The 56,716-nt window shown below is 71.4% G+C and carries 55 protein-coding genes (2 of these 55 only partly in view); 41 read left to right on the top strand and 14 right to left on the bottom strand.

The features are described 5' to 3' along the window. Positions 1-977, top strand: the 3' portion of a protein-coding gene (locus AS850_RS01105) for a glycoside hydrolase family 130 protein (RefSeq protein ID WP_119867454.1). It extends 82 nt beyond the left edge of the window; the window shows 977 of its 1,059 coding nt (coding positions 83-1,059); its start codon lies beyond the left edge, outside the window; its stop codon occupies positions 975-977. Positions 978-1,060: 83 nt separating this feature from the next. Continuing rightward, entirely contained in the window at positions 1,061-3,154 is a 2,094-nt protein-coding gene (locus tag AS850_RS01110) for a hypothetical protein (RefSeq protein ID WP_119867455.1), read from the top strand. Between the two features lie 141 nt (positions 3,155-3,295). Here the strand turns inward: AS850_RS01110 and AS850_RS01115 are convergent, their stop codons facing one another. Both AS850_RS01115 and AS850_RS01120 read right to left on the bottom strand, forming a co-directional pair. Next, entirely contained in the window at positions 3,296-3,901 is a 606-nt protein-coding gene (locus AS850_RS01115; RefSeq protein ID WP_119867456.1) for a TetR/AcrR family transcriptional regulator, read from the bottom strand. 291 nt (positions 3,902-4,192) lie between these two features. After that, positions 4,193-5,200, bottom strand: coding sequence for an NAD-dependent epimerase/dehydratase family protein (locus AS850_RS01120; RefSeq protein WP_119867457.1), 1,008 nt, complete (start codon positions 5,198-5,200; stop codon positions 4,193-4,195). A 108-nt stretch (positions 5,201-5,308) separates the two neighbouring features. Here AS850_RS01120 and AS850_RS01125 point away from each other — a divergent pair, with 108 nt between their 5' ends. Next, entirely contained in the window at positions 5,309-6,019 is a 711-nt protein-coding gene (locus AS850_RS01125; protein WP_119867458.1) for a hypothetical protein, read from the top strand. Between the two features lie 169 nt (positions 6,020-6,188). Here the strand turns inward: AS850_RS01125 and AS850_RS01130 are convergent, their stop codons facing one another. The 3 genes from AS850_RS01130 to AS850_RS01140 all read right to left on the bottom strand — a co-directional run bounded on the left by AS850_RS01130 (position 6,189) and on the right by AS850_RS01140 (position 9,724). After that, a complete protein-coding gene (locus AS850_RS01130; protein ID WP_119870067.1) occupies positions 6,189-7,919 on the bottom strand; it encodes a DEAD/DEAH box helicase in 1,731 nt (576 codons plus the stop codon). A gap of 284 nt (positions 7,920-8,203) precedes the next feature. Next, entirely contained in the window at positions 8,204-8,893 is a 690-nt protein-coding gene (locus tag AS850_RS01135; protein ID WP_236940791.1) for a DUF1684 domain-containing protein, read from the bottom strand. Between the two features lie 354 nt (positions 8,894-9,247). Beyond that, positions 9,248-9,724 (bottom strand): hypothetical protein, encoded by a 477-nt coding sequence (locus AS850_RS01140; RefSeq protein ID WP_123955410.1) that lies wholly within the window; start codon positions 9,722-9,724, stop codon positions 9,248-9,250. 56 nt (positions 9,725-9,780) lie between these two features. On the opposite strand from AS850_RS01140, the gene AS850_RS01145 reads away from it, so the two are divergent. Both AS850_RS01145 and AS850_RS01150 read left to right on the top strand, forming a co-directional pair. After that, a complete protein-coding gene (locus AS850_RS01145; protein ID WP_119867461.1) occupies positions 9,781-10,335 on the top strand; it encodes a hypothetical protein in 555 nt (184 codons plus the stop codon). A 35-nt stretch (positions 10,336-10,370) separates the two neighbouring features. After that, complete coding sequence (locus AS850_RS01150; RefSeq protein ID WP_119867462.1) at positions 10,371-10,664, top strand: DUF427 domain-containing protein; 294 nt, start codon at positions 10,371-10,373, stop codon at positions 10,662-10,664. Between the two features lie 5 nt (positions 10,665-10,669). Here the strand turns inward: AS850_RS01150 and AS850_RS01155 are convergent, their stop codons facing one another. The 7 genes from AS850_RS01155 to AS850_RS01185 form a co-directional block, all read right to left on the bottom strand. Then, positions 10,670-11,356 carry a CGNR zinc finger domain-containing protein gene (locus AS850_RS01155; protein ID WP_119867463.1) on the bottom strand — a complete coding sequence of 229 codons (687 nt, stop codon included), beginning with the start codon at positions 11,354-11,356 and terminating at the stop codon, positions 10,670-10,672. Between the two features lie 343 nt (positions 11,357-11,699). Beyond that, positions 11,700-12,155 (bottom strand): SprT-like domain-containing protein, encoded by a 456-nt coding sequence (locus AS850_RS01160; RefSeq protein WP_119867464.1) that lies wholly within the window; start codon positions 12,153-12,155, stop codon positions 11,700-11,702. 5 nt (positions 12,156-12,160) lie between these two features. Beyond that, positions 12,161-13,279 (bottom strand): tetratricopeptide repeat protein, encoded by a 1,119-nt coding sequence (locus tag AS850_RS01165; RefSeq protein ID WP_119867465.1) that lies wholly within the window; start codon positions 13,277-13,279, stop codon positions 12,161-12,163. Positions 13,280-13,335: 56 nt separating this feature from the next. Next, positions 13,336-13,737, bottom strand: coding sequence for a flagellar assembly protein FliW (locus AS850_RS01170; RefSeq protein ID WP_119867466.1), 402 nt, complete (start codon positions 13,735-13,737; stop codon positions 13,336-13,338). Next, positions 13,734-14,624, bottom strand: a complete 891-nt coding sequence (gene flgL, locus AS850_RS01175) for a flagellar hook-associated protein FlgL (RefSeq protein WP_119867467.1) — start codon at positions 14,622-14,624, stop codon at positions 13,734-13,736. Before flgL ends, AS850_RS01170 begins: the two co-directional genes overlap by 4 nt. Continuing rightward, complete coding sequence (flgK, locus tag AS850_RS01180) at positions 14,624-16,048, bottom strand: flagellar hook-associated protein FlgK (protein ID WP_119867468.1); 1,425 nt, start codon at positions 16,046-16,048, stop codon at positions 14,624-14,626. Before flgK ends, flgL begins: the two co-directional genes overlap by 1 nt. A 4-nt stretch (positions 16,049-16,052) precedes the next feature. Continuing rightward, positions 16,053-16,538, bottom strand: a complete 486-nt coding sequence (locus AS850_RS01185) for a flagellar protein FlgN (protein ID WP_119867469.1) — start codon at positions 16,536-16,538, stop codon at positions 16,053-16,055. 421 nt (positions 16,539-16,959) lie between these two features. On the opposite strand from AS850_RS01185, the gene AS850_RS01190 reads away from it, so the two are divergent. The 17 genes from AS850_RS01190 (at position 16,960) to AS850_RS01270 (ending at position 31,445) form a co-directional block, all read left to right on the top strand. Continuing rightward, on the top strand, positions 16,960-17,784 hold the full coding sequence (locus tag AS850_RS01190) for a sigma-70 family RNA polymerase sigma factor (RefSeq protein ID WP_119867470.1): 825 nt from the start codon (positions 16,960-16,962) through the stop codon (positions 17,782-17,784). A gap of 113 nt (positions 17,785-17,897) precedes the next feature. Further along, complete coding sequence (locus tag AS850_RS01195; RefSeq protein WP_119867471.1) at positions 17,898-18,746, top strand: flagellin N-terminal helical domain-containing protein; 849 nt, start codon at positions 17,898-17,900, stop codon at positions 18,744-18,746. A gap of 124 nt (positions 18,747-18,870) precedes the next feature. Continuing rightward, positions 18,871-20,259 (top strand): flagellar filament capping protein FliD, encoded by a 1,389-nt coding sequence (gene fliD, locus AS850_RS01200; protein WP_119867472.1) that lies wholly within the window; start codon positions 18,871-18,873, stop codon positions 20,257-20,259. Positions 20,260-20,261: 2 nt separating this feature from the next. Continuing rightward, on the top strand, positions 20,262-20,708 hold the full coding sequence (gene fliS, locus AS850_RS01205) for a flagellar export chaperone FliS (protein ID WP_119867473.1): 447 nt from the start codon (positions 20,262-20,264) through the stop codon (positions 20,706-20,708). After that, on the top strand, positions 20,701-21,030 hold the full coding sequence (locus tag AS850_RS01210; protein ID WP_119867474.1) for a hypothetical protein: 330 nt from the start codon (positions 20,701-20,703) through the stop codon (positions 21,028-21,030). Before fliS ends, AS850_RS01210 begins: the two co-directional genes overlap by 8 nt. 160 nt (positions 21,031-21,190) lie before the next feature. Then, positions 21,191-21,532, top strand: coding sequence for a flagellar basal body rod protein FlgB (locus AS850_RS01215; protein WP_119867475.1), 342 nt, complete (start codon positions 21,191-21,193; stop codon positions 21,530-21,532). After that, entirely contained in the window at positions 21,532-21,927 is a 396-nt protein-coding gene (locus AS850_RS01220) for a flagellar basal body rod protein FlgC (protein WP_119867476.1), read from the top strand. Before AS850_RS01215 ends, AS850_RS01220 begins: the two co-directional genes overlap by 1 nt. Further along, positions 21,927-22,262, top strand: coding sequence for a flagellar hook-basal body complex protein FliE (locus AS850_RS01225; RefSeq protein WP_119867477.1), 336 nt, complete (start codon positions 21,927-21,929; stop codon positions 22,260-22,262). The genes AS850_RS01220 and AS850_RS01225 overlap by 1 nt, the downstream gene beginning before the upstream one ends. Further along, the gene (gene fliF / locus AS850_RS01230; protein ID WP_119867478.1) at positions 22,262-23,923 is read left to right on the top strand and encodes a flagellar basal-body MS-ring/collar protein FliF; all 1,662 of its coding nucleotides are present in this window, start codon (positions 22,262-22,264) and stop codon (positions 23,921-23,923) included. The genes AS850_RS01225 and fliF overlap by 1 nt, the downstream gene beginning before the upstream one ends. Next, positions 23,920-24,942, top strand: a complete 1,023-nt coding sequence (fliG, locus tag AS850_RS01235) for a flagellar motor switch protein FliG (protein WP_173795166.1) — start codon at positions 23,920-23,922, stop codon at positions 24,940-24,942. Before fliF ends, fliG begins: the two co-directional genes overlap by 4 nt. After that, the gene (locus AS850_RS01240; protein WP_119867479.1) at positions 24,935-25,558 is read left to right on the top strand and encodes a FliH/SctL family protein; all 624 of its coding nucleotides are present in this window, start codon (positions 24,935-24,937) and stop codon (positions 25,556-25,558) included. Before fliG ends, AS850_RS01240 begins: the two co-directional genes overlap by 8 nt. Continuing rightward, positions 25,555-26,874: a FliI/YscN family ATPase gene (locus AS850_RS01245; protein ID WP_119867480.1), complete on the top strand. Its 1,320-nt coding sequence runs from the start codon at positions 25,555-25,557 to the stop codon at positions 26,872-26,874. Before AS850_RS01240 ends, AS850_RS01245 begins: the two co-directional genes overlap by 4 nt. Further along, entirely contained in the window at positions 26,871-27,314 is a 444-nt protein-coding gene (locus AS850_RS01250) for a flagellar export protein FliJ (RefSeq protein ID WP_119867481.1), read from the top strand. The genes AS850_RS01245 and AS850_RS01250 overlap by 4 nt, the downstream gene beginning before the upstream one ends. Continuing rightward, a complete protein-coding gene (locus AS850_RS01255; protein WP_119867482.1) occupies positions 27,311-28,042 on the top strand; it encodes a C40 family peptidase in 732 nt (243 codons plus the stop codon). Before AS850_RS01250 ends, AS850_RS01255 begins: the two co-directional genes overlap by 4 nt. After that, positions 28,039-29,757, top strand: a complete 1,719-nt coding sequence (locus AS850_RS16895; protein ID WP_119867483.1) for a flagellar hook-length control protein FliK — start codon at positions 28,039-28,041, stop codon at positions 29,755-29,757. Before AS850_RS01255 ends, AS850_RS16895 begins: the two co-directional genes overlap by 4 nt. 12 nt (positions 29,758-29,769) lie before the next feature. Continuing rightward, positions 29,770-30,216, top strand: coding sequence for a flagellar hook assembly protein FlgD (locus AS850_RS01265; RefSeq protein WP_119867484.1), 447 nt, complete (start codon positions 29,770-29,772; stop codon positions 30,214-30,216). 56 nt (positions 30,217-30,272) lie between these two features. Beyond that, positions 30,273-31,445 carry a flagellar hook protein FlgE gene (locus AS850_RS01270; protein ID WP_119867485.1) on the top strand — a complete coding sequence of 391 codons (1,173 nt, stop codon included), beginning with the start codon at positions 30,273-30,275 and terminating at the stop codon, positions 31,443-31,445. Between the two features lie 122 nt (positions 31,446-31,567). Here AS850_RS01270 and AS850_RS01275 read toward each other — a convergent pair whose 3' ends face one another. Continuing rightward, positions 31,568-33,598, bottom strand: a complete 2,031-nt coding sequence (locus tag AS850_RS01275; RefSeq protein ID WP_119867486.1) for a lamin tail domain-containing protein — start codon at positions 33,596-33,598, stop codon at positions 31,568-31,570. A gap of 206 nt (positions 33,599-33,804) precedes the next feature. Here AS850_RS01275 and AS850_RS01280 point away from each other — a divergent pair, with 206 nt between their 5' ends. The 13 genes from AS850_RS01280 to AS850_RS01340 all read left to right on the top strand — a co-directional run bounded on the left by AS850_RS01280 (position 33,805) and on the right by AS850_RS01340 (position 44,690). Continuing rightward, a complete protein-coding gene (locus tag AS850_RS01280; protein ID WP_119867487.1) occupies positions 33,805-34,080 on the top strand; it encodes a flagellar FlbD family protein in 276 nt (91 codons plus the stop codon). A gap of 1 nt (position 34,081) precedes the next feature. Then, entirely contained in the window at positions 34,082-34,897 is an 816-nt protein-coding gene (locus AS850_RS01285; RefSeq protein WP_119867488.1) for a motility protein A, read from the top strand. Positions 34,898-34,968: 71 nt separating this feature from the next. Next, positions 34,969-35,853 carry an OmpA/MotB family protein gene (locus AS850_RS01290; protein WP_173795204.1) on the top strand — a complete coding sequence of 295 codons (885 nt, stop codon included), beginning with the start codon at positions 34,969-34,971 and terminating at the stop codon, positions 35,851-35,853. 57 nt (positions 35,854-35,910) lie between these two features. Beyond that, a complete protein-coding gene (locus AS850_RS01295) occupies positions 35,911-36,822 on the top strand; it encodes a flagellar motor switch protein FliM (protein ID WP_236940792.1) in 912 nt (303 codons plus the stop codon). Further along, entirely contained in the window at positions 36,819-37,511 is a 693-nt protein-coding gene (gene fliN / locus AS850_RS01300) for a flagellar motor switch protein FliN (RefSeq protein WP_119867490.1), read from the top strand. Before AS850_RS01295 ends, fliN begins: the two co-directional genes overlap by 4 nt. A 2-nt stretch (positions 37,512-37,513) precedes the next feature. After that, on the top strand, positions 37,514-38,023 hold the full coding sequence (locus AS850_RS01305; RefSeq protein ID WP_164088353.1) for a FliO/MopB family protein: 510 nt from the start codon (positions 37,514-37,516) through the stop codon (positions 38,021-38,023). Beyond that, the gene (fliP, locus tag AS850_RS01310) at positions 38,020-39,066 is read left to right on the top strand and encodes a flagellar type III secretion system pore protein FliP (protein WP_216819832.1); all 1,047 of its coding nucleotides are present in this window, start codon (positions 38,020-38,022) and stop codon (positions 39,064-39,066) included. The genes AS850_RS01305 and fliP overlap by 4 nt, the downstream gene beginning before the upstream one ends. Beyond that, positions 39,066-39,341: a flagellar biosynthesis protein FliQ gene (gene fliQ / locus AS850_RS01315; RefSeq protein WP_119867492.1), complete on the top strand. Its 276-nt coding sequence runs from the start codon at positions 39,066-39,068 to the stop codon at positions 39,339-39,341. Before fliP ends, fliQ begins: the two co-directional genes overlap by 1 nt. Continuing rightward, a complete protein-coding gene (locus AS850_RS01320) occupies positions 39,341-40,099 on the top strand; it encodes a flagellar biosynthetic protein FliR (RefSeq protein WP_119867493.1) in 759 nt (252 codons plus the stop codon). Before fliQ ends, AS850_RS01320 begins: the two co-directional genes overlap by 1 nt. Then, positions 40,099-41,256: an EscU/YscU/HrcU family type III secretion system export apparatus switch protein gene (locus AS850_RS01325; RefSeq protein WP_119867494.1), complete on the top strand. Its 1,158-nt coding sequence runs from the start codon at positions 40,099-40,101 to the stop codon at positions 41,254-41,256. Before AS850_RS01320 ends, AS850_RS01325 begins: the two co-directional genes overlap by 1 nt. Beyond that, positions 41,253-43,301 (top strand): flagellar biosynthesis protein FlhA, encoded by a 2,049-nt coding sequence (locus tag AS850_RS01330; RefSeq protein ID WP_119867495.1) that lies wholly within the window; start codon positions 41,253-41,255, stop codon positions 43,299-43,301. Before AS850_RS01325 ends, AS850_RS01330 begins: the two co-directional genes overlap by 4 nt. A gap of 39 nt (positions 43,302-43,340) precedes the next feature. After that, a complete protein-coding gene (locus tag AS850_RS01335; RefSeq protein ID WP_119867496.1) occupies positions 43,341-44,300 on the top strand; it encodes a hypothetical protein in 960 nt (319 codons plus the stop codon). 78 nt (positions 44,301-44,378) lie between these two features. Further along, positions 44,379-44,690, top strand: a complete 312-nt coding sequence (locus AS850_RS01340; RefSeq protein WP_119867497.1) for a carbon storage regulator — start codon at positions 44,379-44,381, stop codon at positions 44,688-44,690. Here the strand turns inward: AS850_RS01340 and AS850_RS01345 are convergent. Next, positions 44,687-45,538 carry a spermidine synthase gene (locus AS850_RS01345; protein WP_119867498.1) on the bottom strand — a complete coding sequence of 284 codons (852 nt, stop codon included), beginning with the start codon at positions 45,536-45,538 and terminating at the stop codon, positions 44,687-44,689. The two genes, AS850_RS01340 and AS850_RS01345, sit on opposite strands and share 4 nt — an antisense overlap. A gap of 69 nt (positions 45,539-45,607) precedes the next feature. Between AS850_RS01345 and AS850_RS01350 the strand changes: the two genes are divergently transcribed. From AS850_RS01350 to AS850_RS01375, 6 genes are all read left to right on the top strand, one after another. Further along, positions 45,608-46,375 (top strand): SDR family NAD(P)-dependent oxidoreductase, encoded by a 768-nt coding sequence (locus tag AS850_RS01350; RefSeq protein ID WP_119867499.1) that lies wholly within the window; start codon positions 45,608-45,610, stop codon positions 46,373-46,375. An 8-nt stretch (positions 46,376-46,383) separates the two neighbouring features. After that, on the top strand, positions 46,384-47,007 hold the full coding sequence (locus AS850_RS01355) for a LysE/ArgO family amino acid transporter (protein WP_119867500.1): 624 nt from the start codon (positions 46,384-46,386) through the stop codon (positions 47,005-47,007). 382 nt (positions 47,008-47,389) lie between these two features. Beyond that, positions 47,390-50,881 (top strand): DNA-directed RNA polymerase subunit beta, encoded by a 3,492-nt coding sequence (rpoB, locus tag AS850_RS01360; RefSeq protein ID WP_119867501.1) that lies wholly within the window; start codon positions 47,390-47,392, stop codon positions 50,879-50,881. A gap of 57 nt (positions 50,882-50,938) precedes the next feature. Next, on the top strand, positions 50,939-54,820 hold the full coding sequence (locus AS850_RS01365) for a DNA-directed RNA polymerase subunit beta' (protein WP_119867502.1): 3,882 nt from the start codon (positions 50,939-50,941) through the stop codon (positions 54,818-54,820). Positions 54,821-54,906: 86 nt separating this feature from the next. After that, positions 54,907-55,953 (top strand): GNAT family N-acetyltransferase, encoded by a 1,047-nt coding sequence (locus AS850_RS01370; RefSeq protein WP_119867503.1) that lies wholly within the window; start codon positions 54,907-54,909, stop codon positions 55,951-55,953. A gap of 165 nt (positions 55,954-56,118) precedes the next feature. Beyond that, positions 56,119-56,716: the beginning of a GspE/PulE family protein gene (locus AS850_RS01375; protein ID WP_119867504.1), read on the top strand. It continues 1,070 nt past the right edge of the window; only the first 598 of its 1,668 coding nucleotides appear in the window; it begins with the start codon at positions 56,119-56,121; the stop codon falls past the right edge of the window.

The following is a 56,716-nucleotide window of genomic DNA, read 5'->3' on the forward strand; positions in this document are numbered from 1 at the left end:
GCGTCCTCAACCCCGCTTCCGGTCGCGGCCCCGACGGCGAGCTCTACCTGCTGCCCCGCCTCGTGGCCTCGGGCAACGTGTCGCGCGTCGGCCTGGCGAAGGTCGTCGTCGAGGCGGGCGTGCCCGTCGCCGTCGAGCGCCAGGGCGTCGTGCTCGAGCCCGATCGCGGCTGGGAGCGCGGCGCGACCCACGCCGGCGTCGAGGACCCCCGGGTCACGCGGCTCGACGACCTCGGGCTCCACGTCATGACCTATGTCGCGTACGGGCCGCTCGGGCCGCGGACCGCCGTCGCCGTCTCCGACGACCTCCGCGAGTGGCGTCGCCTCGGCCCCGTCACGTTCGACTACGACGACGCCCTCGACATGGATCTCGGCCTGTTCCACAACAAGGACACCGTCTTCTTCCCCACCCCCGTCACGGCCCCCGACGGCGTGCTCAGCTACGCCGTGATCCACCGCCCGATGTGGGACATCGGCGAGACGGCCCCGGGTGAGGGCGTCCGCGTCCCGGCCGGCGTCACCGACACCCGCCAGAGCATCTGGATCAGCTACGTCTCGGTCGAGAGCGTCGCCCGCGACGTCCGGAACCTCGCCCGCTGGGGCCAGCACCGCTTCGTGGCGGGGCCGGAGTTCCCCTTCGAGGAGCTCAAGATCGGGGGCGGACCGGCGCCGCTGCGCGTGCCGGAGGGATGGCTCCTGCTGCACCACGGCGTCACCGGCACCATCGACAGCGCGTTCGCGCAGCAGAAGAACGTCCGGTACGCCGCCGGGGGCATGATCCTCGACGCCGACGACCCGACGATCGTGCTGGCCCGCTCCGAAGAGCCCCTCCTCGCGCCCGACACGGCCGACGAGCGGGGCGGCATCGTCCCGAACGTCGTCTTCCCGACGGCCATCGAGGAGATCGACGGCGACCGCTTCGTCTTCTACGGCATGGCCGACTCGAAGATCGGCGTCGCCCGCCTCGAGCGCGTCTGAGGCACGACCCGGAGGCGCCGCGGCACCACGGCGCCCCAAGCACGACCACCAAAACACCATCGCCCCACGACAGGAGACGTTCAATGACGAACACCCGCATCCGACCGAGGCGCGCGGGGGTGGCGGCCCTCGCGGTCGCCGCCCTCGTGGCGGGCCTCGGCCTCGCCGCCGCGGCACCCGCCTCGGCGGGATCCACCCCGACCGGACCCACGACGACCGGGACCCGTCCCACCAGCGGCCACGCCGGGACCGCAGGAGCCGCGACCCCCGCACCCCTGACGAACCTCGCGCACCTCGACTTCCTCCTCGACCGCACCTCGCCGAAAGCGACCCGCGAGCACACCACGTACGCCCTCGACACGAGTCCCGCTCTCACCATGCCGTGGGTCTACGCGGACGCGCGGCCGGGCAACACGTTCGAGCGCGTCGGCGGTGGTCCGCTCGATCCGGCGACCGGTCACTGGGGCCAGGGCTCCTACGACTCGGACGACGTCTCCCGCGCCGCCGTCGTCTATCTCCGCGACTGGAAGCAGACCGGATCGGTGGCGAGCCGGCAGAAGGCGTACGAGCTGCTGCGCTCGACGGCGTACTTCCAGACCACGACCGGCCCCGACGCCGGCAACGTCGTGCTCTGGATGCAGCCCGACGGCACCCTCAACCCGAGCCCCGTGCCGGTGGAGCTGCCGAACCCCTCCGACAGCGGCAACAGCTACTGGCTCGCGCGGAGCCTCTGGGCGTTCGGCGAGGGCTACGCGGCGTTCCGCACGCAGGATCCGGCCTTCGCCGCGTTCCTGCAGCAGCGGCTCGACCTCGGGGTGAAGGCGCTCCAGCGCGAGACCCTCGCCCGTTACGGCCGGTACGACGTGGCCGACGGCGTCCGTGTCCCGAGCTGGCTCATCCGGGGCGGCGCGGACGCCTCGGCGGAGGCCGTCCTCGGGCTCGCCGCCTACTCGGCCGCGGCGCCGCACGACCGTGCCGCCCGCACCGCGCTCGCTCAGCTCTCGAAGGGCATCGCCGCGATGGGATCGACGAAGCCCGCCGCTCAGGCGGCCCAGACCTGGCCCTACGGCGCGATCCTCCCGGGAACGCGCTCGCGCTCCCAGCTGCACTCGTGGGCATCGCAGATGCCGGCCGCTCTGGCTCGCGCGTCGACCGTGCTGCGCGACCCGTCGCTCCTGCGCCCCGCCGTCACCGACTCGGTGGCGTTCAGCGCCACGCTCGCCACCTCCACGGGGCCGATCAACGGGTTCTCGCCCGCGCCGACCGACCGCACGCAGATCGCCTACGGGGCCGACTCGCGGCTGCAGTCGCTCCTCGCGGTCGCCGACGCGACGAAGAGCCGTGGCATCGCCCAGGTGGCCGGCCTCTTCGGCGCCTGGTACTTCGGCGACAACAACGCCGACGCGCCCGTCTACGACCCGGCCACCGGCGTCACCTTCGACGGCGTGCAGGCCGACGGGACGGTCAACGCGAGCAGCGGGGCGGAGAGCACGATCCACGGTCTCCTCTCGATGCTGGCTCTCGACGCCCACCCCGAGGTGAGCGGGATCGCGCGCTCGGCCACGCACGTCACGGCCCGCGACGGCCTCACGGTCGTCGAGGCGGAGACCGCGGCGAGCACGACGGGCACGGTGGTCACACCGACGTCCGCGAACGACGGGGAGTCGCAGCTCAGCGGCGGCGCCCTGCTCCGGCTCCGGGCGGGGCAGAAGGCCCTCCTCACCGTTCCCCGGGGATCCGGCCCGCGCCACGTCGATGCGGTGATCCACGAGCCCACCGGCAGCAGCGCCGAATCGGTGTGGCCCGGCCTCGGCCGGATCCGCTCGTCGGTCGGCGCGCAGGGCGTGACCCCCGTGGCCGGGGCGCTGCTGCCCCAGGCACTGCCCGGGCTCCTCGGGGCGTCCGCCACCGGCGTCTCCGTCTCGGCGCGTGCCGGGACGACCGATCTCGACGCGATCCTCCTGCGACCCCTGGTGTCGCGAATCGACCTGACGGGCGCCGATGGCGCCGCGACGACGCTCGCCCAGTCGACGTCGCTCCGCCCCGTGACGGTCTCGATCGGCAGCGCAGGAGCCACGGTGCGCTCCTACGACGACACCGGTCGCCTCGTCGAGACGGTCACCGGGTCGCACCGCGTCACGCTCCGCCCGGGCGGCTTCGCGGTCGCCACCCGCTGAGCGCGCGCATCCTGCCCGCCTGAGATCGCACCGGGCGTCGTGTCGACCCACGTCGACCTGACGGCCGGTGCGATCTCGCGGTGGTGCGCGCGGATGCGGACGCGCACCGTTGCGGACGCGCACCGGTGGGCGGGGAGTGGTCTAGAGCGTCGCCTCGGGCAGGCCCAGCGAGATCTCGAGGGTGCGGCGCACCAGACGGGCCCGGTCGGCGGCGGTGCGATAGCCGACGAGCGAGTAGGCCGTCGTGCTGTCGATCAGGGCGAAGAACTGCATCGCGACCAGGTCGGGCTCGGTCTCGGCGAACTGACCGGCGGCGATGCCCCTCGCGACGAGGTCGTGCACGACGGCGTTCCAGGCCGACATGCTGTCGCGGGCCGCCTTGGCGAGCGGGGTGCTCCGACGGCCGATGCTCCAGGCGTCGGCCCAGATGGAGTTGTAGTCGTCGTGGCTGTCTTCGAGCAGCGAGTGGACCAGCAGTCGCAGCGCGTCGAGGGGGGTGGGCTGCGACGCCAGGTCGAGCTCGGTCTGCGCACGCTCGTCGGCGGCCAGCTCCTCGAAGATGCGGGCGACGAGGGCGCCCATGGACGGTTCGTGCTGGGCGATCAGACCCGGGTCGACACCGACGGTCGAGGCGAGTCGGCGCAGCGTGATACCCCCGAGACCCGACGAGAAGGCGATTCGCCTCGCGGCGTCGTCGATCTCCGTGCGGAGTGCCGGGCGGAGGCCCGACGGCTGGCTTGTCGACATGCGGATGAGTCTAAGTCGCGGGACTCGCGTGTTTCGTCCCCCAGTTTACGGGCGGGCCGACGCGGGGTGGAATCCCCACCCGGACCCGCCGGAGCCCGCTGAGCCGGAAACCGCTCCGGGAAACGGAAGAGCCCCCGGGACGACAGGAGATTGGGGGAAAAGTACCTGAGGGCCCGGGGGCATGTCAGCTGGGGGGAACTGACGGGAGTCAGCCTACGCAGGAAACCCGTCCGCTGTCACCCCCTTTTTCTGCGGCGAAAAGAATCTCCTCACCCTCGAGTAACCCTCGGGTCAGAGAGCTGTCCCGAAGGCCCGAGCGCCGGCGACGAGACGCTCGAAAGCGGCCTCCGCAGCCGGATCGGCCTGCCTCGCGTCGGCGTGGTCGTCGTGCCACTCGACCATCTGCCGGGCGCCGACCCAGAACGGGATCTCGGCCACCCACCCGGGCACCAGAGCCTTCACCTTCGCGTTGTCGAACACGACCGAGTGCGCCTTGTCGCCCAGGAGCCCCGGACCCCAGCTCGGCTCGACCAGGGCGACGCTCTCGCTCGCGACGTGGACGAGCTCGGGGTCCGCGACTCCTGCCGCCTCGGCGAGGCTGAGGTAGATGTGATTCCACGGCAGCGCCTCGTCGGAGGTGATGTGGAAGACGTCGCCCACGGCGGCCGGGAGGCCGAGGAGCCCGACGAAGGCCCGCGCGAAGTCGACGTGATGGGTGAGGGTCCAGAGCGACGTGCCGTCGCCGGGGACGACGACGGGGAGGCCGCGACGCATCCGGTCGATGACGGTCCAGCCGCCCGTGACGGGCAGCGAGGCGCGGTCGTAGGTGTGCGACGGCCGGATGATCGTGGCCGGGAACCCGCGCTCGCGGTAGGCGGCCACGAGGAGGTCCTCGCACGCCGCCTTGTCGCGGGAGTACTGCCAGAACGGGTTCCGGAGGGGCGTGGACTCCCGGATCGGGAGCGCGCCGACCGGCTTCTGGTAGGCCGACGCGGAGCTGATGAAGACGTACTGGCCGGTGCGGCCCTCGAAGAGGTCGATGTCGCGCTGCACCTGCTCCGGGGTGAAGGCGACGAAGTCGACGACGACGTCGAAGCGGCGGTCGCCGATCGCCGCGGCGATCGAGCCCGGAACGGAGACGTCGCCCGTGAGCACCTCCACGCCCTCGGGTGCGGGCCGGACCGTCGAGGAGCCGCGGTTCACGAGCGTCACCTCGTGACCGAGGTCGCGCGCCCGGACGGCCGCCGCCGAGCTGATGATTCCGGTACCGCCGATGAACAGGACTGTCAGCGCTGACATGGATGTGGCCTCTTTCCGAAGGGTGGGGACGACTCCTGTCTACCCGATCCGGGGTTCCCGCGTCCCCGCGGGATACGCTGGCAGGATTCGCGAGCGGAGAACGGGGCAGTGGTGCTGATCGGTGCGATCGTGGTCGTCCTCCTCGGCGGGGTCGTGCTGGCCCGCGTGCTGGGCCCCAGGCGCGGTCGCAGCGAGTCCGACGTGGCCGCCGACCGCCAGCCGGAGCCCCGAGGCGACGACGTCGTGCGCACCGCCGACGCCCGGCTCACAGCGGAGTCCTCGTGGGCCGAGGCCCGGCGGCTCCGGCAGGCGCTCCTCGCCCGGCAGGTGCCCCCGACCGTCGCCGCGTGGGAGGTCGTGCCCGAGCAGGGAGAGGTCTTCTTCTACGAGCTCGGCGCGGTCTACGAGCGCTACTACGGGCAGGACGTCCAGTACTCCCGGGCGCCCGGGTTCTTCCTCGGCAGCCCGGCGTTCATCGTCGCCGGCCTCGCGGTCACGGGGCTCACCAACTCGTCCCGGCAGCGCGCCGCGGCCGAACAGGGGAAGACCCAGTGGCGCGAGCTCCAGGCCGTTCGGCTGCTCGTGAGCAACCACCGGCTCCTGTGCTTCGTCGGCGGGCGCTGGGTGAGCTTCCACTTCGCGCGGATGAACGGCGTCTACCCCGAGGTCGCGCGCGGTGCGCTCGTGTGCACCTTCGACGAGGTCGCGCCCGTGCGCTTCAGCGGCATCGACGTGCCGATCGCCGCCGTGATGACGGTCTTCGCCACGCACGGGCTGACGGCTCTCGCCGAGCACCCGAGCCTGCGCGTGCTCGACTGAGCGCTGCCGCTGCCGCTGCTCCTGCTCCTGCCGCGGTACCGGCCCGCTCCGCTGCCGGCCCGCTAAACCCGCACGCTCGGCTGCGGCGGTGGTCCTAGGACCACCGCTACAGCCGAGCGCGCGGGTTCAGCGGTGCCACGCGCCGGAGCGCACGGCACGGGGGTGGAGGCTAGCGGCCGCGGCCGCCGGTGCTGCCGCCGCCGCGGACGAGGCTGCCGACCTTCAGCGAAGCCGGGCGTCCGCCGGCGGACGACGCACGGCGCGAGCCGCCGTTGCCGCGCGAGTTGCCGCCGCTCTGCTCGGCCGCGAAGGCCGCCTGGTCGCCGCGGACGGTGCCGCCCGACGAGGCACGACGGGGCTCGCGGTCCTCGCGGGGAGCGCGCTCCTCGCGGACCGGAGCGTCGGCCGCGCGGCCCGACTCGGTGGAGTAGAAGGTGCTGCTGCCGGAGCGGGGAGCGGCGCTGCGCCCGCCCGCGCCACGCGCTCCGCCGTTGCCGCGGGCGCCGCCCGTGCGACCGGTGCCGCGCGAGCCCTCGGCCGGGGGTCGACCCGAGCGGTCCTTGCGGGCGATCGGGGCGCCGTCGGAAGTCTGGCGGGCGGCGCGCTTGCGCTGGGCGTTGGCGCCCTGCGAACGTCCGCCGCCTCCCTGCTGCTGCTGCTGTGCGCGCTCCGACTTCGGAGCGGGCTTCACGTAGGCGGCGACCTCGCCGACGAGGGCCCGGACCTCGGGCGACTCGGGCTTCACCGACGTGACGGTCGCCGTGATGGCGGCCTTCTTCATCATCGCGGCGACGTCGCGGCGCTGGCTCGGGATGACGAGGGTGACGACGTCGCCCTCGGCTCCTGCGCGAGCGGTTCGTCCGGAGCGGTGCAGGTACGCCTTGTGCTCCGTGGGCGGGTCGACGTGGATGACGAGCTCGATGTCGTCGACGTGCACGCCGCGGGCGGCGACGTCGGTCGCGACCAGGACGCGGGCGGTGCCGTCCTGGAACGCGGCGAGGTTGCGGTCGCGCTGCGGCTGCGAGAGGTTGCCGTGCAGGTCGACGGCCGGGATGCCCGACTCGGTCAGCTGCTTGGCGAGCTTCTTCGCGTGGTGCTTGGTGCGCATGAACAGGATCCGACGACCCTGGCCGGACGCGAGCTTCTCGATGAGAGCCTTCTTCGTGTCGACCGACTCGGTCTCGAAGACGTGGTGGGTCATCTTGGCGACGGGCGAGTTCGCCTCGTCGACCGAGTGCAGGACCTCGTTGTGCAGGAACTGCTTGACGAGCTTGTCCACGCCGTTGTCGAGCGTGGCGCTGAAGAGGAGGCGCTGCCCGTTCTCGGGGGTCGCCTTCAGGATGCGCGTGACGCCGGGCAGGAAGCCCAGGTCGGCCATGTGGTCGGCCTCGTCGAGCACGGTGATCTCGATCGCGTCGAGCTTGATGAAGCCCTGCTTCATGAGGTCCTCGAGGCGACCGGGGCAGGCGATGACGATGTCGACGCCCTGCTTGAGGGCCTGGACCTGACGGTTCTGCGAGACGCCGCCGAAGATCGTGGTGGTCGTCATGCCGTAGGCGGCGGCCATGGGCGCGAGGACGGCGTCGATCTGCGTCGCGAGTTCGCGGGTCGGAGCGAGGACGAGGCCGAGCGGACGGCCCGGGCGGCGCTTGCCACCGGCGAGCTTGCCGCCGAGTCGAGCGGCCATCGGGATGGAGAAGGCGAGGGTCTTGCCGGAGCCGGTCTTCCCGCGGCCGAGGACGTCGCGTCCGCCGAGGGTGTCGGGCAGCGTGTCGATCTGGATCGGGAAGGCGCTGGTCTTGCCGTCGGCGGCGAGCGCCTTGACGAGGGGAGCGGGGACGCCGAGCTCGGCGAACGTGGTGCTGCTCTCGTCGGACTCGTCGACGGGCGTGGCGCCCATCGGCGCCGAGGTGGTCTGGGTGTCTGTCATTGCGTGGTGCCTTTCGGGCATCGGGGAACGAGCCTCATGAGCATGCGTCCATCAGTGACGCAGCCGGACTCGAGATGTGGCGACGGAGCAGAAGCGCTCGATCGTTTCGCCGCAGAGTGAGCTTCGCGAACCTCGGTCTGTCACACACACGTTTTCGTGTGGCACCGAGGGATGTGAGGGGCGTACTACGACGCAGGGAGCCGATCGGGTCGACTCGCAAGTGGTTCCACCTTACAGCATGGCCGTTTCGGCGCTCAGTGGGCTCCCGAGTACCGTTCGCCGACCGGGATCTCGACGGCCACGGTGTTGCCGGGCTGCGCCAGCGGGCAGGCCCACGCCGGGTCGTAGGCGCAGCTCGGGTTGTAGGCGAAGTTGAAGTCGACGACGACGGTGCCCGCCTCGGATCCTGCGCCCAGGTCGGCGCCCTTCACGGTGTCGAGGAGGTACCGGCCGCCGCCGTAGGTTCCCCCGGGGCGGCCGGCGAGGGCGTCCTTGACGGGCAGGAACAGGCCGCCGCCGTACGACGCGAGGCGCCAGACGTCGAGAGTGCCGACACCGGGCACGTCGACCACGCCGAGCAGATCGAACGGCACATCGCCGTCGGTGCCGGTGGGGACGGTCATCCTGCGGGCCTCGGTCGGCAGGATCGGGAGCTCGAAGCGCCAGTCGCGGTCGTACGGCTTCGTGGGCAGGCCGGTGAAGACCTCACGGTCCTCGGGCAGGAGCGGCGTGGACGGGTGGTTCGCGAACAGGTCGTCGCGAGTGCGCCGCCACAGGTCGTGGGCCGACTCGAGGTCGGTCGCCTCGCGGACCCGGCGGTACAGGTCGTGGATGGTCCGGCGCCACTCGGCGACGTCGAGGGCTGCGCGGGCAGGATCCGCGGGGCCGGCGGCGACGGCGGGGTCTGCGGTGCGGGTCGGGTCGGCGGGGTCTGCGGTGGTCACGGTCTCACGGTACGTCGTGGGCGGGGTCGGTGTCCGGGCCTGCCCTGACTCGGGCCCGTCGAGACTCCACGACTCGCTGCTCATCTTTCGTGGGCCGTGGCGTGTTGTGGAGTCTCGCCCGGGGGGTGCAGCGCGGGGTGCGGCGCGGGCCCTGGTGAGACTCCACGTTTGGCCACGCCCGGCGAAAGTGAGTGGCGTGTTGTGGAGTCTCGCGGGGGGAGCAGCGCGGGGTGCGGCGCGGGCCCTGGTGAGACTCCACGTTTGGCCACGCCCGGCGAAAGTGAGTGGCGTGTTGTGGAGTCTCGCGGGGCGAGCGGGGGGTGCGGCGCGGGGCGGGGCGTCGCCGGAGCGGCGTCAGCGTGGGACGGGGGTGGTCCAGGTGGGGGCGAGCATCCGCATCCGGGCCGCGCGCCACTGCCAGACGAGCCACAGCCCGGGCCACAGCAGCGGCGTGAGAACGCCCGCGTGGAACTCCATCCGGTCGCGCAGGAGCGTCAGCCCCCCGGGCGCCGGCGACACGGCCATCCGGTGCCGGATCCGCATCAGCCGGAACGACCCGTCGATGCCGCGGCCGGTGTCCTCCTGCACGCGCGCCCCGAGGGCCTCGTAGAAGCGGAGGTGCACGTGGGTCCGTCCCAGGGAGAAGACCCCGAGGATCCTGGCGCTCACGGGGTGCTCCGCCGTGTCCCAGCGCCGCGGGAACCCGCCCTGCTCCTCGGAGCGGTAGACAAGCATCGGCTTGGTGACGGCGACCATGACCTGCGGGTTCCGGAGGGCGTCGACCGCCGCGTCGGGCGAGCAGGCGAGGGTGAGCTTGAGCTGCACGTGCATGACGCCAGTCTGCACCCGTTCCCGATGCCGGGCCGGGCCTCGCTACCCTGGATCGCATGCACGACCAGCAGCGCTACCAGGTCCGCTTCGACTGGGGAGAGGCGGGGGCCCGCAGGATCGCGCGCACCGCCCACGTGGTGGTCGTCGCCGACGAACTCGACTCCCACGGCCGCGCCTCCGGGGCGCAGCTCGCCGCCGCGATCGCCGAGACCGCGGGGGAGCGCCAGGCCGTGCTCTGCGCGACCGAGGCGTCGTCGGTCGACGCGGCCGCCTGGATCCTGCGCCTGCAGGAGTCGCTCGGGGACCGGGCGGTGGTCGCCGTCGTCGCGGCCGGGTCGCTCGACGACGACGGGTTCCGCGCGGCCGTCGAGGACCAGTTCGCGGCCGGAGCCGTGATCGACGCGCTCGCCGAGGTCGGGATCGACTTCGCGAGTCCCGAGGCGGCAGCGGCCTGCGCCGGGTTCGTGGGCCTGCGCCGGGCGACGGGGCACCTCCTGACGGCGTCGGTCTCGGCGGAGCGGGGGGAACGCGGAGCCGCGGGAGCGCGGGAGCAGCGGCTCGGGCATCCTGCGGTGTGCGCCGTCCTGCGGGAATTCAGCGCTTCGGCGTAGCGTTGGACCGGTACATCCGCGATCGAGGAGGACCCATGAAGGCAGTGCTGAACGACGGAACCGTGGTGGCCGAAGCGCCCCAGGAAGACCTCATCAAGATCGAGGGCAACTGGTACTTCCCGCCGGCGAGCGTCAACGACGCCCTCCTCGAGAAGAGCCCGACGCCCTACACCTGCCCGTGGAAGGGCGAGTGCCAGTACTTCACGGTCAACGGCCTGCAGGATCGCGCCTTCAGCTACCCGACCCCCTACCCGACCGCGTTCGAGCGCGTCGGCAAGGACTTCTCGAACTACGTGGCGTTCTGGAAGGACGTCCAGGTCGTCGAGTAGGCGCGTCAGCCGTCGGTCGGTGCCGGTGCCGGCGTCGCGTCGGCGTTCGCCCGGGCGGCGGCTCGGGCCCGGTGCGCCCTGACCTTCGCCCGGTTGCCGCACTTCTGCATGGAGCACCAGCGTCGGCTCCCCGCGCGGGAGTCGTCGTGGAAGATCAGGCGGCAGTCGTCGGCGGCGCACCGGCGCAGGCGGGCGTCGCCCTCGGCGGTGAAACCGACCTCGGCGAAGAGCCGCACCGCGTCGCGCGCCAGAGACGACAGCGCCTGGCCGAGCCGCAGCCGCCCGGCTCCGGCCTGGCGGCGCCCGCCCGGCAGGGACGGCGGCACGTCGGGCAGGGCGGCGAAGAGATTCAGCGTGTCGATGTCGCCGGCACCCGGTCCGGATGCGTCGGGCAGGTGGCCGTCGGCAGCGGACGTGGCGAGGCGGGCTATCGCGTCGCGGAGGCCCCGGGCATCCTGCAGTTCTCGCTCGGTCGTGCCGGCCGCGAGGCCGTCGAAGCGCTCGCCCAGCCAGACCTCGAGGTCGGCCGGGACGAGCAGGCCGTCCCAGCCCGGTCCGGGGAGACCGGCCGCCGGGCCGAACCCGGCGTGGTCGTCGAAGCCGCCGAGATAGGCGAAGTCGAGGCTCACCGCGCCGGCGTCGAGGTGCCAGCGCGTGCCGGAGGGGGAGTCGAACCACTGGCCTAAGAGCATGTAACCACCGTAGCCGGTGTGTGTCGCTCCCGTGAGACTCCAAGACACGCTGCTCACCTTCGGTGAGCCGCGGCACATCGTGGAGTCTCGCTGGGCGGGGGGCGGGCGGCGTCGGGCGTGAGACTCCACGATGTGGGGCGTTTCACGAAGGTGAGCGGCGTGTTGTGGAGTCTCGCTGGGCCGGGCCGGGCCGGGCCTGGGCGGGGCGTGCGGCGTCGGGCCTGAGACTCCACGATGTGCGGCGTTTCACGAAGGTGAGCGGCGTGTTGTGGAGTCTCGCCGGGCCTGGGCGAGCCGGGCCGGCGCGGGCGAGCAGTGGGGGCGGGGCAGCTGGGTCAGTGCGCTAGACCGCGCGACGCTCCCACGTGATGAGGTGCGCGGGGTCGTAGCGGCGGGCGCACCGGCCGCAGGCCAGCGGCTTCGCCGGTCGGCGGTAGCGGTAGTGGTCGTGTCCGGCGGGGCACCGCCCCACCCACGGCGCGAGCTCCGACGCGATCGCCCCGTCGTGCAGCCGGTCGCCGACGTAGCCGATCTCGGCACCGACCCGGCGCCACGCCGGACCGTGCCCCGCGCGCGACCCCGCGATCGCGTGCGCCACCTCGTGCAGCAGCACCTGGTGGATCTCGTCGTCTCCGTACCGGTCGGCCAGGTGCTTCGACACGGTGATCCGGTGCGTCGTGTAGTTGCAGAGTCCGGCGCGCGTCTTGGCGTTGTCGAACCCGAAGCTCCACACGGAGGCGTCGAGGTGCAACGCGATGAGCGCGTCCGCCCAGTGGCGGACCCGGTCGAGGTCGGCCACGCCCGTCAGGAGCGGTCGCGGGGCGGCGTCTTCGCGTTCGACGCGTCGAAGGCGCCCCAGATGCTGCGGGCGGCCTTGCGGGCTCGGCTGACCTCGGCGTCGAAGCCGGAGGCCTGGGGCTCGTCGTCCTCGTTGCGGTCCTCGTCGTCGATGATGCGGCGTCCGCTGCCGGGGGCGGTCGCGTGCGGGACGGCGATGGCCTGCGTCTCGACGCCGATCGACGCGGCGTCGGGCACGGGGCCGTCGACGGCGTCGGGGTCGAGTCGCTCGGCGGCGTCGGGCGACAGGCGGGCAGGAGCCTCGGGCGCCTGCTCCGGCGTGCCCAGGTACGCGGGCGACCCGGTCGTGCGGAACAGCGGGGTGGGGTTCGTGTCGTGGAGGTCGCCCTCGCTCGACTCGCCCATCAGGGTGCCCGGCGCATCGACGACGATCGGCGTGACCATCGGTTCGCGGGGCTCGTCGACCACGAGGATCGAGTCGGAGACGACAGGCTCGTCGAAGGGCGCCGGCGCGGAGCCCTGCAGGATCGCGCGCATGACGCCCTCGATAGCGACGCGGAGACCGTTGGTCCGTTCGGCCGGCGCACCGGCCTTCTCGTACGCCGCGAGCGCGTCGGTGAGGGCCGTGCGGGCCTCCTCGTAGCGCTGGAGGTCGTAGAGCGTGTAGCCCTCGAGCTCGGCGGCGGCCGCCTCGAGCTCGTGCCACTCCTCGGTGGCCGCGGAGATGCGGCTCGTGTGGAGGTCGTTCAGGGCCCGCTCGAGGCGGCCCTGCTCCTTGAAGACGTAGGCGCGCCGGATGCGGGCGGCCGTCGAGTCGGCCCGGTCACCGGTGAAGTGCGCGAGACGGAAGGCCTCCTCGGCGATCGCGAGGGCCTCGTCGAGCCGCCCGAGCATGCGGAGCAGGTCGGCCCGCTCGCCGAGGGCGGCGGTGCTCCTGCTCGCACCGAGCTCCGACAGCCGGTGCTCGATGGCGGAGGCGTCGATCGCGGGGCGGAGGCTGACCGGGTCGAAGTGCGCGTTCGACGACGAGCCGCTCGGCACGATGGGCGCCGTGAGGCTCGGAGGCACGGGATGGCTGGTCGGGCCGCCGTGCGCGTCGTTGTCGGGGTGGTCGTGCTCGGTCATCGAGTACGAGGGTAGTCGCGCGGAGCCGGATCGGGGTGATCGGCGCGCGAGGTCGGTCAGACGGCGACGGCGACCGGCTGCTCGTGGCGGGCGAGGGCGGCGCGGAGCGGCCAGTCCTGACCCTCGAGGATGAGCTGCGCCGAGGCGCCCGTCGAGGCGTTGACGACGATGGGTGCCATGAGGTTGACGGTCGTGCCGGTCGGCGCCGGGTTGGCGACGACGAGGAGCAGGGCATCCTGCGGTCGCGTGACTCCGAGGGAGCTGCTCTGCTCGTCGGTGATGTACGGCGAGTAGTCGGGCAGGTGCACGGCGGCGTCGACGACGAAGAGGCGCGAGCGGGGTGTGCCGGCGGTGCTCAGGGCGTAGAGGCCGTTCGCGCCCTCGATCTCGTCCAGGACGAAATCGACGGCGGGGTCGAGGCCGGGAGGGGGCGTGACGAAGGTCAGGGAAGCGCTCATCGGAGGAAGTCCATCAGGGTCGGCTGGATCACCTTGGCGGTGACAGCGAGGGCGGCTTGGTAGGAGACCTGCTGGGTCTGCAGGTCGAGGAAGGCTTTCGCCTGATCGAGGTCCTCGATGCCGGAGCGCTGGTTCTCCAGCGAGATCGAGGAGTTCTTGAGGGTGTCCTGGGCGCGTTCGAGCTGCGACTGACGCACGCCGACGTCCGACCAGGCGCCGCGCACGGCGGTGAGCCGGGAGTCGATCCCCGCGAGCTGCGGGCCGATGTTGACGCCGGAGCGGAGGTCGCTGACGATCGAGTCGACGAGGCCGAAGACCGAGTCCGCGCCGGTGCCGAAGACGGCGGAGCCGTCCGTGTCGACCTGCACGGTCGTGCCGTCGGCGATGCGCCTCTGGACGCTGCTGCCCGCCGTCCCGGTGAAGGTCGGCGGCGTGCCGGCCTGGAACGCGACTCCGGCGTCGGAGTTGCCGGCGAAGATCGACCGCCCCTGGAAGGTCGTGTTCGCCGAGGCCATCAGGTCGGATTTCAACCCGACGAGCTCGGTGGCGATGGCCTCCTTGGCCGTCGGGGACATCGCGCCGTCGTTCGCTCCCTGGACGGTGAGGTCCCGGATGCGGTTGAGCACGTTGACCGTCGACGACAGCGCCGAGTCGGTGGTCTGGAGCCAGCCGACGCCGTCGTCCGCGTTGCGCGAGTACTGCGCGTTGGCGCTCTGCTGGGCGCGGACGAGGAGCGACTGCCCGGTGCCGAGCGGATCGTCCGACGGCTTCTGGATCGCCTTCAGCGAGGACGCCTGGTCCTGGAGCTGCGCGAGGCGCGCGGCGCTCGCCTGCAGGTGCCGCTGCGACGCCATCGCGGTGGTCTGGTTGGTGACGCGTCCGAGCATCAGGCCGCCCCCACGTGTCCGAGGTGGTTGATGAGGGTGTCGAGCATCTCGTCGACCGCCGTCATGACGCGCGCGGCGCCCTGGTAGGCGTGCTGGAACGTCAGCATGTTGACGTTCTCCTCGTCGAGGTCGACGCCGGCGGTCGAGGCCTGCTGCGTCTTGGCGGCGGTGCCGGCGAGCGTGGCGCGGTCGGAGGCGTTGATCTCGGCCTTGGCCGTCGCGCCCGTCGAGGTGACGAAGGAGGCCCAGGCCCGGTCGGGAGCGGCGGGTCCGGTGCCGAGCTGCGACACCCGGTCGGCGATCGTGCCGTCGAGCGCCCCGGCTCCGGGTGTGCCCGTCTGCAGGTCGGCGGCGGAGGTCGGCACGACGGAGAGGCCGGTCGCCGCGGGGCCCGATGCCGCGAGGGCGAAGAAGTTCTGACCGGTCGACCCGGACGGCGTCGAGCCGGTCGAGTAGACGGCGTTGACGGCTCCGGCGAGCTGCGTGGCGAAGGCGTCGTAGGTCGCTGCGGCTTCGGCCAGGACGCCGCCCGACCCCTGGCCGTCCGCGGGGGCGAGGACGGAGAGGGCTCCGGCGAGCTGTCCGCCGTCGAGTCCGACGCTCGCGCCGGGGCGGTGGCTCCACTCGAGCGTCACGGGGGCACCGGCGGCGCCCTCGATCGTCGTCGCGCCGGCGACCCGCACGGTGCGGGCGGTGTCGCCGGAGACGAGGGCGTTGCCGCCGACGAGGACGTCGACGGTGCCGTCCGCGTTCTGGTGCACCGTGCCTCCCGCCAGCTTCGCGATGTTCTCGGTCAGGGTCGAGCGCTTGTCGATCAGCTCGTTGACGGTGCTGCCGGTGGTGAGGCCGGCGCGGATCTGCACGTTGAGGTCGGCGACCTGCGCGGCGCTCGAATTGAGGTCGGTGGCGAGCGAGTCGACGGCGGTGCGCGTGGCGGACCACTGCCCGCTCACGGCCTGGTAGCCGTCGCTGATCGTCGAGGCGATCGACTTCGCACCGGCGAGGAGGGTCGCGGCGGGAGCCGTCTGACCGGGTCCGTTCGCCACGCCCTGCCAGGACGACCAGAAGGCGGTGAGCTTCGCCGAGAGACCGTTGGTGCCGGGTTCGTTGAGGGAGCCCTCGAGGTTCGACAGGACGCTGGAGCGCACGGTGGTGTAGCCGGAGGCGGAGGCCGTGGCCCGCACCTGGGCGTCGAGCTGGGCGTCGCCCAGGCGGGCGATGCCGTCGATGGAGACGCCCTGTCCGATCGGCGTGCCACGGCTGAAGAGGCCGGCCTGCACGGCCGAGATCGACGACGTGGTGACCCGCTGGCGGGTGTAGCCCTCCGTCGTCGCGTTGGTGATGTTCTGGCCGACGACGTCGAGCCCGGCGCGCGCGGCGGTCAGGCCGCGGTAGGCCGTGTTGAGTCCGGAGAAGGTGCTCATCGCTCTAGAGCCGCCCGTCGAAGAAGTGGCTGCCGGCGGCGGTCGTGCGCCCGGCTCCGCGGGCGTCGTAGGTCGCAGGATCCGCGGAGACGGTGGCGAGGGTCTCCTGCGTCGATCGCGCCGCGGCCCGGAGGAACTGCTCGTTCTCGTCGCGCAGCTGCTTGATCTGGCGGGTGAGCTCGGTCATGGCGCGCAGGTGCGAGGAGAAGATGTCGGCCCAGGGGCCGTCGGGTGCGTGGTCCACGAGTTCGCGGAGCGGCGTCTCGCCGTGCGTGCCCCACTCCTCGGCGACGACGGCAACCTCGACGGTGCGCTCGAGGCCCGCCGCGCGAAGGCGGTCGAGGACCTGCTCGACCTCACGGGTGGCGTGTTCGATCCAGCGGGACTTGCCCGCGGTGAGGAGCAGCTGCTCCTCCTCGAGCTTGAACGTCAGAAGCTCCAGGAGCTCGCGCTCACGCCAGAGCACGGCGGACAGTTCGTTCACGCCCACGGTCCCTCCTTCATACGGCTGTGAGCGCCCGCCTCCGAGGGCCGGCGCCACAGAGAGCCGTTTCGCTCTCGGGGGTGACTATCGGCCAGGGTGCGCGCGCCGTAAGCACGAGTCGCGAGCGGGGTGGGACAAGGCCCCCTTCGGGGGTGAAAAAGCCCGGAATTCCGCCGATGTCCTCCTAAATGACGACACCCCAAACCCCCGTAGTGGGGGCTTTCCGGCCTTCCTTCGGGCTCCCCCTCCTCGCTAGTTTTGAGGAGCAGGCAGATCACGCCTCATCGACGCGAAGCCCTTCTGGTCGGTCGTCGGAATCACGAGTCACCCGCCGCATCCTGCGGCACCTCCTCCTTTCGAATCGTCTTCGTCGACCCCTGTCGACGAGGCGATCCGTCATGCCGATTTTCGATGAACCGGGGCCACGATGAACAAGACGGAACGCAACGCGATGGTGGTCCAGAACCTCCCGCTCGTGGGCTACCTCGTCTCCGAGGTCTGCGCCCGGGCGACGCACCTCAGTCGCGACGACCTCGCCTCGGCGGGCGCCCTCGCCCTGGTCCAGGCCGCGGATGCGTTCGACCCGACGCAGGGTGTCCCGTTCGGTGCCTACGCCCGGACCCGCATCATGGGCTCCTTCGCCGACGACATGCGCTCGAGCGACTGGGCCAGCCGCGGCACCCGCAAGCGCATCAAGGAGACGCTGGCCACGCAGGAGACGCTGACCGCCGCCCTGGGACGCACCCCCTCCGTGGACGAGATCGCCTCGTCGCTCGGCGTGGACCGCAAGACGGCCACGGACGCGCTCACGGACGCGGCGCGCACCGTCACCGCGATCGACGAGACCGTCGCCGACCAGCTGGCGGCCGACATCATCCTGCCCGAGGAGACGCTCCTGGAGCAGGAGCGCACCCGGTACCTCCGCGCCGCCGTCGAGGCCCTGCCCGACAAGATGCGCTTCATCGTCGAGAACGTCTACTTCGGCGACCGCAGCGTTACCGAGGTCGCCGAGGAGCTCGGCATCACGCACTCCGCCGTCTCGCAGCAGCGGACCGAGGCGATCCGGCTCCTGCGCGACGCCCTCAACACCCACTACGCCGACGACCCCGAGCGCGAGGTCGCCCTCGAGGCGCGGACGGCGCCGGCCCGTCGCGCCGCCTACCTGTCGCGGGTCGCCTCGAACGCCGTCGTCGGCATCGGCCTGGCCCTCCACGAGAACCGCGTCGTCCAGAGCGAAGCCGCGGCCTCCTGAAAAAAACTTCACCAACCCGCTAACGGCGACGCTCCAGCCGCCGATAGCACTAGATAACCGGCCCACGGATGGACCGGTGAACACCACCCAACATCACGGAAGAGAGAAACATCATGGGTTTCCAGATCAACAACAACCTGGTTGCGAACAACACGTACCGCAACCTGAACAGCACGCAGAACGACCTGTCGAAGTCCCTCGAGAAGCTCTCGAGCGGTCTCCGCATCAACCGCGCTGCTGACGACGCGGCCGGCCTCGCGATCTCCGAGGGCCTGAAGTCCCAGGTCGGCGGTCTGACCGTCGCCGCCCGCAACTCCCAGGACGGCATCAGCGTCGTCCAGACCGCGGAAGGTGGACTGACCGAAGCTCAGTCGATCCTTCAGCGCATGCGAGACCTCTCCGTTCAGGCCGGCAACGACTCGAACAACGCGGACTCGCGCGACGCGATCAAGACGGAGACGGACGCCCTCACCAAGGAGCTCACCCGGATCTCGGCCTCCACCAACTTCAACGGCATCAACCTGCTCGACGGGTCGGCTGGCGCCGCTGCGGACGGCAAGCTGAGCTTCCAGGTCGGTGCGGGTGCCAACGCCGCTGCCAACACGATCACCGTCGACCTCGGTTCGGCCAACGTCGCGTCGGTCTCCACCGCCGTCGCCGGCATCGACCTGACCACGGCCACCGGTGCCGCCTCGGCGATCACCACGATCGACGCGCAGATCAAGGCCGTCTCGACGGCTCGTGCAGGCCTCGGTGCGGTCCAGAACCGCTTCGAGCACGCGATCAACAACACGAACGTCGCCAAGGAGAACCTGACCGCGGCGTCCTCGCGTATCACCGACACCGACATGGCGTCGGAGATGGTCAAGTACACCCGCTCCAGCATCCTCAGCCAGGCCGGCACCGCGATGCTCGCCCAGGCGAACCAGAGCACCCAGGGTGTGCTGTCGCTGCTCCGCTAGCACCACCCGTTCCGCGCTAGCGCGGGACTGACCCGCAGCGGTGGGCGAGGGGAGGAAGTTCGGGTCTTCCCCTCGTCCCCGCCGCGACACCGTCGGCATCGACCCCGCCCGAGAGGAGCAGCGCATGGTTTCAGGACTCGCCGTCGACGGCCTCGTCTCCGGTCTCGACACGACCTCCCTCATCAACTCCCTGATGACCGCGGAGTCGCAGCCCCAGACCCTCCTCAAGGCGAAGGTCACCGACACCCAGTCGACCATCACGGCGCTCCAGGGCCTCAACAGCCAGGTCGCCGCCCTCGCCACCCTGGCCACGACGACGAAGTCGCCCACGGCCCTCTCCCTCTTCTCGACGACGTCGAGCTCCACCAACGTCACCGCGACGGCCTCGACAGCCGCGACCCCCGGCACCCTTGACATCGTCGTGGGCGCCGTTGCGCAGGCCAAGGTCGGCGTCAGCGCCGCCATGACCGCCTGGCCGGACAGTCCGCCGAAGATCACCATCGTGGGCGCCGCCGGCACCGCCGTCGAGATCTCGCCCGCCTCGTCGTCCATCGACGACGTCGTGTCGGCCGTCAACAGCTCGGCGGCCGGCGTCAAGGCCGTCAAGGTCGCCTCGGGCAAGGACGCCTCGGGAGCCGTGCAGTACCGCCTGCAGTTCACCTCGAACACCTCCGGCGCGGCCGGCTCGTTCGAGATCTACCGCGGTACCGGCGCCGACGTGACCGCCGGCACCGCCACGAACGTCCTCGGCGACCCCGGCGCCGCCGTGGTCAAGCAGGCGCAGGACGCGCGGGTCACCCTCTGGGCGGGCACGAGCGCCGAGCAGACCATCACCTCGGCCACCAACACCTTCGCCGACCTCCTGCCGGGCGTCTCCGTGACGGTGAACAAGGCGTCGACGGACCCGATCCAGCTGTCCGTCGCCCGCGACCAGACCGCGTCGAGCGCGGTCGCCGGCGCCCTCGTCACCAGCCTGAACAACATCTTCTCGCTCATCCAGACGAAGAGCGCGACGACGACGAGCACCGACTCCACCGGGAAAGCCACCGTCTCCGGCGGTCCGTTCACCGGCGACAGCACCGTGCGCGGCGTCAACCAGGCGCTCATCACCGCCGCCTCGATGCCGGTCAACGGCCGCTCCCCGTCGGAGATCGGCATCAGCATCAACCGCGACGGAAGCTTCGACTACGACGCCGCCAAGTTCCAGACGGCGCTCGCGACCGACCCGGTCGGAACCCAGACCCTCCTCACCGCTCTCGCCTCCCGCGTCGCCGACGCCGCGACGCAGTCCTCCGACAAGTACTCCGGTCAGATCACCAGCGTCATCAACGGGCAGAAGTCGCTCGTCACCAGCCTCAGCGCGCAGGTCTCCGAGTGGGACCTCCGCCTGACGGACCGGCGCGCGTCGCTGGAGAAGATCTACTCCAACCTCGAGGTGCAGCTCTCGACCCTCAAGGCCCAGCAGTCCTCGCTGTCCGGCTCCCTCTCGTCCCTCTCCTCCTCGACGGGCTGATCATGACCCTCACCTACGGCGCTGCCGCGCAGCGCGACCAGTACAACCGCGAGGCGGTCCTCTCCGCGACGCCGGCGCGACTCATCACGCTCCTCTACGACCGCCTCCTGCTCGACCTCGGTCGCGCCGAGGTGGCGCAGACCTCCGGCCGGTGGCCGATGGCGTCGGAGAACCTCCTGCACGCGCAGGCCATCGTCGCCGAGCTGACCTCGTCGCTCCGCGTCGACCTCTGGGAGGGCGGCGAGGGCCTCCTCGCCCTCTACAACTACGTCTCGACGGCGTTGATCAACGCGAACATCCACCGCGACGTCGAACTCACCCGCGAGAGCATCGGGCTCCTCGAGCCGCTCCGCCAGGCCTGGCACGAGGCGACGGCGCAGGCCCCGGCCACGCCCGCCCTCTCGACCGACTCGCTCAGCTTCGCCGGCGGGAGCCTCGGCGTTGCCTGAGATCGTTTCGATCCGTGAGGCCAAGCCCGGCACCGACGAGACGCGCGGGGCCTGGCTCCGGGTGCTCGCCGAGATGGAGCGGGCCGCAGGATCCGCGACCGACGGCGTCGAGACTCCTGCCGTCTGGCTCGCCCCCGAGGGCCTCGGCCCGATGCCCGCCGATCTCGAGGAGCGGGCCCGCGCGATCGCCGCGCGCCAGCAGCGCGCCATCGAGAGCGTGCAGGAGGCCCGGCTGACGGTGTCGAGGCATCTCTCGGCCCTCCGCACGGTCCCCGCTCCCCGCCAGACCGATCGCTCGGTCTACCTCGACGTCACCGGCTGACGTCCCCGACTCCCGCGCTGGCCCCCGAAGACGGGGCGGGCGGCGGGGTGATCGACCCTAACGGGCCTCCGGCATCCGCCGATAGAGCCCTGTGAGCACGGATCGCTCACCCCTCAGGCCACGGATCGGCCGCCCTCCCGCAATCGCGAAGCGAGCAGTCGTGCTGGAATCCGTGACCTCCAAGGCCCTCGAGAGTGCTCTCGACGGTCTGTCGATGCGCCAGAAGGCGATCGCGAACAACATCGCGAACATCAACACCCCCGGCTACACGGCCGAGCGCGTCTCCTTCGAGGACGCCCTCGCGGCCTCCGTGGACGCGGGCAACGGGTCGGCCGCCCCCTCGATGTCCCGCTCGATGGAGCCCACCCGCGAGGACGGCAACAACGTCAACCTCGACACCGAGACCCTCAGCAACACGACGACCGTCCTGCAGTACCAGTTCGCCACGCAGGCCGAGAACAACGTCCTCACCAGCGTCCGCGCCGTTCTGAAGAACAGCTGATGGGCATGTTCGACGCGATCGGGATCGCGAGCACCGGCCTCACCGTCCACCGCAAGTGGCTCGACGCCATCTCCGACAACATCGCCAACGTCAACACCGCCAAGCCGATGTCCGGCGCCGCCTTCCAGGCGCGCTACGTCGAGGTGCAGGAGGGCGAGGGCGTCTCCGGCGTCTACGTCAAGGGTGCCGCCTTCGGCAGCGCCGAGGGCCGCGTCACCTACGACCCCACCAACCCCGAAGCCAACAAGGACGGGTACGTCCGCCTCCCCGACATCGACCTCGGCACGCAGATGGCCGACCTGATCATGGCGCAGCGCGGCTACCAGGCGAACGCCGCCGTCGTCGACCGGGCCAAGACGTCGTACGAGGCCGCCCTCCAGATCGGACGCAACTGATGCCCCTCTCTCCCGTCAACGGAGCCTTCCCGGTCTCCTCGACCGCGGTCGACCCGTCGCAGACCATCGGCGCCAACCAGGACGCCTCCGCCGTCAACGGCCTCGACGCCACCCCGACCGTCGGCGCCTCGAGCTTCGGCAACGTCATCGACGGCCTGCAGTCGCTGCAGGGCCAGTCGCAGGCGCTCGCCGTCAAGGCCGTCACCGGCGGCGTCGACGACGTCCACACCGCCACCATCGCCGCCACCCGCGCTCAGGTCACCCTCGAGCTCGTCTCCGCCGTCCGCAACAAGGGCGTCGACGCCTTCAACGAGATCATGAGGATGCAGGCCTGATGCCTCCCGCCCTGAAGTCCCTTCTCACCGGCCTCGGCGACCGCGTCCGGTCGTTCACCGTCGCGCAGCGCACCCTGGCCGTCATCGGCGTCGCCGTGCTCGTCCTCGGCTCGGTCGCGCTCACGTCCTGGCTGACCAAGCCCTCCTACACGCCGCTCTTCACCGGCCTGGCCGCCACGGACGCCTCCGGCGTCGTCAACCAGCTCTCCGCCGACGGCGTGCCCTACCAGCTCACCGACGGCGGCTCGACGATCCTCGTGCCGCAGGCGCAGGTCTACCAGGAGCGCCTCAAGGCGGCGTCGGCCGGTCTCCCCGCCGACAACACCGGCGGCTACTCGCTCCTCGACACCATGGGCGTCACCTCGTCGGAGTTCCAGCAGAACGTCACCTACAAGCGCGCGATCGAGGGCGAGCTCGCCAAGACGATCGGCGCGCTCGACGGCGTCAAGACGGCGAGCGTCCAGCTCGCCATCCCGCAGGAGACCGTCTTCTCCGACCAGAAGCAGGATCCGACGGCCTCCGTCTTCGTCGAGACGACGCCGGGCACCACCCTCTCGAACGAGCAGGTCCAGGCGATCGTCCACCTCACCTCGGCGTCGATCGAGGGCATGAAGGCGACCGACGTGTCGGTCGTCGACTCCAAGGGGAACGTGCTCTCCGCCGTCGGCACCGGGGCCACGGGCACCGCGGGCCAGCAGGCCGGCGAGTACCAGACGCAGACGCAGTCGAACGTGCAGGCCATGCTCGACAAGGTCCTCGGCGCCGGCAACTCCACCGTCGTGGTGGCAGCCGACGTCAACCAGAACTCGGGCACGAAGGTGCAGGAGTCGTACACGGCTCCCACCGGCGGCGCGGCTCCCCTCAGCGAGTCCAGCACCAAGGAGCAGTACGCCGGCGGCGGCGCCGGCGCGGGCAACGCCACCGGCGTCCTCGGTCCCGACAACATCGCCGTGCCGAACGGGTCCGCGACCGGGAGCTCGACCACCGGCGCCGGCGGCTACGTCAACGAGTCCGCCACGAAGGACAACGCCGTCGACAAGACCACCGAGTCGACCACCATCCCCGCCGGGGCGCTCACCAAGCAGACCGTCTCCGTCGCCATCAACTCGAAGATCGCGAGCAAGCTCAACCTCGGCAACATCAACGACCTCGTCTCGAAGGCCGCCGGCATCGACACGACGCGCGGCGACCAGGTCAGCGTCCAGATGGTCGACTTCAACGACTCCGGATCCAAGGCCGCAGCGGCCGCCCTCAAGGCCGCCGACGCGCAGGCCGCCAGCGACAGCATGTGGTCGACGATCCGCACCGGGCTCATCGCCGCCGGCATCGGCATCCCGCTGATCGTCGCCCTCTTCCTGCTGACCCGCCGCGGTCGCAAGCAGGAGCGCGAGGACATCGACCTGGGCGAGATCGCCTCCGTCGCGACGACGTGGCCGGGCGACCCGGCGACCAAGCCGCTCCTGCTCGACGACGTCGAGGCCCGCCGCCTCCTGGAGTCGTCGCAGCCGATGACCGCGCCGACCGCCCAGCTGCCTCAGCTCGGCACCGAGGGTGCGACCCTCGAGCGTCAGCGCGCCGAGATCGACGCGCTCGCCGGAGCCGACCCCGACCGCACGGCCGAGCTCCTCCGCGGTCTGCTCGACGACAGGCAGACGGTATGAGCCCGATCGGGACCGCCGAGCTGACCGGGGCCCAGAAGGTCGCCGTCATCCTCATGCAGATGGACCAGGCGCGCGCCGCCACGGTCATGCAGCGCTTCAACGACACCGAGGCCGACGAGATCACGGCCGAGCTCGTCAAGATGCGGCGCGTCGACGCCCAGGTCGCCGACACCGCCGTCGCCGAGTTCCACGACCTCACGCGTCGCGGGCGGATCAACCCCCGCGGCGGCCGCGACTTCGCGGTCGGCCTGCTGGAGGCGTCGTTCGGCTCCGAGAAGGCCGCCGGCGTCATGGAGCGCCTGGCCTCGTCGATGGCCGGGAAGTCGTTCGAGTTCCTCGAGGCAGCCGACTCCGGTCAGCTCCTCACGCTCCTCGACGGCGAGCTGCCGCAGACCATCGCCCTCGTCCTCGCCCACCTCGGCGCCGACCAGGCGTCCGCCGTGCTCACCGGCCTCGAGGCCGGGCTCCGCACCGACGTCGCCCAGGCGATCGCCACCATGGGCACCGCCACGCCCGAGGCCGTCGGCATCGTCGCGCAGACCCTCCGCGTCCGCGCCGGAGCCGTCGTCGCGCCGCGCGAGCAGGTCGAGGCGGTCGGCGGGATCCAGCCGCTCGTCGAGATCATCAACCGCTCGGACGCCGCGACCGAGCGGCTCCTGCTCGAGAGCCTCGAGGCGCGCGACCCCGCGCTCGCCGAGGAGGTCCGCTCCCGGATGCTCACCTTCGTCGACATCGTCAAGCTCGACGCCCGCGACATCCAGCAGGTGCTCCGCGGCATCGACGCGGCCGTGCTCGCGATCGCCATGAAGGGCGCGCCGGAGCCGGTCACCGAGGTCATCCGCTCGAACGTCTCGGAGCGCAACCGCGAGCTGCTGGACGACGAGATCCGCGCCGCCGGCCCCGTCCGCCTCTCGCAGGTCGAGGAGGCGCGCGCCTCGGTGGTCCGCGCCATCCGCGAGCTCGAGGCGCAGGGCGCCATCACCGTGCAGCGCGGCGACGAGGAGGCCCTCGTTGAGTAACGATCTCCTCGCCGCTCCGGCGTTCGCCCGCGTCGCCTTCCCGGTCCTCCGCGATCCCGCCTCGGCGGCCCGCGAGGACGAGGCGTCCCAGCGCGGCCACGCCGCCGGCTACGCGGCCGGTCTCTGCGCCGCCGCCGCCGAGACCGCCGCCCTCCGCAGCGCTCTCGAGGCGGAGTCCGCGGCCGTCGTCGCGCAGTCGCGCGCCCGCACCGATCGTGCCGTGGCCCTCCTCGGAGCGGCCGCCGACGCCCTCGAGGCACGCCAGCGGGCGCTCCGCACCGAAGCGCAGGAGACGCTGCTCGCGACGTCCGTCCAGCTCGCCGAGGCCATCCTGGGCGCCGAGATCCGCGACAACCCGGCCTCGACGGTCGTCGCCGCCCTCACCAGGGCCCTCACCACCATCGACCCGGGCGACGTCGTCCGCGTCCGCCTGCACCCGGCCGACCTCGAGCTGCTCGACCCCGCCGACCTCGTCACGCTCGGCGTCGACGTCGTCCCGGATCCCGTGCTCGAGCGCGGCGACGCCCGCGCCGACCTCGAGGACGGCTTCCTCGACGCCACCCTCGGGACGGCCCTCGGCCGCGCCCGGACGATCCTCCTCGGCGGTGCCGCGTGATCGCCGCCGTGCAGGACCGTCTCGGTCGCGCCGCCCTCGCCGCGCGCCCGCAGCGCGTCGGGGTCGTCAGCAGCGTCGTCGGCCTCGGCGTCACCGTCGCGGGCCTGGAGTGCTCCCTGGGCGAGGTCGTCGAGATCGGCGACGGCCGCCTGGCCGAGGTCGTCGCGACGACCGCCTCCGGGATCCGCTGCATGCCTCTCGGCCCCCTCACGGGCGTCCACTCCGGCATGGCCGTGCGCCCCACCGGCCAGCCGATCCTCGTCCCCACCGGTCGCGGTCTCTTCGGCCGCGTGATCGACGGCCTCGGCCGGCCGATCGACGGCAAGGGTCCCCTCCTCAGCGACGGCCTCGCCCCGCTCGACCACGAGACGCCCTCGTCGATGCACCGCGCCCGGATCGCGTCGCCGCTGCAGCTCGGCGTCCGCGCCCTCGACACCCTCACCACGGTCGGCCGCGGCCAGCGCCTCGGCCTCTTCGCCGGCTCCGGCGTCGGCAAGTCGTCGCTCTTGTCGATGATCGCCCGCGGCACGGACGCCCAGGTGAGCGTCGTCGCCCTCGTCGGGGAGCGCGGCCGCGAGGTGCGCGAGTTCCTCGAGGACGACCTCGGCCCCGAGGGTCTCGCCCGTTCGATCGTGGTCGTGTCCACCTCCGACGAGCCCGCCCTGATGCGCCTCCGCGCCGCCTTCGTGGCCACGCGCATCGCCGAGTCGTTCCGCGACCGCGGCGCCGACGTCGTGCTGATGATGGACTCGCTGACGCGCGTCGCGATGGCCCAGCGCGAGATCGGCCTCTCGGTCGGGGAGCCCCCGGCCACGCGCGGCTACCCGCCGTCGACCTTCTCCACCCTCGCGACGCTCCTGGAGCGCGCCGGCACCGACCAGGTCGGCTCCATCACGGGCCTCTACACGGTGCTCGTCGACGGCGACGACCACAACGAGCCGATCGCCGACGCGGCCCGGAGCATCCTGGACGGCCACATCGTCCTCGACCGCAAGCTCGCCGTGACCGGCCACTTCCCGTCGATCGACGTGCTCGGCTCCATCTCGCGCGTCGCCTCCAAGGTCATCTCGCCCGAGCAGTCGGCGGCCGCGCGCACGCTCCGCACGGTCATGGCCGCGCGCAAGCAGGCCCAGGACCTCATCGACGTCGGCGCGTACCAGCCGGGCAGCAACCCGCTGGTCGACGCGGCCGTCGCCCACCAGGGCGACATCGACGACTTCCTGCAGCAGCGGATGGACGACCAGACCCCGTCGGCCGAGGCCTGGGCCCGGCTCCAGGCGCTCGCCGCCCGCCTCGCCGGGGGTGCGTCCGCATGAGGTCGTTCTCGCTCGCGGGTCTCCTCCGGGTCCGTCACGCGCAGCAGCAGAAGGCGATGGCCGAGCTGTCCGACGCCAACCGCCGCGTCCGCGACGTCGCCACGCGCCGCGCCCAGGTCGAGCGCACGCTCGAGGGCGCCGTCGCCGGCAACGCCGTCGTCACCGACGCGGGGACCCTGATCGCGATCGCGGCGGCCCGCGCCTCCACCCGGGGCATGCTGGCCGAGCTCGACGCGGTCGCCGACGCGCACCGCACCGCCGCCGACGAGGCGCAGACGGCCTACAACGCGAGCCGCGCCCGGGCCATCGCCCTCGAGAAGCTCGAGGCGCGCCACGTCGCGGAGGCGCTGGCCGAAGACCTCCACCAGGAGCAGATCGCGCTCGACGAGATCGCCTCCGTCGCACACCACCGAGACGACCTCCAGGGGGAGCAGTCATGAGCATCAGCACCGTGATGAGCAGGATCACCGAGATCCAGGACACCATCGCGCAGATCCGCACGGGTGCGTCCCCGGCCGGCTCCTCGGCGTCGTCGAGCGCCAGCGACGCCTCGAGCGCCACGGACTTCGCCTCCGCCCTCGCCACGGCGGGCGCCACCGGCACCGACGCCGCGACGTCGGGCACGACCGCGACCGGCACCGCGACTCCCGCGTCCCCCACCGGCGGACTCGTCGACAACGGCGTCACCGGCGACGACGTGGTGGCCGACGCCAAGAAGTACCTCGGCGTCCCCTACGTCTTCGGCGGCACGACGCGCTCGGGCATGGACTGCTCCGGCCTCGTGCAGACCGTCTTCAAGGACCTCGGGATCACGATGCCCCGCGTCGTCCCGGACCAGGCGAAGATGGGCGTCGCCGTCCCCGACCTCGCCCACGCCAAGGCCGGCGACATCATCTCGACGAAGAGCGGCGGGCACATCGTCATCTACCTGGGCGACGGCAAGATCCTGCACGCCCCGCGCCCCGGCAAGGACGTCCGCATCATCGACAACTACCTCAAGGACAGCGACATCGGATCGATCCGCCGCATCGTGCCCTCCAGCGACAGCGTGTCGGCCGCGCCGGTCTCCTCGGCGGCCTCCGCCTCCCGGATCGGCTCGACCTCGCAGTCCGACCTGATGCAGGCCGCGCTCCAGCAGTTCCTCGCCACGACGGGAGCCTCCGCATGAGCGGCCTGCCGATCGCCTCCACCGGTGTCGCTCCGGCCCGTGCCGCGCAGCGCCCCTCGTCCGTCCCCGACTCGGGTGCGGCCTCGTCGTTCGACCTGGCGATGCAGGGCGCGCAGGAGCCCCGTCCCGAGTCGTCCGCCGCGTCGAACGCCCCCGGGCACCGTGCGCCCCGCCACGCGGAGACCCGCGACGCCGCCGCGAGCACCCCGGGGAACGGCGCCCCCGCCGACCGGGAGACCGCGAGCGACGCCGCGTCCGCCGCTGCGCCCGCCACCGCGCCGACCGCCGCAGCACCGTCCGCCGCGTCGGCGTCCGCGTCCGCTCCCGCTTCCGCGGCCGCGACCCCGGTGCCGACGGCTCCCACCGTCTCGCCGTCGGCCGCGGCGCTGCTCGGCTCGGCGTTCGCCGCGGCCGCACTGGCTGCGAGCCCCGGTGCCCCGCTCGCCGGTCAGGCGACCGCGGGTGCCGCGGTCTCGGGTGCCACAGTCGCCGGTGCCACGGCCTCGGGCGCCACGGTGTCGGGTGCGACGGTCTCCGCCGCCTCCCCGCTCGCGGACCCCGTGGCCGCGACGCCCGCCGCCGCGGCCGTCTCGGTCGCCGTGACGCCCGCTCCCGTGCTGCCCGCCACCGACGGGACTCCGCTCGCCGGGCTCTCCACCGCCGCCGCGGCCGCCGATGTCGCGGTCGCTCCGGCCCGAGCTGCCGGGGGCCGAGTCGTCTCGACCGGTACCGCCTCGACCGGCACCGTCTCGACCGGCACCGTCTCGACCGGCACCGTCACGTCCTCTCGGGTCGCGTCCGCCACCGGACCGGCCGCGGGCGCCACCGCGGGTCTCCCGTCCGCCGCCGTCTCCGCGGCTGCCGCCCCCGGCGTCGCCGGTGCCGCCGGTGCCGCCGTCGCGACGCCGACCTCCCCGACCGCGGCGGCCGCTCAGGCCGCACCCGCGACCCCGGCCACCCCCTCGGGCGCCGCCGCACCGTCGGCGCCGGCTCCCGCGCCCGTCGCAGCCGCCGTCGCGCCGCCCGCGGCTCAGACCGCAGCCGCCGCCGTCGCCACCCCGGTGGCGTCCGGCGACGCGCGTCCCGCGGCGAAGTCCGCGGACCGTGCGGCAGCGGCCCCGGCCGTGGCAGGTGCCGGCGACGTCGCGCAGCCCCCCGCGGGCGCCACCGGAGCACCCGCCGTCGCGCAGCCGATGTCGACGACCGGTGCCGCGGCTCCTGCCGTCTCGCAGCCGGCGCAGCCGCAGCCTCTCGCCCAGCAGCTCGCTCGCCCCGTCTTCACGCTGGCCGCGGCCGGCACCGGCGAGCACGTCGTCACGGTCCAGGTCACGCCGGATGCGCTCGGCCCCGTCACGGTCCGCGCCCACGTCGCCGCGAGCGGGATGCACGTCGAGCTGTTCGCGCAGTCCGACGCCGGTCGCGACGCGGTGCGCGGCATCCTGCAGGATCTCCGCCGCGACCTGCAGACGTCGGGCCTCCAGGCGAGCGTCGACCTGTCGTCGCAGAACCAGCCCTCCGGCCAGTCGGGCGGGCAGGCCGCCGCTCAGGCGAACGCGCAGGCCCAGGCGGACGCCCGCCGAGAGGCCGCCGCCGACGCGGGCCGGGCGCAGCAGCGCGACGGTCGCCCCGCGGCAGGCGGCACCCCCGAGATCGCCGGCCTCGTGCGCGACCCGCGCTCGACGCTCACCGCCACCTCCATCGACGTGATGGCCTGAAAGGACGACCCCATGCCACTCGACGGCATCACCGGAACGGTGTCCACCAGCGTTCCCGCCACCTCCACCAGCGCCACCCGAACTCCCAAGCAGGAGATGGACAGCCAGATGTTCATGCAGCTCCTCGTGAAGCAGCTGCAGAACCAGGATCCGTCGTCGCCGATGGACACGAACGCCATGATCAGCCAGACCACGCAGCTGGCGATGATGGAGCAGGTCACCAACAACACCACCACCGGCAACGAGAACTTCTCGCTGCAGATGCGCATCTCGGCCGCCAACCTCGTCGGCCGACAGGTCTCCTACACGGACGCCGCCACCGGCAAGGCGGTCACGGGCACGGCGAGCGCCGTCTCGTTCGCCGGGTCGGTGCCGACCGTCACCGTCGGCGGCAAGGACATCGACCTCGACTCGATCTCCGGCGTCGTCGATCCCACGGTCGCCGCCAAGGCCTCCTGACCCCCCCCCAGCTCTCCCGCTCTTCTCCACCCCTCCTTCCTCGAAAGGCAGTCACCATGCTCCGCTCGCTCTACTCCGGCATCGCCGGCCTCCGCGCCCACCAGACCATGCTCGACGTCACCGGCAACAACATCGCCAACGTCAACACCGTGGGCTTCAAGGGCTCCGCGACCGTGTTCCAGGACACCCTGTCGCAGATCACCCACGGCGCCGGCGGCCCGCAGGCCGGCCTCGGCGGCACCAACCCCGCGCAGGTGGGCCTCGGCGTGCAGGTCGCCGGGATCACGACGAACTTCTCCCAGGGCTCGGCGCAGGCCACCGGCAAGGCCACCGACCTGATGATCTCGGGCGACGGCTTCTTCGTCACCCGGAGCGGCAACCAGAGCGTCTACACGCGCGCCGGGTCGTTCGACTTCGACGCCCAGGGCCGCCTCACCACGACCGACGGCAAGATCGTCCAGGGCTACTCGGCGACCAACGGGGTCGTGAACACCGGTGGCGGGCTCTCCGACATCATGCTCCCCGTCGGCGCGACCTCCCCGGCGCTCGCCACCACGTCGGCGAAGGTCGGCGGCAACCTGCCCGGCGACGCGGCGACCGGCACCGCGATCACCCGCGACGTCGACGTCTACGACGCGCAGGGCACGAAGCGCACGCTCACGCTGAACTTCACGAAGACGGCGGCCGGCTGGGACGTCGCCGGCTCCGACGGGACCGGCGCGACGGGCACCACGAGCCTCGCGTTCTCGAACGGACAGCAGACGACGGCGGGCTCGCTGGCCGTCGGCGGCATCACCGTGGACCTGTCGAAGGCCACCGGTTACGCCTCGCTCTCGACCGCGGCCATCTCCGACGTCGACGGCCGCCAGGCCGGCACGCTGAACGGCTACACGATCTCCGCCGACGGCACGCTCATCGGCTCGTTCTCGAACGGCCAGTCCTCCGCGCTCGGCCGCATCGCGCTCGCCACCTTCACCAACCCCGCGGGTCTCGAGAAGGTCGGCAACTCCGGCTACGTCGCGACCGCCAACTCCGGTGCCATCGCCGTGGGCGCCCCCGGCGACCCGGGCCGCGGCGCCCTCGCCGGCGGCACCCTCGAGATGTCGAACGTCGACCTCTCGCAGGAGTTCACCAACCTGATCGTCGCCCAGCGCGGCTTCCAGGCCAACGCGCGCATCATCACCACGTCCGACGAGGTGCTCCAGGAGCTGACGAACCTCAAGCGCTAGCGCTCCGGCGCCCTCCGCGCCGCCCGCTCGTCACACGTCCCGGCCCGGGGCACGCGAACCTTCGCGTGTCCCGGGCCGTTCCGCGTGGCGCGGGCAGCGGGGCGGCGCTGCGGCGCGCCGCCTCAGGCGCGACGACGCAGGAGCGTCACGAGCGCACCGCCGGCCAGCAGGAGCAGCGCGCCGAGCCCGACCAGCGGCATCGGCGCCGAGCCGGTGAACGCGAGCTCGGTGGGAGCCCCCGCCGCCGTGTCCACCCCGCCGGCGCCGGCGTCGCCGCCGACACCCGCGACCGGCGTCGCCGGGTCGGTGCACGGGTAGCTCCCCTGCCGGAACGAGAACCCGTCGGTGTCGTTGTCGTCGGCGTAGAAGGTGGATCGCTGTCCGGCCGTGCAGGTCCCGGCGGGAGCGACGGCGAAGCCCTCGTTGGCAAGGGCCCGGTCGGCGTCGCGGGGGGCGTCGTAGAGGGTCTCCTGCGCGAACGCGCCGTTCTCGTCGATGCCGAAGAGCGCCGTCTGCCCGGAGCAGGCGTCGTCGCAGACGACCCACAGTCGGCCGAGGTCCGCGTCGAACTGGACGTCCGCCACGATCGGGAACGACGTGGCGATCGTCGCGACGCGGTGGAACGCGCCGTTCGGCATCAGCGCGTACGCGGAGACGCTGGCGGTGCCCTCGATCCCGACGAAGAAGAGGCCGTCCCCGTGGCCGGCGTAGTCGGCGGGGGAGTACGCGGCGCCCGTCGACCGGTCCACGAATCCGCCGTCGGTCAGGAAGGAGTCGGGGACGAACGTGACGCCCTCGGCGCCGGAGTTCGCGCCGAGCCCGGGGAAGTCGGGCGCGAGGTTCCACTCGTCCGTCGCGGAGAGGGAGGTCGCGGCTCCTGCGGTGTCGTATCGCAGGATCGAGGGCCTGCTGACGGAGGAGGCCTGGTCGTCGCGCTCCGTGGCGACGTAGACGCCGCCCGAGGAGGAGTCGTCGGCCACGGTCACGCCCTCGGCGTCGGGTGTTCCCGTGCCGTCGGCGTAGTGCAGCGTCTTGCCGGCGCTCCAGCCGCCGGTGGTCTGCGGGGCCCAGCCGCCGCGGCCGTCCGGGACGATCCGGTAGAGGAGACCGTTGCCGTTCTCGACGCCCCAGAGCACCCCGTCGGCGCTCGTGCCGGAGGGCTCGTAGTCGAGTCCGCTGAGGTCGCCCGTGAAGGTCGATTCAGCGTCGAGGGGCGTCTCGTCGGGGGCGCCGGGCCAGGGCGTCGCGGCGACGGTGCCGGCGAAGGCGTTCGCGGAGCCCCTGGTCGACGCGGAGGTCTCGGCGAAGCCGCCCGTCCCGTCGGGGTCGCGGCCGTAGGTGGTGCCGGCGTGCGCGGTCCAGCCGTACGAGTCGATGAGGGTCGTGCCGTCGGCCGTGAACAGGCGCACGGTGTCGGCGCTGCCGAGGCCGAAGTCGAAGCCGTCCGGAGTCGACGCCGTCTTCTCGTCGAGCACCAGGAAGGCGCCGGGGGCGATCGTCGTGCCGGCGGGGATCGTGTAGGAGTGCGCGTCGTCGCCGTCCTTGAGGACGAGGCCGGAGACGTCGACCGGGGCGGCCCCGACCGTGGTCAGCTCGACCCAGTCGCCGGGGGTGCCGCCGTTCGACTCGACCTCGTTGATGCGCACGGGGGAGGAGCAGTCGTTCGCCGCGCCCTTCGTCGACGCCGTGGTCGTGGTCAGGGCGCCCGTGCCGTCGGGGCACCGGCCGTAGGTGACCGCGCTGTGGGCGGTCCAGGCGTAGGAGGCGACCAGGGTGTTCGCGGTGTCGTAGAGGCGGGCCGAGTCCGGGGCGCCGAGACCGAAGGAGAAGCCCTCGGGATCGGTCGTCGTGGCCTGGTCGACGACGAGGAACCCGCCGGGCTCGACGACGGACCCGGCCGGCAGAACGTACTTCGCGTGCGTGTCGTCGGAGTCGAGGAAGCCGTAGCCCGACACGTCGATCGGGGCCGCCGACGTGTTCGTCAGCTCGACCCAGTCCGTGTCGTCGCCGTTCGACTCCACCTCGTTGACGACGACGCCGGTCGAGGGGGCAGGAGCCGCGGCCGCGACGGTGGCCGTGGCGGCGATCAGCCCCGCGGAGGCGAGGAGGCCGGCGAGGCCGAGGGTGGCGAGGCGGCTGGGAAGCGGGCGCATCGGTGTCCGTTCTGTCGTGTCGTTCGTGTGAGTCTTCCCACGGCAGGTGTCGCCCGGGTGAACAGGTCGTCCCACCGCCGCCGCGAAATCCGCGCGACCGCGCCTAACGACCCCCCGCCCCCTGCCGATAGTGAGTGATAGCAGCGCAGGATGCGCGCTCCGCGGGACACGGATGGACCGCGGGAACACAGACCTAGGACGGGCCGATGATCGTCGTCACACGACTCAATGACAGTCAGTTCGCGATCAACCCCGACTTGATCGAGCGAATCCACGAGACCCCCGACACCACCATCGTCATGGTGGACGGGGCGAAGTACATCGTCACGGAGACGATGGCCGAGGTGATCGACCTGATCGCGCGGTACCGCTCGCGGATCGTGGCCCTCGCCTACGGCGACGAGCCCGCCTCGCAGCGATCGCAGGACAGACGCCCGCTCGAGCTCGTGCCGCCCGCCCCCTTCACGCGTCGGGAGCGGTGACGTGGATCCGGCAACCATCATCGGCCTCGTCGTCGCGTTCGGGGCCCTCTTCGGCATGATGACGATGGAGCACGTCGGCATCGTCTCCATCTTCCTGCCCGCGCCCATGATGCTCGTCTTCGGGACGACCATCGGCGTCGGCCTCGCCGGCGGCGCCCTCAAGGACACCGTCAACGCGTTCAAGTCGGTCCCCAGCGCGATCCTCGCCAAGAAGTCGAACCCGGCGAAGCAGATCGACGACCTCGTCACCATCGCCGAGAAGGCCCGGGCCAACGGCCTGCTGGCGCTCGAGCAGGAGGCGGAGGGCATCGACGACCCGTTCCTCAAGGGCGCGCTGCAGAGCGTGGCCGACGGGACCGACGGCGACGAGCTCCGCGAGCTCCTCGAGGACGAGATCCAGTCCCGCACGTCGCAGTCCCGACAGGCGGCGAAGTTCTTCATGAGCCTCGGCGGCTACGCGCCGACCGTCGGCATCATCGGCACCGTCGTGTCGCTGACCCACGTGCTCGAGAACCTCTCCACTCCCGACAAGCTCGGGCCGCTCATCGCGAGCGCCTTCGTCGCGACCCTCTGGGGTCTGCTCACCGCCAACCTCATCTGGCTGCCGATCGCCGGCCGCATCAAGCGCGTCATGGAGCTCGAGGTGGCGCGGATGACGCTGCTCATGGAGGGCGTCCTCGCCGTCCAGGAGGGCACCCAGCCGCGCCTCCTCGGCGAGCGCCTCCGCGCCATGGTGCCGAAGGCCGACCTCCCGCCCGAGGGCAAGCTCGTGAAGTCGAAGAAGGTCTCCGAGCCGCAGGAAGCGGAGGCGGCGTGAGCTCCAAGCGCCGCCGCCGGGGCGGCCACGGAGACGCCCACGAGGGCGACGAGCACCCGGACGAGCGCTGGATGGCGTCCTACATGGACATGATCACGGTGCTGATGTGCATGTTCATCGTGCTCTTCGCGATGTCGTCGGTCGACCAGCAGAAGTTCATGGCGCTGAAGGAGTCGCTCGCGACGGGATTCGGTCAGACGGTGTCGAAGAAGATCGACACCGCCTCCGGCACGATCGTCCGGGCCGACCAGGTCACGAAGGACGCCAAGGGCTACTCCGCCAGCAAGACCGCGGCCGAGTCGTCGACGAGCGCCAGCGGCTCCTCGAAGACGAACAGCGACAGCGCCACGGGCGCCGGGGCCGGTCAGGGCGGCAAGCTCGCCGCGGCCAGCGCTCCCACGGCGGCTCAGACGGCCGCCAACACCAAGCTGGCGACGGCCGAGGTCGACGACCTCACGAGCATCCGGAACGCCATCGAGAAGAACCTCCAGGCGAGGGGTCTCGCCAAGGACGTCCAGTTCCTCGTGACCTCGCGCGGCCTCACGGTCCGCCTGGTCGGCTCGGAGACGTTCTTCGACTCCAACTCCGCCGACCTCTCCGGCATGGCCCGCCAGGTCATGGACGCGATCGCACCGGTGCTGAAGACGGCCGGCCACGAGGTCTCGGTGGAGGGTCACGCCGACTCCCGCGACTCCGCGGCGCCCTATCCCACGAACTGGGAGCTCAGCGCGGCCCGCGCCACCGGGGTCCTGCGCGACCTCGTGGAGCGCGGCGGGATCTCGCCCGTGCAGATCCAGTCGGTCGGCTACGGCTCGTCCAGGCCGCTCGCGGCGGGCACGTCGGACGCCGATCTGGCGAAGAACCGACGGGTCGACATCGTGGTCCTGTCCAACCAGAAGGACGACGTCAACGCCCTCATCCCGAAGATCGCCGCCGCGGAGGCCGCCGCCCACTAGTCACGCCGTCGAGATGTTTAACTAACGAGCCGCCCCGGCCGGTCGATAAGTCTTTTCGTGACCCTCCTCGACCAGATCGCCCCCGCGGTGCAGAAGCCCGTGCGTTCGGTCGAGGTGTACGACTTCCGCCGTCCGACGACGCTGGCCCGCGAGCACTCGCGCGTGCTCGAGCTCGCCTTCGAGACGTTCGCCCGCCAGTGGGGCACGCAGCTCACCGCGAAGGTCCGCGTCCTGTCGCAGGTCACCTGCGAGCAGGTCTCGATGACCACGTACGACGAGTTCGCGGCGTCGCTCCCCGCCACCACGGCCATGGTCCTCTGCCCGCTCGAGGGCGTCAGCGCCAAGGCGGTCATCCAGTTCCCGTCGGCCGCGGCCCTCGGCTGGGTCACCCACATGCTCGGGGGCGCAGGAGCCGCGACCGCGTCGCTACCGGAGCGCAAGTTCACGCCCATCGAGCAGTCGCTCATCCGACGCCTCATGGACGACGCGCTCGAGGACCTCCGCTACTCGTTCGGCTCCCTCCTCGTCGCCTCGATCTCCGTCGGCGGCTTCCAGTACAACTCGCAGTTCGCCCAGGCGGCCGCGAAGAGCGACCTGATGATCGTCGCGTCGTTCGAGATCCGCGTCGGCGAGGCCACCGCCCCGGCGACGCTGGCGATCCCCGCCGAGGTCCTGCTGCCGCAGCTCGGCGAGACCAACCCGACCTCGACCGCGGCCAACGCCCGGGAGCTCATCGACGGCCAGCTGGCCGCCGTCCCCGTCGAGGTCGCCCTCCAGTTCCTCCCGGCCCGGGTGCTCCCGAGCGTCGTCCTCGACCTCGCGGTGGGCGACCTCGTCCGCCTCCCGCACCCGGAGCACCGCCCGCTCGACGTCACGGTCGGCGGCGAGGCCGTCGGCCGCGCCGCGGTCGGCGCCAACGGGCCGCGCCTCGCCGGCATCATCGTCACCACCGAAGAGAGACTCGCATGACCACGACCGTCACCGCCCTGCACGAGGCCGCCGCGAAGGCCCTCATCGGCCAGCTGCCGTCGTCGTTCCCGCTGCTCACGCAGCCGGTCTCGGGGATCCCCGCCGAGGTCGTCGACGCGGCCGTCACGGCGTCGTTCGTCGGCCACGTCTCCGCCGACTTCGCCCTGGTCGTGACCGAGCTCGGTTCGATCGACGAGTCGCCGGAGTCGCCGCGCATCGACAGCCGCGACCTGCTCCGCCCCGCCCTCGAGGCCGCCTCGTCGGCCCTCGGCGCCGGTGTCCTCTCCGAGGTCCGGGCGACGGGTGCCGCCGAGCTCGCGGCCGACCCGGACAGCGTCGTCTTCGAGTTGATCGACGCGGGGCGCGCCACCGGCTGGTTCGTCGTCCGGATCCGCGAGAACGGCACGATCGCCGGCCCGTCGATCGCCGGCTCCGTCGCGGACAAGCTCGGACGCATCAACAACGTCGAGATGGCGCTGACCGTCGAGATCGGCCGCACCCGCATGTCGGTGCGCGACGTGCTCGGCCTCGAGCCGGGCGCCGTCATCGAGCTGGACCGGTCGGCGGGGGCTCCGGCCGACGTCCTGCTGAACGGCCGCCTCATCGCCCACGGCGAGGTCGTCGTCGTCGACCAGGACTACGCGATCCGCATCACGCAGATCCTCGACATCGCGGACGGGCAGAACTGACCGTGGACTCCCTCTTCGTCGGCCTCCGGGTCGTGGTCTCCCTCGGAGCCGTGCTGGCGCTGCTCTGGGTGATCTCGCGCAAGGTCTCGAAGTCGGGCCGCGTCACGCGCTCCGCCAAGCACGTCACGGTGGTCGCCCGCCAGGGCATCTCCGGCAAGGCCAGCGTCGCCGTCGTCGACGTCGAGGGAACCCGCTACGTCCTGGGCGTCACGGAGCACCAGGTCACCGTCCTCGGGGCCGCCGAGGCACCGCAGGATGCCCGGGTCACGACCCTCGCCCCCGCGATCGCCGCCCCGGCCGCTCCCGCCGCCCCCTCGTTCGAGACGGCACTGGCCTCCGCGCGCGACGCCGCACCCGCCGCCGTCGTCGCACCCGCCGCGGCACCCCTCGGGGAGCGCCGTGCCGCCCGCGCCGTGGCACCGCAGCCGACGTCCGCGCTCGCCGGATCGATCCTCTCCGCCGGCACCTGGAAGCAGGCCGCGGCCGCGATGAGATCGCACAGGCGCGCATGACCGAGACGTCCCTCCGCCGCTCCACCTGGCAGGCGGCGCCGGTCGGCGTGCCCGCGCCGGTCCTCTTCGCGGCGCGCAGCGCCGAGGCGACCCGCGGCGGCGCCCTCCTCGCGGCTCTCCGCGCGGGGGCCGAGATCTCGCTGGCCGGCCGGCTGCTCGGCGCCGCCCGGCGCGAGACGCTCACCACCCGGGTGCGCGACCGCCGCGACCGCCGCGCCGATCTGGCCCGCATCCTGCGCGTCACCGCCATCGTCGTGGCCGTCGTCTGCCTCGTGCTCGGCTTCCTCCTCCTGACGGCCAACGCCGGTCACGCCGCACCCGTCACGCCGTCGGCGCCCGCGACCCCCGCCGGCCCGACGGGCACCGCGACGACCGGCACCGGCGGCCTCTCCGTCGACATCAACGGCCCCGACGGGAAGCCGTCCTCGGCCGTCGTCACGCTCCTCGGCCTCACGCTGCTGAGCGTCGCGCCCGCCCTCCTGCTGATGATGACGAGCTTCACGAAGATCTTCGTCGTCCTCGCGATGACGCGGAACGCCCTGAGCCTCCAGTCGATCCCGCCGAACCAGGTCATCGCGGGCCTCGCGCTCTTCCTGTCGCTGTTCATCATGGGCCCGGTGCTGATGCACATCAACGACCTCGCGCTGCAGCCCTACCTCAACGGCAAGATCGACTTCCAGCACGCGATCACGCTCGCCGAGGGGCCGATCCGCTCCTTCATGACGCCGCACACCCGCGAGGAGGACATCGCCCTGATGACCCGCGCGGCCCACCGGACCAACCCCGCCTCGATCGACAAGACGCCGATGCTCACGCTGATCCCGGCGTTCATGATCTCCGAGCTGCGCGCCGCGTTCATCATCGGCTTCGTCATCTTCATCCCGTTCCTCGTCATCGACCTCGTCGTCTCGGCGGCGCTGATGTCGATGGGCATGATGATGCTCCCGCCGGTCATGATCTCCCTCCCCTTCAAGATCCTGCTGTTCGTCCTCGTGGACGGCTGGGGTCTCATCATCAAGAGCCTGATCGCGAGCTACAACTGATGAACGTCAACGGAGTCCTCGACATCGGCGTGCAGGCCCTGCTCGTCGCCGGCAAGCTCGCCGCCCCGGTCCTGATCACCTCGCTCGTGGTCGGCTTCGCGATCTCGCTGCTGCAGTCGATCACGCAGATCCAGGAGCCGACGCTCGCCTTCGTGCCGAAGGCCGTCGCCGTCGCGATCGCCCTCGTCGTCTGCGGCAGCTGGATGATCTCGACCATGGTCGGGTTCACCACCGATCTCTTCGACAAGATCCCGTCGCTCCTCGGCGCCGCCTGATGGACTTCCGCTTCGACATGAGCGCGGTCGAGGCCGTCATGCTCGCCGGCGTCCGGATCGTGACGTTCCTCATGATCGCGCCGCCGTTCTCCTACAAGGCGATCCCCGCGAACGTGAAGGCGATGCTGAGCGTCGGCCTGGCGATCGCCGTGTCGCCGACGGTGATCCCCGGGTACCGGTCGCTCGACACGGGCGACTTCCTCGTCGCCCTCGTGCTGGAGCTCGTGACCGGAGCCGTCCTCGGCTTCCTCGTCTGGCTGATCTTCGCGGCCGTCCAGGCCGCGGGCAGCGCCATCGACCTGTTCGGCGGCTTCTCGCTCGCTCAGGCCTACGACCCGGGCTCGAACGTCAACGGCGCGCAGTTCACCCGCCTGTTCCAGATGACGTCGCTCGTGCTCCTCTTCACCTCGGGCGGGTACCAGCTCATCATCGGCGGCCTGACCCGCACGTTCGCGGCCGTCCCCCTGGCCGGCGGACTCGATCTGGCGCACCCGGCGGAGATGCTCACCCGCTCGCTCACGCAGATGTTCGTCGCGACGCTCCAGATCGCGGGCCCGCTCGTGGTCGTGCTGTTCCTCGCGGACGTCGGCCTGGGGCTCCTGACCCGCGTCGCCCCCGCCCTGAACGCGTTCCAGCTCGGGTTCCCGCTCAAGATCATGATCACGCTCGGCCTCGGCGGGATGGTGTTCGTCGCCCTGCCCCAGGTCGTCTCGGCGCTCAGCGACCAGGCCGTCAAGGCCGTGCTGGGGGTGAGCTGATGTCCGACAGCGGCGAGAAGACAGAGCAGGCCACAGACAAGCGGATGCGGGAGGTCCACTCCAAGGGCCAGCTCGCGAAGTCCACCGATGTCAGCGCGTGGGTCGGCGTCGGCGTGGCCGTCATCATGATGCCCGCGACGATCGGCCGGGCCTCCGAGGCGGGCCTCCACCAGATGCTCACGATCCAGGACGTCATCGCGGCCCCCACCCCGCAGAAGGCGACCGAGGCGCTGTCGTCCGGAGTCGCCTCCATGGGCGGCATCGTCCTGCCGATGCTCATCGCGGTCGCCGTCGCCGTCCTCGCCACCGCGATCGTCCAGGGCGGGGTCCACCTCAAGAAGATGGCCGGCAAGTTCGAGCAGTTCAACCTTCTCGAGGGCGTCAAGCACACCTTCGGCATGATGGCCCTCTGGAACGGCGTGAAGACGCTCCTCAAGACGGGCGTCGTCGCGATCGTCCTCTGGGTCGCGATCCAGAAGCTCATGCCGGTCCTCCTCGGCGCGAACCTCCCCCTCGAGTCGCTCGTCGCCGCGGCCAAGGGCGGCGTCTCGTCGCTCGTCGTGGCCGCCGTCGGCGCCGGCCTCGTCCTCGCCTTCTTCGACGTCATCGTCGTCATGCGGCGCAACCGCAAGAAGACGCGGATGTCGAAGAAGGAGGTCAAGGACGAGAGCAAGCAGTCCGACGGCGACCCCCTGATCCGGCAGCAGCGCCGTGCCCGCGCCATGGCGATGAGCCGCAACCGGATGATGACGAAGATCGCCGACGCCGACGTCGTCATGGTCAACCCCACGCACGTCGCCGTCGCCCTCAAGTACGAGCCCGGCCGCTCGGCTCCGCGCGTCGTCGCGAAGGGCTCCGGCGAGGTCGCCCGCGGTATCCGCGAGCGCGCCGAGGCCGAGGGCGTCCCCATGGTCCGCGACATCCCGCTCGCGAGGGCGCTGCACGCGGCCTGCGAGCTGGGCGACGAGATCCCCGTCGACCTCTACTCGCCCGTCGCCCGCGTCCTCACCTTCGTCATGGCGCTCAAGGCGCGCGGCTCGGCCGCCGCCGCGGGCGTCCACACCATGCCCGGCGGCACCATCCGCGCCGAGCCGGAGCCCCGCTCCACCGCCCCCGAGACCTCGATCCGCCCGATGCCCGCTGGAGGCCTCGCATGAAGAACCTGCCCAAGCTCGCCGTCCCCGTCGGCGTCGTCGGCATCGTCCTGCTGCTCGTCGTGCCCGTGCCGGCGATGCTCCTCGACGCGCTCATCATCTGCAACATCCTGCTGGCGCTGGTCATCCTGCTCACGACGATGTTCGTCAAGAAGCCGATGGACTTCTCGGTCTTCCCCTCGCTCCTGCTCGTCGCGACGCTCTTCCGCCTCGGCCTCAACGTCGCCTCGACCCGCCTCGTGCTCGGCCAGGGCTTCGCCGGCGACGTCATCCAGGCCTTCGGCCACGTCGCCGTCTCCGGATCGGTCATCATCGGCGCGGTGATCTTCCTCATCCTCGTCGTCATCCAGTTCGTCGTCGTGACGAAGGGCGCCGAGCGCGTCGCGGAAGTGGGCGCGCGCTTCACCCTCGACGCGATGCCCGGCAAGCAGATGGCGATCGACGCCGACCTCAACGCGGGCCTCATCACCGACGAGATCGCCAAGCAGCGCCGCGCCGAGGTCGCCGGTGAGGCCGACTTCTACGGCGCCATGGACGGTGCGTCGAAGTTCGTGAAGGGCGACGCGATCGCGGGCATCCTGATCATCATCATCAACCTCATCGGCGGCATCGCGACCGGCATGATCACGGGCGGCCTCAGCATCGGCGACGCGCTCAGCAAGTACGGCATCTTGACGATCGGCGACGGCCTCGTCACCCAGATCCCGGCCCTGCTGATGGCCGTCTCCACCGGCATGATCGTGACCCGCTCGAACGCGGAGTCCGACCTCGGCTCGACGGCGGGGCAGCAGCTCACGCAGTCCCGCACCGCCGTCATGATCGCCGGGGTCGCCGCCATCGGCATGGCGTTCATCCCCGGGATGCCCATCGTCCCGTTCGTCGTCGTCGGCGGGCTCCTGCTCGTGATCGGCCAGCGCATCAAGGCCAAGGCGGCCGCCGAGGTGGCGAGGGCCGAGCAGGAGGCGCGCGCCGTGGCGCAGGTCGTGCCGACGGAGACGACCGACGACCTGCTCGAGCAGATGCGCGTCCACGCGCTCGAGATCATGCTCGCCCCCGACCTCGTCGACATGGTCTCCGGCGCCTCCGACGACCTCCTCGGGCGGGTCCGCGCGCTGCGCCGCAAGGTCGCCATGGAGCTGGGCGTCGTGGTGCCGCCGGTCCGGACCCGCGACAACGTCGAACTGCCGCCGTCGACCTACGCGATCCGCATCGCCGGCGTCGAGGCCGGCCGCGGCATGGCCCCGGCCGGGAAGGTCCTCGCCCTCGGCGACTACCTCGACGCGCTCCCCGGCACGACGACGATCGAGCCGGTCTTCGGCCTCGCCGGCAAGTGGGTCCCCGCCGAGATGCGCCACTCCGCCGAGATGACAGGCGCGACCGTCATCGACCGGGTCTCCGTGCTCGTGACGCACCTCTCCTCGATCATCTCGAACAACGCCGCCCGCCTCCTCAGCCGCGAGGACGTCCGGGTCCTCGTCGAGGGCGTCAAGACCGTCAACGCGCCGGCCGTCGACGAGCTGATCCCGGGGATGCTCAGCATGGCCGAGCTGCAGCGCGTCCTCCAGGGACTCCTCCAGGAGCAGATCCCGATCAACGACCTCGGCCGCATCTGCGAGGGCCTGACGCTCCGTGCCAAGATCTCGACCGAGCCGGAGGGCCTCATCGAGGCCGCCCGCGCGGCCCTCGGCCCCGCGCTCGCCGCGCAGTACCTCGACGGGAACACCCTCCGCGTCATCATGATCGAGCCGGGACTCGAGCAGTCGCTCCTCGAGGGCCTGCGTCCCTCGGAGGTGGGCACGCAGATCCTGCTCGACGCCCACCGCATCGAGACCATCGTGACGTCGCTGAAGAACCAGCTCGCCGGGGTCGAGGCGATGGGAAAGAGCGCCGTGCTCGTCTGCGCACCCGCCCTGCGACCTGCGATCCGCCGCCTCGTCTCCGCCCAGACCGGCGGCCTCCCCGTGCTCTCGTACCAGGAGGCGACCGTGGCCAACGTCACGATCGAGACGGTCGGGGTGGTGCGCGGTGTCGACTCGCTCGCGGCCTGACGACTGGCGCCGCGGGCCTGATCGTCGGAGGATTGCCGAATGACTCCGACGCGCATCGTCATGAAGGGCAAGACGCTCGACGCCCTCGCCACCCAGGTGCGCGTCGAGCACGGCCCCCGCGCGCGCATCGTCTCGGCGGAACGCGTGACCTCCGGCGGCATCGCCGGGCTCTTCTCGCGCACCTTCGTCGAGGCCACGGTCGAGCTTCCCGAGCGCGGTCGGCGGGCCGCCCGACCCGGCTCGCAGGATGCCCGGGCCGCAGCCGCTCCGCCCCCGGCCCAGCGCGCCTTCGAGCCCTCGCCCGCTCAGCGCGTCGGCCTCGCCGCGCTCCTCGCCGACGCGGAGGACGCCGAGGAGGCGTTCGCGCAGGAGGAGACCCCGCCCGAGCCCGTCGTGTCGACGCGGTCGGGCGCCTTCGCCGACCTGATGGACGACCTGGCCTTCAACGGGGTCGTCCCCGAGCCGGTCGTCGGCGCTCCCGCACCCGCCGCCGCGACCCCCGTCCCCTCCGCCTCCGCGTCCTCCGCCGCGGCCTCGGCCCGCATCGCCCCCGCGCTCCTCGACGGACCGGGCGATCTCGTCGTGGTCCTCGGGGAGCGCCCCGACGTCGTCGCTCTCGTGCAGACGATCGCCGAGGGCTCGACGCGGGCCCGAGCGGCCGTCCGGGTTGCAGGATCCGCGGCCGACGGCCGCCACGTCGCCGTCGCCGACCGCCGAGGAGCCCTCGAAGCGCGCGCCTCCGGGGTCGAGCTCGATCGCGCGACCCTCGTCGCCGTCGGCTGGGACGGCGGGGCGGCCGAGACGGTCCGCGCGCTCGCCGCCGACCAGATCTGGATCGCCGTCGACGCCGGCCGGAAGCACGCCGACACCGAGCGGTGGCTCCGCGCGGCGTCCACGGCCATCGACGCCGACGGCCTCGTCGTCCAGGGCAGCGCGACGACCTCCACGCCGGAGACGGTCGAGTCGCTCGGCCTCCCCGTGGGCTGGCGCGACGCCTGAGCCCTCCCGCCTCCGCGGGATCGGGTCGGGACGCGCCGAAACGCCGCGCCGTGGCCCGCGGCCCGTTAGTCTGGGTCGATGCTGGTGCTTACGCGCAAGGTCGGGGAGAGGATCCTCATCGGTGACGACATCGTCCTCACCATCCTCGACTCCCGCGGCGACGGGATCCGCGTCGGCATCGACGCCCCGCGCGGCATCAAGGTCCAGCGCGAAGAGGTCGTGCGCGCCGTCATCGAGGCCAACGCCGAGGCCGAGGCCGCGGCGGCCGGAGACGACGCCGAGGCGCGGATCCGCGACCTGCTGTCGACGCCCGAGCCCGCGACTCCTGCGGCCCCCGAGCGCGCTCGGCCCGACGGCGCCCGGCCCGACGGCGCTGCCGACAAGGCCTAGCGGCCGCTCCCGAACACGCTGCGCGACGGCTCCGGCGACGGGACGGCCGTCGCGTCGGTCACGATGGGCGCGCCCGCGGTGAAGTCGCGCAGTTCCCGCCCCGACACCACCTTCGCGGGAAGCGGGTCGGACGAGTAGACGCGCGGCATGACGTCCGTGGGCAGCGGCCGGTGCGACGCGACGAGCACGACGTTGCCGAATCGACGCCCCTTCAGGGTCGCAGGATCCGCGACAGCGGCCACGTGCTCGAAGACGGCTCCCACCGTGGAGGCCTGGCCCCGGGCGAACGCGAGACCCGCGCCGTCGGCCGAGTTGACCACGAGGATCCCGCCCGGCGACAGGAACACGGCCGCGGCCGTGTAGAACTCGAGCGACGTCACGTGCGCGGGGATCTGCGACCCGCCGAACACGTCGACGACGAGGAGGTCGACCGTGCCGTGCAGCCCCTTCGGCAGCTTCAGCATCACCTCGCGGGCATCGCCGTAGCGGATGCGGATCGAGGCGCCGCGCGGCAGCGGGAGCTCGCGGCGGACCAGATCGACGAGGTCCTGCTCGAGCTCGATCACCTGCTGCCGGGAGCCCGACCGCGTCGCCTCGACGTAGCGGGGGAGCGTGAGGGCGCCCGCGCCGAGGTGGAGGGCCGTGATCGGGCCCGCGGGCAGGAGGTCGATGGCGTGGCCGATCCGGCGGATGTACTCGAACGCCAGGTGCGTCGGGTCCTCCAGGTCGACGTGCGACTGCGGGGTGCCGTCGACGACGAGGGTGAACGATCCGGGGCTGTAGCGGTCGACGTCGATGCGGGCCTGGCCGGCGCCGATCGTGATCTCGGGCACGGTGTCGTCGCTCATGCCCCAAGCCTCGCACGATCTCCCCCCGGCGACGCCGTCGGCGGGCGGCCCGACCGGTACGATCCGAGCATGACGACCACCGCTCTCATCACCGGCGCCTCCACGGGGATCGGCGCCGAGTTCGCCCGACGTCTCGCCGAGGACGGCCTCGACCTCGTCCTCGTCGCCCGCAGCGAGAACAAGCTCGAGGAGCTCGCCGCCTCGATCCGCCGGGCCACGCGCTCCACGGTGACCGTGCTGGTGCGAGACCTCGGGCGTCCCGACGCCGCCGAGGAGCTCGTCGCCGAATGCGCCACGAGGGGCCTCGAGATCGACTTCCTTCTCAACAACGCCGGGTTCGGCACCCACGGACTCGTGGCCGAGGCCGACCCGGCGAAGTTGGCCGCCGAGATCCAGCTCAACTGCGTCGCCCTCACCGAGCTGTCGACGCGCTTCCTCCCCGCGATGATCTCGCGCGGTCGCGGCACGATCGTCAACGTCGCGAGCAACGGCGCGTTCCAGCCGCTCCCGCAGATGGCCGTGTACGGGGCGACGAAGGCGTACGTCCTGTCGTTCACGGAGGCCCTCTGGCAGGAGACGCGGCGCACGGGCGTCCGCGTCCTCGCCCTGTGCCCCGGCCCCACCGACACCGCGTTCTTCGACATCGCGGGGGAGGACTTCGCCTCCTCGAAGCGCACCACGGCCCAGCTCGTGACGACGACGAAGCGCGCCCTGGCCAAGGGCCGCCCGAGCGTCGTCGACGGAGCGTCGAACGCGCTCGTCGCCCGGCTGGGGACACGGCTCCTGCCGAAGCGCGTCATCCTCTGGGGGGCCGAGAAGACCGTCTCGGCGCGCTGACCGCCCCGGTGGCCACGACGCTCCTGCCCGCCCTCTTCGGGTTCCTCACCGGCCTCTCGCTGATCGTCGCGATCGGCGCGCAGAACGCCTTCGTGCTGCGCCTCGGGATCGAGGGCCGCAACCGCGTGATCGCGCCCGTCGTCGCCATCTGCGCGCTCTCCGACGGACTCCTCATCCTGCTGGGCGTGCTCGGTATCGGTGCCGTGGTCGAGGCGGCGCCGGTCGCGCTCGTCGTGGTCCGCATCGTCGGCGCGGGCTTCCTCCTCGTCTACGGGCTGTTCGCCGCGCGGCGCGCGATCCGGCCCGGGGTCCTCGTCGCGACGGAGTCGGAGCGCCGCACCGGCCTGCGCGTCGCCGTCACGACGGCTCTCGCCCTCACCTGGCTCAACCCGCACGTCTACCTCGACACGGTGCTCTTCCTCGGCTCCGTCGCGAACCAGCAGGGCGCCGGAGAGCGCTGGTGGTGGACAGGAGGCGCGTTCCTGGCGAGCTGCGTCTGGTTCGCGTCGCTCGGGTTCGGTGCGCGCCTGCTCCGGCCGGTCTTCGCCCGCCCTTCGGCCTGGCGCGTGCTCGACGCGCTGATCGCCGTCGTGATGATCGCCCTGGGCGTGCGCCTAGCCCTGGGCCTCTGACCCCCCCCGCTAAACCCTCGCGCTCGGCTGCGGCGGTGGTCCTAGGCGGGGTGCTGCGTCCGAGCACGAGGGTGCAGCGAGCCGGGCGGGGTGGGAATCCTGCAGGATCGCCGTGACTTATACCGGAGGTCCGCAGAAAGGTCAACGACCCACTGGACAGGGTGTGTCGCACCCGCCTATAATGGACCTTTGCGCTCCCCTTGCTCCCTGTCGTCATATTGCGGTCGTCGGAAGCTCCTCGCAGCGGTGTCCCACAGGCATCGACGGCGAGGTGGTGTCTCGTCTGAAGCCTCGGCTTCCCGGCACCAGGCGAGTTTGAGATTCACCACACTCAATACTGTCCAACAGTGACGACCCGACGGGGTCCACGGAGGTAAATTCCTTGGCTGCTGCGCCCAACGCACACACCAACTCACCGAAGAACGGGCGGTCCGCATCGCGGCTCTCGTTCGCGAAGATCACCGACACGCTGACGGTCCCCGACCTCCTGGCGCTGCAGACGGAGAGCTTCGACTGGCTGGTCGGCAACGACGTGTGGAAGACACGTCTCGCCGAGGGCCAGGCCCAGGGTCGCACCGACCTCGCCGTGAACTCCGGTCTGGAGGAGATCTTCGAGGAGATCTCCCCGATCGAAGACCTCGGCGAGACCATGCAGCTCTCCTTCACGGCTCCCGAGCTCGAAGACCCCAAGTACTCCATCGACGAGTGCAAGGAGCGCGGCAAGACCTACGCGGCTCCCCTCTACGTCAACGCCGAGTTCATGAACCACCTCACGGGTGAGATCAAGACCCAGACGGTGTTCATGGGCGACTTCCCGCTCATGACCGAGCGCGGCACGTTCATCATCAACGGCACCGAGCGCGTCGTCGTCTCGCAGCTCGTCCGCTCGCCGGGCGTCTACTTCGACCGCACCCCCGAGAAGACCTCCGACAAAGACGTCTACTCGTCGCGCATCATCCCGAGCCGCGGTGCCTGGCTCGAGTTCGAGATCGACAAGCGCGACCAGGTCGGCGTCCGCATCGACCGCAAGCGCAAGCAGAGCGTCACCGTCTTCCTCAAGGCCCTCGGCCTGACGAGCGAAGACATCATGGAGCAGTTCAAGGGCTTCGCCTCGATCGAGGCCACCCTCGAGAAGGACGCCATCCTCACCAAGGAGGAGGCGCTGAAGGACATCTACCGCAAGCTCCGACCGGGCGAGCAGGTCGCCGCCGAGGCCGCGCGCGCGCTCCTCGACAACTTCTACTTCAACCCGAAGCGCTACGACCTGGCGAAGGTGGGTCGCTACAAGATCAACCGCAAGCTGGGCATGGACGCCCCGCTGACCGACTCGGTCCTGACGGTCGACGACATCGTCGCGACGATCAAGTACCTCGTGTCGCTGCACGCCGAGCAGAAGACCATCGCGGGCGTCCGCGACGGCAACCCGGTCGAGCTGCGCCTCGACGTCGACGACATCGACCACTTCGGCAACCGCCGGATCCGCGCCGTCGGCGAGCTCATCCAGAACCAGGTCCGCACCGGCCTGTCCCGCATGGAGCGCGTCGTCCGCGAGCGCATGACCACGCAGGACATCGAGGCGATCACCCCGCAGACCCTGATCAACGTGCGCCCCGTCGTCGCCGCGATCAAGGAGTTCTTCGGGACCTCGCAGCTCTCGCAGTTCATGGACCAGAACAACCCGCTGTCGGGTCTGACGCACAAGCGTCGCCTCTCGGCCCTCGGCCCCGGTGGTCTGAGCCGCGAGCGCGCCGGCGTCGAGGTCCGCGACGTCCACCCGTCGCACTACGGCCGCATGTGCCCGATCGAGACCCCCGAAGGCCCGAACATCGGCCTGATCGGCTCGCTCGCGTCGTTCGCGCGCATCAACTCCTTCGGTTTCATCGAGACCCCCTACCGTCGCGTCGCCGACGGCAAGGTCTCGACGCAGATCGACTACCTCACCGCCTCCGAGGAGGACGACTACGTCGTCGCCCAGGCCAACGCGCCGCTGACCGACGACTTCGCGTTCGCGGAGGACAAGGTCCTCGTCCGCAAGAAGGGCGGGGAGGTCGAGCTCGTCGGCAAGGACGAGGTCGACTACATGGACGTCTCGCCGCGCCAGATGGTCTCCGTCGCGACGTCGCTCATCCCGTTCCTCGAGCACGACGACGCGAACCGCGCCCTCATGGGTGCGAACATGCAGCGCCAGGCCGTCCCGCTGGTCCGCAGCGAGTCGCCGCTCGTCGGCACCGGCATGGAGGGCTACACCGCCATCGACGCCGGCGACGTGGTCACGGCCGACAAGGCCGGCGTGGTCCTCGAGGTCTCCGCCGACGTCGTCACCGTGCAGCTCGACGAGGGCGGCACGCAGGAGTACTACCTCCGCAAGTTCGACCGCTCCAACCAGGGCGCGTCGTACAACCACCGCGTGATCGTCGACGCCGGTCAGCGCGTCGAGGTCGGCGAGGTCCTGGCCGACGGGCCCGCGACCGAGAACGGCGAGCTCGCGCTCGGCAAGAACCTCCTCGTGGCGTTCATGCCGTGGGAGGGCTACAACTACGAAGACGCCATGATCCTGAGCCAGAACCTGGTGAAGGACGACACGCTCTCCTCGATCCACATCGAGGAGTACGAGGTCGACGCCCGCGACACGAAGCTCGGCAAGGAGGAGATCACCCGCGATCTCCCCAACGTCAGCCCCGACCTGCTGGCCGACCTCGACGAGCGCGGCATCATCCGCATCGGAGCCGAGGTCCGCCCCGGCGACATCCTCGTCGGCAAGGTCACGCCGAAGGGCGAGACCGAGCTGAGCGCCGAGGAGCGTCTGCTCCGCGCGATCTTCAACGAGAAGAGCCGCGAGGTCCGCGACACGTCCCTGAAGGTGCCTCACGGCGAGCAGGGCACGATCATCGGCGTCAAGGTGTTCGACTCGCAGGACGGCGACGACGAGCTCGGCTCGGGCGTCAACCAGCGCGTGGTCGTGTTCATCGCCCAGAAGCGCAAGATCACCGCGGGTGACAAGCTCGCCGGTCGTCACGGCAACAAGGGCGTCATCTCGACGATCCTCCCCGTCGAGGACATGCCGTTCCTCGCCGACGGAACCCCCGTCGACATCGTCCTCAACCCGCTGGGCGTGCCCGGTCGGATGAACTTCGGCCAGGTGCTCGAGATCCACCTCGGGTGGATCGCCAAGCAGGGCTGGAACGTCGACGGCATCCAGGAGTGGGCGGCGAACCTGCCCAAGGAGGCCCTCTCGGCTCCTGCCGGCACCAAGGTCGCGACCCCGGTCTTCGACGGTGCGTCCGAGGACGAGATCGCCGGACTCCTCGACTCCACCCTGGTGACCCGCGACGGCGACCGTCTCATCGGCTCGTCCGGCAAGACGCAGCTCTTCGACGGCCGCTCCGGCGAGCCGTTCCCGGAGCCCGTCTCGGTCGGCTACATGTACATCCTGAAGCTCCACCACCTGGTCGACGACAAGATCCACGCCCGTTCGACCGGCCCCTACTCCATGATCACGCAGCAGCCGCTGGGTGGTAAGGCGCAGTTCGGTGGACAGCGCTTCGGTGAGATGGAGGTCTGGGCCCTCGAGGCCTACGGAGCCGCGTACGCGCTCCAGGAGCTCCTGACCATCAAGTCCGACGACATCCTCGGCCGCGTCAAGGTGTACGAGGCGATCGTCAAGGGCGAGAACATCCAGGAGCCCGGCATCCCCGAGAGCTTCAAGGTCCTCATCAAGGAGATGCAGTCGCTGTGCCTGAACGTCGAGGTCCTCTCGGCCGACGGTTCCACGGTCAGCCTGCGCGACAACGACGACGAAGTGTTCCGCGCCGCGGAAGAGCTCGGCATCAACATCTCCTCCCGCTTCGAGTCGTCGTCCGTCGACGAGATCTAAGCCTCACCCTCCGATATCCGGAAAAACGAAGCCACTTTTCGAAAAAGGGATTACACATTGCTCGAAGCAACAACTTTCGATGAGCTGCGGATCGGCCTCGCTACGGCCGAGAACATCCGCGCCTGGTCGCACGGTGAGGTCAAGAAGCCGGAGACCATCAACTACCGCACGCTGAAGCCCGAGAAGGACGGCCTCTTCGGAGAGCAGATCTTCGGACCGTCCCGCGACTGGGAGTGCGCCTGCGGCAAGTACAAGCGAGTCCGCTTCAAAGGCATCGTCTGCGAGCGCTGCGGCGTGGAGGTCACCAAGTCCTCCGTCCGTCGCGAGCGCATGGGCCACATCGAGCTCGCCGCACCCGTCACGCACATCTGGTACTTCAAGGGTGTCCCGTCGCGTCTCGGCTACCTGCTCGACATGGCGCCGAAAGACCTGGAGAAGGTCATCTACTTCGCCGCGTACATGGTCATCTCGATCGACGAGGAGGGCCGTCACGCCGACATGCCCGGCCTCGAGAACGAGCTCCGCCTCGAGATCAAGCAGCTCGAGTCGCAGCGCGACAGCCGCATCGCCGACCGTCTGAAGAAGCTCGAGGACGACCTCGCCGCCCTGGAGGCGGAAGGCGCCAAGAGCGACCAGAAGCGTCGCGCGAAGGACGGCGCCGAGAAGGAGATGTCGCAGACCCGCAAGGCGTTCGACGAGGACATCAACCGCCTCGAGCGCGTCTGGGAGGACTTCCGCACCCTCAAGGTCGGCGACCTCAAGCCGGAGGACGCCGTCTTCCACGAGCTCCAGGACCGCTTCGGCATCTACTTCGAGGCCCACATGGGCGCCGAGGCGATCCAGAAGCGCCTGCAGTCGTTCGACCTGGAGGCCGAGGCCGAGGTCCTGCACGACCAGATCGCCAACGGCAAGGGTCAGAAGAAGATCCGTGCCATCAAGCGCCTGCGCGTGGTGTCGTCGTTCCTCTCGACCGGCAACTCGCCGGCCGCGATGGTCCTCGAGGTCGTCCCGGTCATCCCGCCGGAGCTCCGCCCGATGGTGCAGCTCGACGGTGGCCGTTTCGCGACCTCCGACCTGAACGACCTCTACCGTCGTGTCATCAACCGCAACAACCGTCTCCGCCGCCTGCTCGACCTCGGTGCCCCCGAGATCATCGTCAACAACGAGAAGCGCATGCTGCAGGAGGCGGTGGACGCCCTCTTCGACAACGGTCGTCGCGGTCGCCCCGTCACCGGTACCGGCAACCGCGCCCTGAAGTCCCTGAGCGACATGCTCAAGGGAAAGCAGGGTCGTTTCCGCCAGAACCTGCTCGGCAAGCGAGTTGACTACTCGGGCCGTTCGGTCATCATCGTCGGCCCGACGCTGAAGCTGCACCAGTGCGGTCTGCCCAAGCAGATGGCCCTCGAGCTGTTCAAGCCGTTCGTCATCAAGCGCCTCATCGATCTCAGCCACGCTCAGAACATCAAGAGCGCCAAGCGCATGGTCGAGCGGTCGCGCCCGCAGGTCTGGGACGTCCTCGAGGAGATCATCCGCGAGCGCCCCGTTCTGCTGAACCGCGCACCGACGCTCCACCGTCTGGGCATCCAGGCGTTCGAGCCGCTCCTCGTCGAGGGCAAGGCCATCCAGCTGCACCCGCTCGTCTGCGCCGCCTTCAACGCGGACTTCGACGGCGACCAGATGGCCGTCCACCTCCCGCTGAGCGTCGAGGCCCAGGCCGAGGCCCGCATCCTGATGCTGGCGTCGAACAACATCCTGAAGCCGTCCGACGGTCGTCCGGTGACCCTGCCCGCACAGGACATGATCATCGGTCTGCACCACCTCACCACGGTCAACGAGGGAGCCACCGGCGAAGGCCGCGCGTTCTCCTCCGTCGCCGAGGCGATCCTCGCGAAGGACCAGGGCACCCTCGACCTCAACGCGGTCGTGAAGATCCGGATCCCCGGTCTCACGTTCGCCGCGGGCGAGGCTCCCGCCGGCTACGACGAGGGTGACACCACCCTCGTCGAGACGACGCTCGGGCGCGCCATCTTCAACGAGACGCTGCCGGACGACTACCCCTTCGTGCAGGAGGTGACCGACAAGGGCGTGCTCTCGACGATCGTCAACGACCTCGCCGAGCGCTACCCCAAGGTCGCCGTCGCCGCGGCCCTCGACAACATCAAGGACGCCGGCTTCTACTGGGCCTCGCGCTCCGGTGTGACCGTGGCCCTCTCCGACATCCTGACGCCTCCGCGCAAGCCGGAGATCGTGGCGGGCTACGAGAAGCAGGCCGCAAGCGTCCAGGGCGAGTTCGACAAGGGTCTGATCTCCGACGCGGAACGACGCGCCGACCTGATCAAGATCTGGACGGAGGCCACCAACGAGGTCGCCGCCGCCATGCGCGAGAACTTCCCGAAGAACAACACCATCAACCGCATGGTGACGTCGGGTGCTCGTGGTAACTGGCTGCAGGTCCGCAACATCGCGGGGATGCGCGGTCTGGTGAACAACCCGAAGGGTGACATCATCCCTCGACCGATCATCTCCTCGTACCGCGAGGGCCTGTCGGTGGCCGAGTACTTCATCGCGACGCACGGTGCCCGCAAGGGTCTGGCCGACACGGCTCTCCGTACGGCCGACTCCGGCTACCTGACCCGTCGTCTCGTCGACGTGTCGCAGGACGTCATCATCCGTGAGGACGACTGCGGGACCACCCGTGGCCTCGAGCTGCCGATCGCCGCCCCCGGCGCCGACGGCACCCTGGTCCGCGACGCGACCGTCGAGAACACCGTCTACGCCCGCACCCTCGCGGCCGAGGCCGTCGACCCCAAGGGCACCGTCGTGGCCGAGGCCGGCGCCGACGTCGGAGACGTGCTGATCGACGAGCTCGTCGCAGCCGGCGTCGAGTCCATCAAGGTGCGCTCGGTCCTGACCTGCGAGTCGGCCGTCGGGGTCTGCGCGAAGTGCTACGGCCGTTCGCTCGCCACCGGCAACCTCGTCGACATCGGAGAGGCCGTCGGCATCATCGCGGCCCAGTCGATCGGCGAGCCCGGCACGCAGCTGACCATGCGTACCTTCCACACCGGTGGTTCGGCTTCGGCCGACGACATCACGCAGGGTCTGCCCCGCGTCACGGAGCTGTTCGAGGCCCGCACCCCCAAGGGTGCGTCCCCGATCGCCGACTCCGCGGGTCGCGTCACGATCGAGGACACCGACCGTGCCCGCCGCGTGATCCTCACCCCCGACAACGGCGACGAGCCGGTGATCTACCCCGTCCTGAAGCGCTCCACCCTCCTCATCGAGGATGGCCAGCACGTCGAGCTCGGGCAGCAGATCATCGCCGGTGCGGTCGACCCCAAGGAGGTCCTGCGAGTCAAGGGCGTCCGTGCGGTGCAGCAGCACCTCGTCGGTGGCGTCCAGGACGTCTACCGTTCGCAGGGTGTGCCGATCCACGACAAGCACATCGAGGTCATCGTCCGTCAGATGCTCCGCAAGGTCACCGTCGTCGACCACGCCGACACCGACCTGCTGCCGGGTGAGCTCGTCGACCGGATGCGCTACAACGAGATCAACCGCGCCGCCCTGACCGAGGGCAAGAAGACGGCTTCGGCTCGTCAGGAAGTCCTCGGAATCACCAAGGCGTCGCTCGCGACCGAGTCGTGGCTGTCCGCCGCGTCCTTCCAGGAGACCACGCGTGTCCTCACGCAGGCCGCCATGGAGGGCAAGAGCGACCCGCTGATGGGCCTCAAGGAGAACGTCATCATCGGAAAGCTGATCCCGGCCGGTACCGGTCTCAGCCGCTACCGCGACGTGTCCGTCGAGGCGACCGACGAGGCCAAGGCCGAGCGGTACCCGAACCGGGTGTTCACGGACGACGCGTCGTTCAACGAGGCCGACCTCAGCTTCGTCGACTTCGACTCGTTCTCCAGCGACGACTTCACGCCGGGAACGTACAACTAAGCAGGAGCCCTGCACCAGGAAGGCCCCGTCGCGCATCGCGTGGCGGGGCCTTCCCGCGTCCGCGGGCGGTCCGGCAGGATGGGGGCATGACGGATCAGACCGCCTCGCCCCTCCCGCCCCTCCGGAGCCGTGTCACCGCCCCCGAGCGGGTCGACCTCCCCGACGCCCGCGGGGACGTGACGTGGCGGCCGATGGTCCGGGAGGACGCCGTCGCCGTGCACGCCCTGCGCCGGGCATCCGGCCGGATCGACCACCCGGCCTACATCGTCACGCTGGAGGAGATCGAGCGCGACCTGGAGCGCTCCGAGATCGACCTCGTCCGAGACGCGGCCCTCGCGCAGGATGCCCAGGGCGAGATCGTCGCCTACGGCAGCGTGGTCCTGCTCTCGTCGCAGAGCACTCTCGTCCGAAGCGTACTGGACGGGGCCGTGCATCCTGCGCGACGCCGGGAGGGGATCGGGGAGCAGCTCCTCGCCTGGCAGGAGCAGCGCGCCCTGCAGCAGCTCGCGACGTCCGAGAAGACGCTGCCCGGCTGGATCCTGTCCTTCGCGGACGAGCGGGCCGAAGGTGCCCTGGCGTTGTTCTCGAAGCGAGGGTTCGAGTTCAAGCGCTGGTGGCTGGAGCTCTCCCGCGACCTGGCGGAGCCGCTCCCGGTGGTGCCCCTCGACGACGCGGTGCGAGTGGTGCCGGTCACCGACGAGTGGTCGGAGCGGATCCGGGAGGCCCGCAACGACGTCTTCCGCGACCACTGGGGGTCGCAGCCGATCCCGGCCGACACCTGGGCCGACCTGATGGGCCTCCCGATCGCGCGGCCCGACCTGTCGTGGCTCGCGGTCGACCGGGCGACCGACGAGATCGTCGCGTTCGTCCTGACGACGGTCAACGAGGAGGAGTGGGAGCAGGTGGGCTTCTCGCACGGCTACGTCGAGTACGTCGGGGTGCGGCGGACCTTCCGGGGTCGGGGGATCGCGCAGGCGCTCCTCGTGCACGCGCTCGGCGTCTACCGCGAGCGCGGTCTGGACCGGGCGGTGCTCGACGTCGACTCGGAGAGCCCGACCGGTGCCGTGGGCCTCTACGAGCACCTCGGTTTCCGGGCCGTCAACCGCTCGGTGTCGCTCGTCCGCGAGTTCTAGGCCGCCGCCGCCGCCGCCATCGAGCCGCCACCCCCGCAGGGGTGGCACTCCCATTGGGATATGGCCCCCCGCGACGCGCCGGGGGAAGCTTGCCTCGCCCGGAACTCGAGCCGGGTAGGGCTGCGCAGACCGTCTCGGCACAGCCCCCGTCCTAGGAGGTAGCGCATGGCGTCGATGACCGAGATCCTGATCCTGCACGGACTCCTGCCCATCGAGCAGCTCGACCTGATGTCGAACCCTTCGGACGAGGAGGCGTCGGTCCGCGACCTGCTCGCGCGCGGGATCGTCTCCGAGCTGCAGATCGCCAAGGCCCGTGCGGCCGCCGCGAACATGAACTTCGTCGAGCTCCTCGACTACCCGGTCGACCGCAACGCGGTCACGGCCGTCTCCGCCGCCGTCTGCCGCCGCCACGGCGCCCTGCCGATCGCGATCATCGGCGGGGAGCTGCAGGTCGCCGTGAGCGACCCGGGCAACGTGTTCGCCCTCGACGACGTGCGCGCCGCCTCCCGCCTGCCCATCCAGTGGGTCATGGCGGAGAAGGGCGACCTCAAGACCGCCATCGACCGGTACATCCGCGCCGACGACGAGCTGAACGACCTCACCTCCACGCTGGAGGAGGAGAACACGGCGTCCGAGCAGTCGTCGATGGATCTCGGCAGCGGCCCCGACGACGACGTCCCGATCGTCCGCTTCGTCAACCTCCTCGTCAGCCAGGCCATCACCGACCAGGCCTCCGACATCCACATCGAACCGGGCGAGAACG

The organism is Frondihabitans sp. 762G35, assembly GCF_002074055.1.
Classification (GTDB): Bacteria; Actinomycetota; Actinomycetes; order Actinomycetales; family Microbacteriaceae; genus Frondihabitans.

What these genes read in the sequence shown, in the direction of transcription:
- AS850_RS01110 (WP_119867455.1), top strand. Translation starts at nt 1,061, where the DNA reads ATGACGAACACCCGCATCCGACCGAGGCGCGCGGGGGTGGCGGCCCTC.
- AS850_RS01115 (WP_119867456.1), bottom strand. Translation starts at nt 3,901, where the DNA reads ATGTCGACAAGCCAGCCGTCGGGCCTCCGCCCGGCACTCCGCACGGAG.
- AS850_RS01120 (WP_119867457.1), bottom strand. Translation starts at nt 5,200, where the DNA reads ATGTCAGCGCTGACAGTCCTGTTCATCGGCGGTACCGGAATCATCAGC.
- AS850_RS01130 (WP_119870067.1), bottom strand. Translation starts at nt 7,919, where the DNA reads ATGGGCGCCACGCCCGTCGACGAGTCCGACGAGAGCAGCACCACGTTC.
- AS850_RS01140 (WP_123955410.1), bottom strand. Translation starts at nt 9,724, where the DNA reads ATGCACGTGCAGCTCAAGCTCACCCTCGCCTGCTCGCCCGACGCGGCG.
- AS850_RS01145 (WP_119867461.1), top strand. Translation starts at nt 9,781, where the DNA reads ATGCACGACCAGCAGCGCTACCAGGTCCGCTTCGACTGGGGAGAGGCG.
- AS850_RS01150 (WP_119867462.1), top strand. Translation starts at nt 10,371, where the DNA reads ATGAAGGCAGTGCTGAACGACGGAACCGTGGTGGCCGAAGCGCCCCAG.
- AS850_RS01155 (WP_119867463.1), bottom strand. Translation starts at nt 11,356, where the DNA reads ATGCTCTTAGGCCAGTGGTTCGACTCCCCCTCCGGCACGCGCTGGCAC.
- AS850_RS01165 (WP_119867465.1), bottom strand. Translation starts at nt 13,279, where the DNA reads ATGACCGAGCACGACCACCCCGACAACGACGCGCACGGCGGCCCGACC.
- AS850_RS01170 (WP_119867466.1), bottom strand. Translation starts at nt 13,737, where the DNA reads ATGAGCGCTTCCCTGACCTTCGTCACGCCCCCTCCCGGCCTCGACCCC.
- flgL (WP_119867467.1), bottom strand. Translation starts at nt 14,624, where the DNA reads ATGCTCGGACGCGTCACCAACCAGACCACCGCGATGGCGTCGCAGCGG.
- flgK (WP_119867468.1), bottom strand. Translation starts at nt 16,048, where the DNA reads ATGAGCACCTTCTCCGGACTCAACACGGCCTACCGCGGCCTGACCGCC.
- AS850_RS01190 (WP_119867470.1), top strand. Translation starts at nt 16,960, where the DNA reads ATGAACAAGACGGAACGCAACGCGATGGTGGTCCAGAACCTCCCGCTC.
- AS850_RS01195 (WP_119867471.1), top strand. Translation starts at nt 17,898, where the DNA reads ATGGGTTTCCAGATCAACAACAACCTGGTTGCGAACAACACGTACCGC.
- fliD (WP_119867472.1), top strand. Translation starts at nt 18,871, where the DNA reads ATGGTTTCAGGACTCGCCGTCGACGGCCTCGTCTCCGGTCTCGACACG.
- fliS (WP_119867473.1), top strand. Translation starts at nt 20,262, where the DNA reads ATGACCCTCACCTACGGCGCTGCCGCGCAGCGCGACCAGTACAACCGC.
- AS850_RS01220 (WP_119867476.1), top strand. Translation starts at nt 21,532, where the DNA reads ATGGGCATGTTCGACGCGATCGGGATCGCGAGCACCGGCCTCACCGTC.
- AS850_RS01225 (WP_119867477.1), top strand. Translation starts at nt 21,927, where the DNA reads ATGCCCCTCTCTCCCGTCAACGGAGCCTTCCCGGTCTCCTCGACCGCG.
- fliF (WP_119867478.1), top strand. Translation starts at nt 22,262, where the DNA reads ATGCCTCCCGCCCTGAAGTCCCTTCTCACCGGCCTCGGCGACCGCGTC.
- fliG (WP_173795166.1), top strand. Translation starts at nt 23,920, where the DNA reads ATGAGCCCGATCGGGACCGCCGAGCTGACCGGGGCCCAGAAGGTCGCC.
- AS850_RS01250 (WP_119867481.1), top strand. Translation starts at nt 26,871, where the DNA reads ATGAGGTCGTTCTCGCTCGCGGGTCTCCTCCGGGTCCGTCACGCGCAG.
- AS850_RS01255 (WP_119867482.1), top strand. Translation starts at nt 27,311, where the DNA reads ATGAGCATCAGCACCGTGATGAGCAGGATCACCGAGATCCAGGACACC.
- AS850_RS16895 (WP_119867483.1), top strand. Translation starts at nt 28,039, where the DNA reads ATGAGCGGCCTGCCGATCGCCTCCACCGGTGTCGCTCCGGCCCGTGCC.
- AS850_RS01265 (WP_119867484.1), top strand. Translation starts at nt 29,770, where the DNA reads ATGCCACTCGACGGCATCACCGGAACGGTGTCCACCAGCGTTCCCGCC.
- AS850_RS01270 (WP_119867485.1), top strand. Translation starts at nt 30,273, where the DNA reads ATGCTCCGCTCGCTCTACTCCGGCATCGCCGGCCTCCGCGCCCACCAG.
- AS850_RS01275 (WP_119867486.1), bottom strand. Translation starts at nt 33,598, where the DNA reads ATGCGCCCGCTTCCCAGCCGCCTCGCCACCCTCGGCCTCGCCGGCCTC.
- AS850_RS01280 (WP_119867487.1), top strand. Translation starts at nt 33,805, where the DNA reads ATGATCGTCGTCACACGACTCAATGACAGTCAGTTCGCGATCAACCCC.
- AS850_RS01290 (WP_173795204.1), top strand. Translation starts at nt 34,969, where the DNA reads ATGGCGTCCTACATGGACATGATCACGGTGCTGATGTGCATGTTCATC.
- fliN (WP_119867490.1), top strand. Translation starts at nt 36,819, where the DNA reads ATGACCACGACCGTCACCGCCCTGCACGAGGCCGCCGCGAAGGCCCTC.
- fliP (WP_216819832.1), top strand. Translation starts at nt 38,020, where the DNA reads ATGACCGAGACGTCCCTCCGCCGCTCCACCTGGCAGGCGGCGCCGGTC.
- fliQ (WP_119867492.1), top strand. Translation starts at nt 39,066, where the DNA reads ATGAACGTCAACGGAGTCCTCGACATCGGCGTGCAGGCCCTGCTCGTC.
- AS850_RS01320 (WP_119867493.1), top strand. Translation starts at nt 39,341, where the DNA reads ATGGACTTCCGCTTCGACATGAGCGCGGTCGAGGCCGTCATGCTCGCC.
- AS850_RS01325 (WP_119867494.1), top strand. Translation starts at nt 40,099, where the DNA reads ATGTCCGACAGCGGCGAGAAGACAGAGCAGGCCACAGACAAGCGGATG.
- AS850_RS01330 (WP_119867495.1), top strand. Translation starts at nt 41,253, where the DNA reads ATGAAGAACCTGCCCAAGCTCGCCGTCCCCGTCGGCGTCGTCGGCATC.
- AS850_RS01335 (WP_119867496.1), top strand. Translation starts at nt 43,341, where the DNA reads ATGACTCCGACGCGCATCGTCATGAAGGGCAAGACGCTCGACGCCCTC.
- AS850_RS01340 (WP_119867497.1), top strand. Translation starts at nt 44,379, where the DNA reads ATGCTGGTGCTTACGCGCAAGGTCGGGGAGAGGATCCTCATCGGTGAC.
- AS850_RS01345 (WP_119867498.1), bottom strand. Translation starts at nt 45,538, where the DNA reads ATGAGCGACGACACCGTGCCCGAGATCACGATCGGCGCCGGCCAGGCC.
- AS850_RS01350 (WP_119867499.1), top strand. Translation starts at nt 45,608, where the DNA reads ATGACGACCACCGCTCTCATCACCGGCGCCTCCACGGGGATCGGCGCC.
- AS850_RS01370 (WP_119867503.1), top strand. Translation starts at nt 54,907, where the DNA reads ATGACGGATCAGACCGCCTCGCCCCTCCCGCCCCTCCGGAGCCGTGTC.